The sequence below is a fragment of the Anaerotruncus massiliensis (ex Togo et al. 2026) genome, assembly GCF_030825285.1.
Taxonomy (GTDB): domain Bacteria; phylum Bacillota; class Clostridia; order Oscillospirales; family Ruminococcaceae; genus Anaerotruncus; species Anaerotruncus massiliensis.
This window is the reverse complement of sequence record NZ_JAPJQF010000021.1, coordinates 1-42,062: the sequence shown is the minus strand read 5'-3', so window position 1 is coordinate 42,062 and position 42,062 is coordinate 1. Positions and strand designations below refer to the sequence as shown.

The following is a 42,062-nucleotide window of genomic DNA, read 5'->3' as shown; positions in this document are numbered from 1 at the left end:
GATAAAAGTCCTCCGCCCGATGAGCGGCAAATCTAAAACCGCCCGCCGGGGCGGGACCCGGCGACTCCGCCGCTCACTGAGCGGCAAATCTAAGAAGAAAGAGCGGGCCCAACCGGGCCCGCTCAAAAACCATTTTTAAGATTTCTTCTTCATCTGCTCGCGCATGCGCTGGGCATGGTCGAGAACCTTCTTGCGGATGCGGATGCTCTTGGGGGTGACCTCCAAAAGCTCGTCGTCACTGAGGAACTCGAGGGATTCCTCGAGGGAGAAGCGGCGCGGCGGGATGAGGCGGAGCGCGTCATCCGAACCGGAGGCGCGGGTGTTGGTGAGCTGCTTTTTCTTGCAGACGTTGACGGCGATGTCCTCGTTCTTGGGGGACATGCCGACGACCTGCCCGGCGTAGACCGGCTCGCCCGCGCCGAGGAAGAGGGTGCCGCGCTCCTGCGCGTTATAGAGGCCGTAGGTGATCGTCTCGCCCGTCTCGAACGCGATGAGGGAGCCGTTCTGGCGGCGGGGGATGTCGCCCTTATAGGGGGCGTAGCCGTGGAAGAGGGTGTTCATGACGCCCTCGCCCTTGGTGTCGGTCAAAAACTCGCTCTTGTAGCCGAAGAGGCCGCGTTCGGGGATGACGAAGGTCATCTTCATGCGGCTGCCGACCGGCTCCATCGACTGGAGCTCGCCCTTGCGGGGGCCCATCTTCTCCATGACCGATCCGGAGGACTCGGCCGGGACGTCGATCGTCAATTCCTCGAACGGCTCGCACAGCTCGCCGTCGATGGTTTTGAGCAGCACCTTGGGGGTGCTGACCTGGAACTCGTAGCCCTCGCGGCGCATGTTCTCGATGAGGATCGACAGATGCATTTCGCCGCGTCCGCAGACGACGAAGCTGTCGGCGGTGTCGCCGTCCGAGACGCGCAGGGAGACGTCGCGCAGCAGCTCGCGGTAGAGGCGGTCGCGGATCTGGCGGGTGGTGACGAATTTGCCCTCGCGGCCCGCGAAGGGGCTCGTGTTGACCGAGAAGGTCATCTCCACGGTGGGCTCGGAAATCTTGACGAAGGGCAGCGCGATGCTGCTGCCCGCCGCGCAGACGGTGTTGCCGATGTTGATGTCCTCGATGCCCGAGAACTGGACGATATCGCCGACCGTGGCCGATTCGACCTGGGTGCGGCCCACGCCGGTAAACTGGTAGATCGCGGTGATCTTGCCCTGCTTGAGGAGCTCCTTGTCGTGGTAGTCGCAGACGTTCATCTGCTCGTTGACCCGCAGGGTGCCCTGCTCGATGCGGCCGACCGCCATGCGGCCGACATAGTCGTTATAATCGATCGACGAGACGAGCACCGCGGTGGGCAGCTCGGGGTCGCCCTGGGGGGGCTGGATGTAGTCGACGATCGTATCCATGAGCGGCAGCAGGTCGGTGCCCGCCACCTCGGGGGAGATCGAGGCGGTGCCGTCGCGGCCGGAGCAGAAGACCATCGGGCTGTCGAGCTGCGCGTCGGACGCGCCGAGGTCCATCAGCAGCTCGAGCACCTCGTCGATGACCTCGTAGACGCGCGCGTCGGGGCGGTCGATCTTGTTGATGACCACGATGACCGCGAGGTCGAGGTCGAGCGCCTTGCTCAGCACGAAGCGGGTCTGGGGCATCGGGCCCTCCGCCGCGTCGACGAGCAGCAGCACGCCGTCCACCATCTTGAGCACCCGCTCCACTTCGCCGCCGAAATCGGCGTGTCCCGGGGTGTCCACGATGTTGATCTTCACGCCCTTGTATTCCGCGGAGGCGTTCTTCGCCAGGATCGTGATGCCGCGCTCCCGCTCGATGTCGTTCGAGTCCATCACGCGGTCCTGCACCGCCTGGTTCTCCCGGAAGGTGCCCGACTGCTTGAGCATCCCGTCGACCAGCGTCGTCTTGCCGTGGTCGACGTGCGCGATAATGGCAATATTGCGTAAGTCTTCTCTCTTGATATTCATATACCCTGCTTCCCATCTGCCGTTCTCCGGCACATTCATTGATTCGACAATTTTACCTTGGTATCATACCGCCAAACAAGTATGTTGTCAAGAAAAACCCGGCAATTTTAGTAACTTTGCTAATGTGGGCCGGAAATCGCGGCTGCTGTCGGGCAGTTTCCCCCACATGCGGCGGCAGCCGGACGCGGGCGGGAACCCTTCCGCACGGGCGGCGCCGCCGGGGAGGGGACGCGGCCGGCCTGAATCAAACGTTTTGGCGCCGCTTTTTCAAAAGCGGCAAAAAGGAAGGGCCGCCCGCCGGGCGGCCCCTCGTTTTTTCGTCTCTTTTGTCACTCGTCGCGGCCGCAGCACTTTTTGTACTTTTTTCCGCTGCCGCAGGGGCAGGGATCGTTGCGTCCGACCTTTTTGACCGAGCGGGGCTTGTTCTGGATGGTGCCGTCGCTGCCGAAGCCCTCCTGCGCGGGCTTGGCGACCTGCTCGCGCTTGGGCTCCTGGTTGGTGCGCAGCTGGATGGTAAACATCAGCTTGACGGTGTCCTCGCGGATCGACTCGATCATCGCGTCGAACATGTCGAAGCCCTCGATGCGGTACTCGACGACCGGGTCCTTCTGGGCGTAGGAGCGCAGATACATGCCGCGCTTGAGCTCCTCCATGTCGTCGATGTGCTGCATCCACTTGGTGTCGACGTTGCGCAGCAGCACGACGCGCTCGACCTCGCGCATGATCGGGGAGGTGAACTGCTCCTCGCGCGCGGCGTAGAGCTTTTCCGCGCGCTCCCTGAGCTGCCGCTTGATCTCGCCGTCGGTGATCTCGCCGAGCTGTTCGGTGGTGTAGCGCAGGTCGTCGTGGGTGGTGAGCCAGCCCATGAAGTAGTCGCGCAGGCCCTCGAGGTTCCAGTTGTCGTGGACCTCCTTGTCGACGAGGTAGCGGTCGACGACCGAATCGATCGTCTCGGTGATCATATTCCTGATGATGCCGCTGATGTCCTCGCCGTCGAGCACCTTGTCGCGCTGGGAGTAGATCACCTCGCGCTGGCGGTTCATGACGTCGTCGAACTGGAGGACGTTTTTGCGGATGCCGAAGTTGCGGGTCTCGACCTTCGACTGGGCGGACTCGATCGAGTTGGAGAGGATTTTCGCCTCGATGGGCATGTCGTCCTCCGCGCCGATCATGTTCATCATGTTCTGAATGCGCTCGCCGCCGAAGAGGCGCATGAGGTCGTCCTCGAGCGAGATGAAGAAGCGCGTTTCACCCGGGTCGCCCTGGCGGCCGGAACGGCCGCGCAGCTGGTTGTCGATACGGCGGGACTCGTGGCGCTCGGTGCCGATGATGAAGAGGCCGCCCGCCTCCCGGACCTTCTCCGCCTCGACGGAGATCTCCGCCCGGTACTGGTCCATCTTCTCGCGGAAGAGCCTGCGGGCCGCGAGGATTTCCTCGTTGTGGGTGTCGGCGAAGCCGGTGGCCTCGTTGATCGTCTCCTCGTCGTAGCCCTCGCGGCGCAGATCCGCCTTGGCGAGGTACTCGGCGTTGCCGCCGAGCATGATGTCGGTGCCGCGCCCGGCCATGTTGGTGGCGATCGTCACCGCGCCGTACTTACCGGCCTGCGCGACGATCTCCGCCTCCTTGTCGTGGTACTTCGCGTTGAGCACCTCGTGCCTGATGCCGCGGCGCTTCAGCATCTGCGAAAGCAGCTCGGACTTCTCGATCGAAATGGTGCCAACCAGCACCGGCTGGCCCTTTTCGTGGCACTCGACGATGTTCTCGATGACCGCGTGGAACTTCGCGGTCTCGGTCTTGTAGACGACGTCGGGGTGGTCGTGGCGCTGGATGGGCTTGTTGGTCGGGATCTCGACGACGTCGAGCTTGTAGATCTCCATAAACTCGTCCGCCTCGGTGAGGGCGGTACCGGTCATACCGGCGAGCTTATCGTACATGCGGAAGAAGTTCTGGAAGGTGATCGTGGCGAGCGTCTTGCTCTCCCGCTCGACCTTCACGCCCTCCTTGGCCTCGATGGCCTGGTGCAGGCCCTCGTTGTAGCGGCGGCCGAGCATGAGGCGGCCGGTGAACTCGTCGACGATGATGACCTCGCCGTCCTTGACGACGTAGTCGACGTCCCGCTGCATGATGCCGTGGGCCTTGATCGCCTGGTTGATGTGGTGCTGGATCTGCATGTTGTCGCCGTCGGTGAGATTGTCCAGCCCGAAGTATTCCTCCGCCTTCTTGACGCCCGAGGCGGTCAGCGTGGCGGTCTTGGCCTTCTCGTCGACGATGTAGTCGCCGTCGACGTCGTCGTGCTCCTCCTTGGAGTCCGCCTCGGCCACGCGGTAGCATTTGAGGGTGTTCGCGAAGCGGTCGGCCTTCTCATAGAGGTCGGTGGACTTGTCGCCCTGGCCCGAGATGATGAGCGGGGTGCGCGCCTCGTCGATGAGGATCGAGTCGACCTCGTCGACGATCGCGTAATTGTGCCCTCGCTGGACCTTGTCCGTCTTGTAGATGACCATGTTGTCGCGCAGGTAGTCGAAGCCGAACTCGTTGTTGGTGCCGTAGGTGATGTCGCAGCCGTAGGCCTCCCGCCGCTCGGCGGTGGTGAGCCCGTGGACGATCAGCCCGACCGTGAGGCCGAGGAAGCGGTAGACCTTACCCATCCATTCGGAGTCGCGCTTGGCCAGGTAGTCGTTGACCGTGACGATGTGCACGCCCTTGCCGGTCAGCGCGTTCAGATAGGCGGGCAGGGTGGCGACGAGGGTCTTGCCCTCGCCGGTCTTCATCTCCGCGATGCGGCCCTGGTGGAGGATGATGCCGCCGATGACCTGCACGGGGAAGTGCCGCATGCCGAGCACGCGGTCGGACGCCTCGCGGCAGGTTGCGAAGGCGTCGGGCAGCACGCTGTCGAGCGGCTCGCCCTGCGCGAGGCGCTCCCGCAGCTTGGGCGTCATCGCCTTGAGCTCGTCGTCGCTCATGGCGCGGTAGGTTTCCTCCAGTTCAAGCACCTTCTGCTGAAGGGGCAGGACACGTTTGATCTCCCTGCTGGAATAGGTCCCGAAGACCTTGTTTAAAATACCCATTTTGTCACCTCATAGTCTGATACGCGCGGACCCTCCCATGCCGTTTCAAAAAGCCGCGGCTGGCTGGAAATGCGTATACTTTAACTTGTACATTTTACTCCCGCCCGCCGTCAAAGTCAACCTCGTTTTCCCGCTTGCGGCGGCGGTTTGGGGCCTCTCCACAGAGGGAGGAGGACGGGCGGGCGCATCTCTGCTTATTATAACCAAAAAAAATCCAAAAATTAGGCCTATTTTGTTTTGCAACCGTGAACAAAAGCTGAACAATCCCCTTGATAAAGCCTTGACAAACTAATATAATAAAGATTGGACAACCCCAGTAAACAAACCGAAAGGAGTACCGATATGAACTATTCTCATGAAGTGGAGAGAATGTGCGTTCTCGCCAAAGGACCCAAGCACGGTCCCGCGCCCATTCCCGAAGAGGGCAAATGGGTAAAGGCCTACGAGATCAAGGATATTTCCGGACTCACACACGGCGTGGGCTGGTGCGCGCCGCAGCAGGGCGCCTGCAAGCTCACCCTCAACATCAAAAACGGGATTATCGAGGAGGCGCTCGTCGAGACGCTGGGCTGCTCCGGCATGACCCATTCGGCCGCGATGGCGGGCGAGATCCTCCCCGGCAAGACCATCCTGGAAGCCCTCAACACCGACCTCGTCTGCGACGCGATCAACGTGGCGATGCGGGAGCTCTTCCTCCAGATCGTCTACGGCCGCAGCCAGACCGCCTTCTCCGAGGGCGGGCTCCCGATCGGCGCGGGCCTCGAGGACCTCGGCAAGGGCCTCCGTTCCCAGGTCGGCACCATCTTCTCCACCAACGCCAAGGGCGTGCGCTACCTTGAGCTGGCGGAGGGCTATATCCTCTCGGTCGCAGTCGACAACAACAATGAGGCCATCGGCTACAAGTTCGTCAAGGTCGGCAAGATGCTCGAGGACATCCGCCACGGCGTGGACCCCAAGGAGGCGTTCGAGAAGAATATCGGCACCTACGGCCGCTACGCCGACGCCCCCAAATACATCGACCCGCGTGAAGAATAAGAGGAGAGGGAGGTAACACACATGGCAAAGTTTGAAGGACAGGAGAGAAGGATGCCCAAAATCAGCGCTTGTCTCGCTGAGTACGGCATGTCTTCCCTTGAAGATGCAAGAGAGATCTGCCTTGCCAAAGGCATTGACGTGGAAAAGATCGTCAAGGGCGTGCAGCCCATCGCGTTCGAGAACGCCGTCTGGGCCTACACCCTCGGCACCGCCGTCGCCATCAAGAAGGACTGCAAAAAGGCCGCGGACGCCTCCGAGGCGATCGGCATCGGCCTGCAGGCGTTCTGCGTGCCCGGCTCGGTCGCGGAGACCCGCGCCGTCGGCCTCGGCCACGGAAACCTCGGCGCCATGCTGCTGCGCGACGAAACCAAATGCTTCTGCTTTTTGGCCGGCCACGAGTCGTTCGCCGCGGCGGAGGGCGCGATCGGCATCGCCCGCAACGCCAACAAGGCCCGTAAGGAGCCGCTGCGCGTCATCCTCAACGGACTGGGCAAGGACGCCGCCTATATCATTTCCAGAATCAACGGTTTTACCTATGTGGAAACCGATTATGATTTCGCCACCAGCGAGCTCAAGGTGATCGGCGAGACCGCCTATTCCGACGGCGAGCGCTCCAAGGTCAAGGTCTACGGCGCCAACGACGTGCTTGAGGGCGTGGCCATCATGAAGCACGAGAAGGTCGACGTCTCGATCACCGGCAACTCCACCAACCCGACCCGCTTCCAGCACCTGGTCGCGGGCACCTATAAGAAATGGTCCTATGAGAATAACGTCAAATACTTCTCGGTGGCCTCGGGCGGCGGCACCGGCCGCACCCTGCACCCCGACAACATGGCGGCCGGCCCGGCTTCCTACGGCCTCACCGACTCGATGGGCCGGATGCACGGCGACGCGCAGTTCGCCGGAAGCTCCTCCGTCCCCGCGCACGTCGAGATGATGGGCCTCATCGGCATGGGCAACAACCCCATGGTCGGCGCGACCGTCGCGTGCGCCGTCGCCGTCGAGGAATCCTTCAAGTAAGGTTTTACTATTATAAAAAGGCCATGCGGGCAAAGCCCGCATGGCCTTTTTCCTGTTTTTCAGATGCGCGCCGCGCCGCACGCCCGCGCGGCTTCGGCGACCGCTGCGGCGACCGTCTTCCCGACCCGCGGGTCGAACGCCCGGGGCAGCAGGTAGTCCCCGCAAAGCTCCCCGCCGGACACGAGCCCCGCGATCGCGTAGGAGGCGGCGGTGAGCATTTCATCGGTGATCTCCCGCGCGCGCACGTCGAGCGCGCCCCGGAAGATGCCGGGGAAGGCGAGGACGTTGTTGATCTGGTTGGGGTAGTCCGACCGTCCGGTCCCGACCACCCGCGCGCCGCCCGCGAGGGCCTCCTCGGGCAAAATCTCGGGGACGGGGTTCGCCATCGCGAAGACGGCCGCGTCTTTCGCCATCGCGGAGACCATCTCCGCCGTGACGAGCTTTGGGCCCGACACGCCGATGAAGACGTCCGCGCCCCGCAGCGCGTCGGCGAGCGTCCCTGTCCTGCGGCCGCGGTTGGTGAGCGCCGCCATCCGCGCGTGGGCGGGGCTCAACCCCTCCATTCCCTCGCAGAGAATGCCCGCCCGGTCGCAGAGGATGACCTCCCCGACGCCGAGCGCCCTCAGGCGCAGGGCGATCGCGGTGCCCGCCGCGCCCGCTCCGTTGATGACGGCGGTGACCGCCTCCATCCGCTTGCCGACCAGCTTGAGGGCGTTGATCATGGCGGCGGAGACGACGACCGCCGTGCCGTGCTGGTCGTCGTGGAAGACGGGGACGTCGCACAGCTCCCGGAGCCTGCGCTCCACCTCGAAGCAGCGGGGCGCGGCGATGTCCTCAAGGTTGATGCCGCCGAAGCTCCCCGAGATGAGGTGGATGGTGCGCACCAGCTCGTCGACATCCTTTGTGCCGACGCAGAGCGGGAAGGCGTCCACCCCCGCGAACTCCTTGAAGAGGACGCATTTCCCCTCCATAACCGGCATGCCCGCCTCGGGCCCGATGTCCCCGAGCCCGAGCACCGCCGACCCGTCGGTGACGACCGCCACAAGGTTCCAGCGGCGGGTGAGCTCGAACGATTTCGCCGGGTCCTCCCGGATGGCGAGGCAGGGCTCCGCCACGCCGGGCGTGTACGCCAGCGAGAGGTCCTCGCTTGTCTGCACCCGCACGCGGGAAGTGACCTCCAGCTTGCCCCGCCATTCGGCGTGTTTTTCCAGGGCTTCTTGTCTGTAATCCATCGTATCCCCCATTTTGATCCTCCGGTCAACCGGGCGTCCGCGGCGGGCGGGGACCCTCCGTCCCCAGCTCGTCGCACACCGCCTCGATGTCCCGCATGATTTCATAGATATGCTCCCGCATCGTCTTGACCCCGCCCACGACGTCCCGGTCACGGAAGGCCTGTACGATTCTTTCGTGGGGCTCGATCGCGTTTTTATAGGTCCGGGTCTGTTTGGTGCGGTATTTGTTGATGATCCCCTGCATCTCCCGGTTGATGTTAATCAGCAGCTTGTTGCGGCTGCAATCCATGATATAGGAGTGGAACCGGGAGTCGGCCTCGATCATCCCGGCCACGTCGCCGGACTTTACCGCCGCCGTGAACCGCTCGTGGAGGCGTTCGAGCGCCTGGGTCTCCTGCCCGGTCGCATGGGAGATCGCCAGCCGCACCGCAAGCGGCTCCATCGCGAGGCGCACCTCAATATAGTCCATGAAGCTGATGTCCGGTTCGTCCACCCATTTCTGCACCTCGGGGGAGAGCTCGTTCTTCTTGAGGATGAAGGAGCCCTTGCCCGAGCGGATGTCCAAAAACCGGCGCGCCTGCAAGATCCGCAGCGCCTCGCGCACGCAGGTCCTGCTCACCTGCAGCATCCCGCAGAGCTGCTGCTCCGACGGCAGCTTGTCCCCAATCTGGTACTCGTCCGACTGAATCAGTTCCTTGATGCTCTCCACCGTCAGGTCGGTGATCGAGGTATACCGTACCGGTTCCATAATCCGTCCTCCCGTCGCGCTCACTGGTTGTCTGGAACCAGTATAGCACATATTTCCGACGGCCGTAAACGCCCGGCTGCCGATCTATTGATTTTACGGCCCCGCGCCGATATAATAGGTGCAGAGGGCGTGTCCGCCCGGCCGAAAGGAGCCCGCCTATGCAGCCGATCGCCAGAATCTCTTCCACCGACCACGCGGTCAACCACATCCGGGACAGCATCCTGTCCGGGGCATACCGCAAGGGGGACAAGCTCCCCGCCGAAATGGAGCTGTGCGAACTGCTCCACGTCGGGCGTTCGACCGTGCGGGAGGCGCTGCGCGTCCTGCAGGCGATGGGGCTCGTCGAAATCCGACACGGCAAGGGCGCGTTCGTCACCGACCGGGAAAACACCGTGACCCCTGAGATGTGGTTCCAAAAGTACAACTACAAGGTCGCCGACATCATGCAGGTGCGCCTGCCCATCGAGCAGATGGCGGTGCGGCTCGCGGCGATCAACATGCAGGAGAAGGAGCTCTCCCACCTGCAGGAGATCCAGGATTCCTTCCGCCGCGCGGTCGAGGAAAACAACGTCAACCAGATGACGCTGGCCGACGAGTATTTCCACGGCGCGATTATCGAGGGGACCCACAACCCGCTGCTGATCTCCTTCAACGCGAACCTGACCGAGGCGATGCGGGAATACCGCCTGCACTCCTTCTCGGTGCCGGGCAACCCCGGGCACGCCGTCGGGCCGCACGAGGACATCCTCTCCGCTCTGCGGCTCCACAACCCCGAGCTCGCGGCCGCCTACATGGTCACCCACATCCAGAGCTCCCTCTCCGATATGCAGCGCATCCTTTGAACCGCCGGGGAAACCCCGGCGGTTTTTCCGTCAGCCCATCAGCAGGTTGGGCAGGAAGGTGATGATCTGCGGGAAGAAGGAGAGCAGCAGGATGACGATAAGCAGCGGCGGCAAAAAGGGCAGCACCGCCTTGACCATCCGTTCGAGCGGGATGTCCCCCACCTTGCAGAGGACAAAGAGCACCATGCCGAAGGGGGGCGTCAGCAGGCCGACCATCAGCGTGATGATCATGATGATCCCGAAGGCCAGCGGGTCGATCCCCGAATTCACAAGCACCCGCAGGAAGACGGGCGCCAAAATCGTGATCGACGCGAGGTTTTCCATGAAGCAGCCCACCACCAGCAAAAACGCCACAAGCAGCAGGGTGATGACGTAGGGGTTGGTTGACACCTGTGCGATGGCGGAGGCGAGGTGCTCGGCGATCTTCGAGCGGGTGATCATGTAGCCGTAGAGGGAGGCGCAGAAGCAGATCATCATGATCGTGCCGGAATCCCGCAGCGTCTCCCACAGAACCGACTTGAGGGTTTTAAAATCGACCTCCTTGTAGACGAACACGGTCAGCACCGTCGCGTAGACCGCCGCGATCGCCGCCGCCTCGGTCGGCGTGAAGACGCCCGAGAGGATGCCGCCGATGATGATGACCGGCGTCAGCAGGGAGAGGAAGGCGCGGCGGAAGGTCCGCCACACGACCGAGATGCGGAATCGCTCCCCCTTGGGGAAGTGGTGCCGGACCGCGTAGATTTCCACGTAGATCATCATCGCGATCGCCATCAGGATGCCCGGCACGATGCCCGCGATCAGCAGCGCGCCGATCGAGCAGCCGGTCATCAGGCCGTAGATGACCAGCGGAATGCTCGGCGGGATGATCGGGCCGATCGTCGACGAGACGCCGGTGACCGCGAAGGTGAAGTCGTCCTCGTAGCCCGCCTCGCGCATCGCCTTGATCTCGATCGCGCCGAGGCCCGCCGCGTCGGAGGTGGCCGTGCCCGTCATGCCCGCAAAGATCACGCTGGCGATGATGTTCACATGCCCGAGCCCGCCCCGCAGCCAGCCCACCGTCGATTTGGCGAAGTCGAAGATGCGGGAGGTGATGTTCCCCGTGTTCATGATCTTCCCCGCGTAGAGGAAGAGGGGGATGGAAAGCAGCAGGAAGTTATTGAGCCCGTAGACCGATTTCTGCGCGATGACCTCGGGGCGGAAGGCGCCGAGCCCGCGCTCCAGAATCATCAGAATGGCGGCCGAGCCGCCCATCGAGATCGCCACGGGGATGCCGATCAGAAACGCCGCGATGAGGATGACCAGGTACCAGATTCCCATCTTATTCCCCCTCCTTTTCCGGTCCGCCGCCCCGCAGCTCCCGGAGGAGCGCCAGGACAATGCTCACGAGCGCGCCGCCGCTGCCGACGATGGCCGCGACGTAGAGCCAGCCGTTGCTCAGCCACTCCATCGTGGAAAACCTGGTCGGCCAGACCGACACGGCCATCTTGACCGCTCCCGCTAAAATAACCGCGAAAAAGGCCGCCATAAAGAGCGATATGAGGCAGTCCAGGACCTTGCGCGCCCTGCCCCGGAGCTTGGCGCGGAAGGTGTCGATGACGATGAGCTCGTTTTCGCGCACGGCCACGACCACCCCCCAGAAGCAGAGGAAGATGAAGAGCAGCCGGCTCATCTCCTCCGTCCACGGGACGCTCACCCTGAGGATAAAGCGGCAGACGACCTGCAGAATCACCACCGCCACCATCGCGGTAAAGATGAGGATTCCGGCCGCGTCGAACAGCTTTTTGACCTGTTTCAATCCGTTCCCTCCTTCAAACCGGTTTTGTCCGGGCCGGCGGGCCCGGAGAGAACCCAATCAGCCCGGTGCCTCGCGCACCGGGCTGCTGCGTTCCCGGATTTTCCGTTTCCTCAGTAGGCGGCGATCTCCTCCGCCGTCGTGACCGGCCACTTCTCCGCGTAGAACTTGTCCATCGCGGGCTTCACCTTGTCCAGGTAGGGCTGCAGGTCGGTCATCTCACAGAAGGTGACGCCCGCGTCCTCGCACTGGGCCCGCAGCTCGGCTTCCATCTCCTCGCCAAGCGCCGTGGCGTACTCGGTGGCTTCGGCAGCCGCCTCGTCGATCATCGTCCGGTAGGCCTCGGGCAGGCCGTTATAGAATTCGGCGTTCATCTGCCACATCGAGATGGAATAGTAGTATTTCGACAGGGTGATGTAGTCCTGCACCTCATAGAGCTTGTTGGTGACCAGCTGGTCGAAGGGGCCCTCCGAAGCGTTCACAACGCCCATCTGGAGCGAGGTGAAGAGCTCGGGCAGCGCGATCGGAACGCAGGTCGCGCCCAGCGCGCCGAAGGTGTCCATGAAGAGCGCCGACTCGGGGGTGCGGATGGTGAGCTTGGCGATGTCGTCGACGCTTTCGATCGGCGTGTTGGAGGTGATGTGCCGGTAGCCGCGGCCCATCACGCCGAGGGTGTAGAGGTTGTGGCTGTCGAGCATCTCCTTGCGCATCGCGTCGCCCAGCTCGCCGTTCCACACCGCCATGAAGTGGTCCTTGTCGCGGAAGACGAAGGGGGAGTCGAAGAAGGAGTATTCGGGCGTGAAGATCGAGATCGGCAGGGTGCCGAACGCCGCCATGTCGATCTCCCCGAGCTTGAGCGCCTCGGCCTGCTCCTTTTCGCCGCCCGTCGAGCCGCTGGCGTAGACGTTGAGCGTGATTTTTCCGCCGCTCTTTTCGCCGAGGAGCTCGCCGAATTTGTCGATCCCCTTGAGGATCGCGGTGCCCGGCTCGAAGATGCTCGCCACATGGATTGTCACCTCCGGCAGGTCCGCCGTGTCCGCGGCGGCTCCCGACGGGGCGGCCGTCTCCGGCGCCGCGCTCTGGGCGGGCGCCGCGCTCTCCCCGCATCCCGCCGCCAGGGCCAGGATCATCGCGGAAGCCAGCAGTACGCTCATCAACTTTTTCATAGTTACCTCCTGTTCCTTGTTGGTCCCCAACTTGTGTCGGTGTCTGTTTTATCCTTCCGGCGCCTCCTGCGGCACCGGGATCAGATAGGTTTCCGGCGGGAGGCCCAGCTCCCGGCAGAGGGCGGTGATCTCCTCGAGCGTCTTGTCGTTGAGATAGATGCCGCGGCGGAGGTTTTCCTCACAGGCGAGCATCTCCTTCTGCCCGTGGGTGTAGACACAGGGCGCGCCCTGCGCCGTTTGGGACTCCCGCAGCTTATTCAGGTAGGCGGAAAGGCGGCGTTCGGTCTCCTCCCGGTCGCCGAACATCCCGTAGTCGACCGCCAGGAAAAAGTGGCTGCACCGGTCACAGTCGAACCGCTTGCGGATTTCGTCGCTCGTCACGCCGCCCGCCAAAATACCCGTCATGATCTCGACGATCATGCCGAAGCCGTAGCCCTTGTGGCTGCCGAACTGCTCCCGCGCCCCGCCGAGCGGCAGGATGCCGCCCCCCTGCTTTTTGCCGATATCGTCCAGCACCCGCCGGGGGAGGGTGCTCGTTTTCCCCTCCGAATCCATCGCCCAGTCGGCCGGGATCTCCAGGCCCTTTTTCGCGTAGACCTCCACCTTGCCGCGCGGGACGACGGTCGTCGCCGCGTCGAAGAGGAAGGGGTAGGGCTCGGCGGGCATCCCGACCGCGATGGGGTTGGTGCCGAGCAGCGCCTGCCGGCCGTTCGTGGGGATCATGATCGCCTCGGTGTTGGTCATCGAGACGCCCAGCAGGTGTTCCCGCGCGATCATCCGCGCGTAATAGCCCGCGATGCCGTAGTGGTTGGAGTTTTTGACGCACACGATCCCGACGCCTGTTTTTTTGGCCTTTTCAATTGCAAGCCGGGTCGCCATCATGGCGGCCACCTGCCCGATGTATTCGTGCGCGTCAATGAGCGCGGAAACGGGCGTCTCCCGGACGACCTCCGGCTTTCTGTCCCGCTTGATCCGCCCGATCCTGGTGATGCCGTTTGTGTAGAGGGTCATCCGCTGGCACCCGTGCGACTCGATGCCGAAGAGGTCGGCCGTCAAAAGCACGTCGGTGATCTCCCGCGCCTCCTCCTCCGAGTAGCCGTACCGCCGGAACACCGTCTCGGAGAGCGCCTTCATCCCCTCGTAGGAAAAACGGTTGTCCGCCATCTTCTTCACTCCCCTTTGTCCGTGCTTACGGTCTCCAGAAATCCGCCCTCTTCCAGCGCGCCTCGGATGCGCCGCTTTTCCTCCTCGCCCATGTGGCAGATCGGCCCGCGCGGCCAGCCCGCGTCGCGGCCCATGAGACGCAGCGCGTATTTGATGCGGATGGGGAACTGGCTGCCCGCGATCGCCTGCCAGGTGAAGTACATGCGGTTTTGCAGCTCGAGCGCGTGTTCCCGCCGGCCCTCCTTGAAATCCTTCCACATCTCCACGCAGAGCTCGGGAAAAACGGTCAAAATTGCCGAGATCGCGCCGTCCGCCCCCAGCTCATAGGTCGAGCAGAGCATGTCGTCGGTCGCGCTGAACACCTTGCCGCGCTTCCCGTTGACCATCTTCATCTCGTAGAAGGCCATGATGCCGCCGACGCTCTGCTTGATTCCGACGACGTTTTCGATCTCCAGCAGCTTCCCAAAGAGGGGGGCGGTGATCGTGTTCTGAGGCACGACGTTGTAGATCACGATCGGGAGCCCCACCCGGTCGGAGATTTCCCGGTAAAAGTTGTAATTTCCCTCGTCGTCCGGGACGAGCACGTTATAGGAGACGGGGGTGACCATCAGCGCGTCGGCGCCCGCCTCCTTCGCCGCGAGTCCGGCGCTGACGGCGGCGGGGGTGCTGTTGCGGATGACGCCCGCAACCACCGGGATCTCCGGATCCTCCGCGCGGATGAGGCGGACAAGCTCCGCCAGCTCGCCGTCGGTGAGGGCCGCGCCCTCTCCGGTGCTGCCGCCCGGGCTGATCCCGTCCACGCCCGCGTCCAAGAGGCGGCGGATCTCCCCCTTGGCGCGCGCGGCGTCGAGCCGCCCCGCCTCGTCAAAGGGGGTGACCAGCGGCGCGATAATCCCTTCGATTGCCTTGACCATGCAACGACCTCCTTTGCAATTCGGTAATATTGTCTGATCTCAAATACAGAATAACGGCTTTGCAGAAAATTGTCAATCTTTTTTCTCCTTATTTTATATTTTTATGGAATACCAACAATAATAAGCATAAGATTTTGTCCGGATACGCGCATTTAAAAGCGGTCTCACCTGTTGACATTCCGCGGGTTCCGGTTTATAATTTCTTTGTCATCAGACAATCATATCAAAAGAGGGAGGCCCATCCATGAACCTGCGCGAAACATACGGCAAGATCCTGCTGCCCCTCGTGACCCCCTACGGCGAAAACGAGGAGATCGACTACGGGCGCTACGCCGAATTGATCGAATACCTCATCCAAAACGACCTCTGCGACAGCTTCATCGTCACCGGCACCACCGGCGAGGCGAGCCTCTGCACCTTTGACGAGCGCGTCAGGCTCATGGAGACCGCCGTCAAAACGGTCGCGGGCCGCAAGCCGGTCATCGCCGGCACCGGCTGCGCCTCCACCAAGGAGACGGTCGCGCTGACCCGGAGGGCCGAGGCGCTCGGCATCGATACGATGCTCGTCGTCTGCCCCTTCTACAACAAGCCCACCCAGGAGGGGATCTACCGCCACTACCGGGCGGTGGCCGAGTCCACCAGGGCAAAAATTATCCTCTACAACATCCCGATTTTTGTCGGCGTCAACCTGGAGGCCGAGACGGTCGGGCGGCTCGCCGCCATCCCCAACATCATCGGCGTCAAGGACGAGGCGGGCGTGAATCCGACCCAGGTCACCGACTACTTCCTCGCGACGCAATCGGCCGATTCCGACTTTCTCATCTATAACGGCGACGACGTGATGCTGCTGCCCACCATCGTGCAGGGCGCGATGGGCATCGTCTCGGGCGGCGCGCACATCTTCGGGCATGAGATCCGCGCGATCTTTGAGGCCTTCGCGAAGGGGGAAAACGAAAAGGCGCGCGAATGCTTCCTTCCGCTCTACCGCTTCTGCAAGGCCTGCGGCCAGAACGGCCGCATCCTGCCCAACTCGATCATGCGTCCGGCCATCGAGCTCGTGACCGGCGTCAGGGTCGGCCCGGCGCGGGGCCCGCTCGCGCCCATTACCGACGCCGAGCTGGCCGTCCTGAAGGACGCCCTGCACAAGGCCGGCGTCTGCTTTTTCGCGCCCGACAAAATCTCTTTTGTTTTGGCGCGAAAAGAGATATAATAGGAGAGACATCACAAGGAGGAAGCCTATGGATTTTGAACACGCGCTTCCCGCGCGGCCGACGGTGCACCCGTCCTCCGCGGTCAAAAACTGCGTCCTCGGCGCCTACACCGAGATCGGGCCCGGATGCGCGCTGGAAGAGACCCGGCTGGGCGACTACTCCTACTGCTTCGCCCAAAACGACATCATCTATTCGGACATCGGGAAGTTCTGCTCGATCGCGACGGGGGTGCGCCTGAACCCTGCGCCCCATCCCTCCTCGCTGCGCCCGGCGCAGCACCACTTCACCTACCGCTGCACGAAATACGGCTTCGGTCCCGACGACGACAGCGTCGTCGCATGGCGGCGGGAGCAACGGGTGGTCATCGGAAACGACGTCTGGCTCGGGCACAACGCGGTCATCATGGGGGGCGTGACGATCGGCGACGGGGCGGTCGTCGGCGCTGGCGCGGTCGTAACCCACGACGTGGCGCCCTACGACGTTGTCGCGGGGGTCCCCGCGCGGCGCCTGCGGCGGCGGTTCGACGGGGAGACGGCCGCCGCGCTCGGACGCATCCGCTGGTGGGACTGGCCCCACGAGCTACTGCGCGAGCGGATCGCGGATTTCCGCACAATCGAGGGATTCTGCGAAAAATACGATCCGCTCAGAGCAGGATCGAAATGAGCATCATCTCCAAAAGGCGCGCATAGATCGGTTCGAGCTCCTCGACGGGCAGGGGGTTTTTCCCGCGGCCGATCTCGATCGTGAAGGCGGGCCGGTGCAGGCAGTCGATGAACCAGTCCTTGAAACCACCGTGGGAAGCGGTCCCCTCGGGGGAAGCGAGCTTGTAGCCGGACGCGGATGCCAGCACCTGTGCCATCAGCTGGGAGCGCACCGGCGTGTGCGGCCCGTAGCGGTAGTAGATCTCCTCCCCCTGGGAGTGAAAGGCGTACGCCTGCCGCAGGTCGAACGCGCAGCAGAAATTCACGAGGGAGCGGGTCTCCGGCTCGCTGTGGGGGGCGGTCCCGCCGTAACGGGTCGGCCCGGGGGAAGTGAACCCCGCCTGCTCCTCGAGCTCCTTGAGCTGGGGGAAGCCCGCGTCGAAATTGTGGTTGAGGTCGATGCCCCGCGCATTGGCCTGCCAGCGGGAGGCGTCCCCGCCGCTCGCCTTTTCGACGAAGGCGCAGAGCTGCCCCGCCGATTCGGCCCCGTGCAGACTGATTTCCACCCCGTCGGGGTTGAGGCAGGGGATGATCGCGATCGAGCGGTTTTCCAGCGTGCGGGCCATATCGATGTCGGCGAGCGGCTCGCCGGTGGTCATCGCGCTGAGGATATCCTCGCAGAAGCGGAAGAGCAGCAGGGTGGTCAGCCATTCCATCCCGTGCACGCCGCCGACAAACAGGGTGCCCCGGTAGACGTCCCCGATGCCCAGCGCGTAGATGCTGCGCCCGAGGACCGATTTCCCGATCGGAAAGGTCTTTAAAAAGGGGAACCGTTCCTTGAGCTCGCACACCGCGCGGCGGATGTTGTCGTAGCTGGGAGGCTCCCTGTAAAATCCGTCAAACATGCCGTCTCACCTCTAAGCCCAGTCTATGTGGCGCAGGGCTCGTATTAGTACGGCGGGCAAGCCGGAAAAAACGCCGCGCGGGCGGCGTGTCTGGAGAATCAAATTGGAACTGAGATACAGGAGGAACATGGGATATGGCCCACTATGAGAAAACGATCGATTCACGGGTGATTTATGAAGGCAGGATCCTGAGCCTGCGGCGGGATATGGTGGAACTGGAAAACGGCTCGACCGCGGCGCGCGAGGTGGTCGACCACTCGGGCGGCGTGGCGGTGCTCGCGCTCGACGAGAACGGCAACATCCTCTTTGTGTCGCAGTTCCGCTACCCGTTTGGGGCCGTGCTGCTCGAGCTGCCCGCCGGCAAGCTGGAGAAGGGGGAGAACCCCGCCGAATGCGGCATGCGGGAGCTCGGGGAGGAATGCGGCTGCGCCGCCGACCTCTTCCAGCCGCTGGCGAAGATGTACCCCACCTGCGCCTACGACACCGAAATCATCCATATCTTTTACGCGACCGGGCTGCGCCCCACCCGGCAGCACCTCGACGAGGACGAGTTTTTGACCGTCCGCCGCATCCCGGTGGAAAAAGCGGTGCAGATGGTGCTCGACGGGGAAATCCCCGACGCGAAAACCCAGCTCGGCATTTTGAAATTTTATGCGCTGCGGCAGGCCGGAAAGCTCTGAACGCGCTCAAAAACTTTTGTTTTGGGAAATCATTCCTTGTTTCCGGGCTGTTATTTTTGGCGCGGATGCATACAATAACTGCGAAATAACCACGTTATTTCACCGGTTTATGCTGGTTTCCCAGTTCAAATGTGAAAGGAAGAATCCAATGAAATCAACCAAAGCGTTCATCGCGACGGCATTGGCGCTCGTTATGCTCGTTTCGTTGACTGCGTGCACCTCGCGGAACGACAATACGTCCTCCTCGAGCGTCGCGCCCTCTTCGGCCCCGGCCGCTTCTTCCATGGCTCCGTCTTCCTCCGAGCCGGATGATCTGCTATCCGACATTGAGGACGGCGTCTCGGATGTCGCGTCCAATATCGAAAGCGCCGTGACCACTACCATGAGCACCGATTTTGACAAAATCGGTGCTCTTGGCAGCGATCAGGTCAAATGGGGCCCCGGCGTGCTCGTCGACGAAGCAAACCGCACCACCGAGCCGCAGGTGCACCAGGAGGAGTACGGCCAGTACGGCGCCTATTTTATCGCCCCGGCGGACTGCGGAAAGTTCTACTTAACCTTTGACGAGGGCTATGAAAACGGCTACACCCCGCAAATCCTCGATGTACTTAAAGAGAAAAACGTCAGCGCGGTCTTCTTCGTCACCCTGCCGTTTGTGAAGTCCTCCCCCGACCTCGTCCGGCGGATGATTGACGAGGGGCATGTCGTGGGCAACCACACCAGCCACCACTGGAACCCGACCCAGAAGTCGCTCGACGACGCCTATGCGGACATCAAGGAGCTCCACGACTACATGCTGGAGAACTTCGACTATGAGATGACCCTCTACCGCCCGCCCGAGGGCGCGTTCAGCGAGCAGACGCTCGCCATGGTCCAGCAGACGGGCTACACGACGGTGCTCTGGAGCTTCGCCTACAAGGACTGGGACCCGAACAACCAGCCGGGCGTGGACGCGGCGCGGGAGCGCACGGAAAAGTTCATCCACGAGGGCGCGATCTACCTGCTGCACGCGGTGAGCCACGACAACGCGGAGATCCTCGGCGATTTGATCGACGAGGTGCGCGCGCGCGGCCTGGAAATCGCCAAGTGGGATTTGCCCTACGTGCCGCCGGCGGACGTCTCTTCCTCGCAGAGCTCCTCTGACGACGATTGACCAAAGGTTTTTGCCGGCTTTTTCCAAAAGCCGCGGGGCCGTGGGGCAGAGCCCCGCGCCGCTCGCCGCAGCGGGCGGAATGCCCGCTCCTTCAGGTTTTTCGGCCCCTTTTTACAAGAGAAAAAGGGGCGTCGGCAGGGGGCGCTTCCCATCCGGGAAGTGTCCCCTGCCTCCTCTTTTCCGCCATGTCTTGGGCGGCGAGACGCGGCCGGCGGAGAGAAGGCGCGACCTTGGGGGCCTTTTCTCTTGCAAAAGGCCCCCAAACCCTCAAAATGCGCCTGCAGCAGGGCCTGCGGGCCCGGGCTGGGGGCTCCGCCCTCGAAAAAGGCCGGCGCTTCGATCGAAGCGCCGGCCTTTTTCTCACCCGCCACCTTTGAAAAAGTGGACGAAACTTTTGCTTATTCCGAAACCGCCTTCTTTTTCAGGCGGCCGTAGTACTTCGCCGTAAAGGCCGCGTACTGCGCCTGGTAGCCGCTGTCGTGCTGGTCGCCGTGCAGTCGTTTGTACTCGTGGCGGTCGATCTCCTCCATCCGGCTGTCGTAGGTGAGCACCGACTCGCCCACGTTGGAACAGAGGTCCGCGATCCGCTCGATGTTCGAGAGCGCCTCCACATAGGGGAACGCCGCGTCCACCGTGCACTTGCCGCGCCGCAGGCGGTCGATGTGCTTATCCTTGAGGAGCTGCTCCATCTCGTCCACGACCTCTTCGAGCGGCGCGATGCTCGCCGCCGCCCTGCGGTCCACATTCTGGAAGGCGTCGACCGCCAGGTCGAGGATCTCCTTGACCGCCTCACAGATCGTCTGCATCTCCTCGGTGGCCTTCTTGGAAAATTTGGTCTTGGTTTCAAACATCCGGTCCGCGCATTCGCAGATGTTCTCCGCGTGGTCCGCCACCCGCTCAAATTCGCCGCAGGTGTGCAGCAGCTCGGAGATGCTGCGGTTTTCGCTGTCCGAAAGCTCCCGCTCGCCCAGCCGCAGCAGGTAGGTCTCCACGCGGTCCTCAAGCTTGTCCACCACGTCCTCGTTCTCGTTGATCCGTTCAACCACCTTGGGGTCGTACTGGAAGAGCAGCCCGATCGCGCTCAGATAGTTCTGCCGCGCGATGTTCGCCATCTGTACGACCGCCTCGCGGGCGTGCTCCACGGCGAGGCCGGGGGAGACGAGCAGGCGCTCGTCCAGCGTGATCGCCGTGATCTCCTGGTCGCGGTCGCCCGGCTTGTCGCGGACAAGCGTGCGCGCGATCTTCTCCAGCAGGCCGACCAGCGGGATGAAGAGCAGCGTCACCGTCACGTTGAAGATCGTATGGAAGTTCGCGATGCCGCCCTTGTCGATCGGCGCGTCCCAGAAGGAGAAGCCCACAAAGTGCTGGAAGGTGTAGCAGCCGATGACAAAGATGATGGTGCCCAGGACGTTGAAGCTCACATGCACGGCGGCGGTGCGCTTCGCATTTTTGGAGGCGCCGATCGACGCCAGGATCGGCGTGATGCAGGTGCCGATGTTCTGGCCCATGATGATCGGGAACGCCATCGAATAGGTGATCAGCCCGGTGGAGGTCAGCGCCTGTAAAATACCGATCGACGCGGCCGACGACTGGATCGCCGCCGTGACGAAGGTACCCACCAGAATGCCGATGACCGGGTTGCGGAAGGTCGCGAATAGGCTGGTGAACCAGGGCTCGTTGCTCAACGGGGCGACCGCCCCCTCCATCGCGAACATCCCCGTGAAGAGGACGCCGAAGCCGAGCAGGATGATACCGATGTTCTTCTGCCGGTCGCGCTTGGCGGACATGAAGAAGAGGATGCCCACGATCATCGCCAGCGGCGCGAGGGATTTGGGCTTCAGGAGCATGAGGAAGAAGTTGTCCGTTTGCAGGTCGCTCAGGCGCAGGATGTGCGCGGTGATCGTGGTACCGATGTTCGCGCCCATGATGACGCCGATGGCGTTGCGCAGCTTGAGGACCTGCGCGTTGACGAGGCCGACGACGATGACCGTCGTCGCGGAGGAGGACTGGATGGCCGCCGTGACCAGCGCGCCGAGCGCAACCCCCTTGATCACCGTGTCGGTCATCTTCTCAAGCGTCCGCTCAAGACGGCCGCCCGACGCGCGCTCCAGGCCGGACGCCAGCATCGACATGCCGTAGAGGAACATTGCCAATCCGCCCAGCAGGCTGATAAACCCGAAAATATCCAAGTTGTTTCACCACTTCATTTTACGTAATTTTTTCTTATTTTTTACCATACGAAACAATTATATCGAAAATACCCGGGCTTGTACAGAGCTTTCGGGCGTTTCGGCCGAATTTTGCGGGAAACCTCCCGATTGCGCGCAAAAAGTCCCCGGAACGCGGGCGGTTGCCCGCGTTCCGGGGACAGTTTTACCCTCAGGAACCGCTCTCCTCCGGCGCCGCCTCTTCGGCGGGACCGTCCTGCTCCCCGTCCGGGCCCTCCTCGTCGGTGGCCTCCTCCTTGGGAGCGCGCGCCAGCGTCACCACGCGGCTGTCCTCCGCCACGCGCATCGCGCGCACGCCGCCGCCGTAACGGGACTGCACGGTGATCTCCTGCACGGGGATGCGGATGATGACGCCGTCGTCGGTGATGAGGATCACGTCGTCGTCGCCGTCCACCATCTTGACCCCCGCGACGGGGCCGTTGCGGTCGACATAGTAGTTGCGGATGCCCTTGCCGCCGCGGCTCTGCAGGCGGTACTGGCTGACCTCGGTGCGGCGGCCGAGCCCGCTCTCCGACACGGTGAGCACGGTGGCGTCGCCGTTTTTGCGCACCCGCGCCATGCCGACGACCTCGTCGCCCTCCTCGAGCGTGATCGCGCGCACGCCGCGCGCCGAACGGGAGAGGGGCCGCGCGTCCTGCTCGTCGAAGCGGATGGCCATGCCGCCCCGCGTCGCAACGATCAGCTCGCTGGTGCCGTCGGTCTGGCGGACCCAGGCGAGTTCGTCCCCGTCGTCCAGCCCGATCGCGATGAGTCCCATGCGGCGGACGTTGCGGTAGGCCGACAGCGGGGTGCGCTTGATCACGCCCCTGCGCGTGACCATCACGAGGTAGCGGTCGTCCATGTCGTACTCGTCCGCCCCCACCTTGATGAGCGCCGTCACCTTCTCGTCGGAATCCATCTGCAGGAGGTTGACGATGTTGGTGCCGCGCGAGGTGCGGGAGCCCTCGCCGATCTCATAGCCCTTGAGCCGGAAGCACCGGCCCTTGGAGGTGAAGAACATGATATAGTCGTGGGTGGAGCAGATGAAGAGCTCCTCCACAAAGTCCTCCTCCCGCCTCGTCATGCCCGAAACGCCGCGGCCGCCGCGCCGCTGGGTGCGGTAGGCGTCGACCGGCTGCCGCTTGAGGTAGCCGAAGTGGGTGAGGGTGATGACGCAGTCCTCGACCGGGATGAGGTCCTCGATGTCCACCTCGCCGCTCACCGCCACGATTTCGGTGCGGCGTTCGTCGGCGTATTTCTGGCGGATCTCACCGAGCTCCTCCTTGACGATCGACATGACGCGGCCGTAGTCGCCGAGGATCGCCTCGTATTCCGCCACCCGTTCAAGGATCGCGGCCAGCTCCTCCTCGATCCTGATCCGCTCCATGCCGGAGAGCTGGCCCATGCGCATCGCCACGATGGCGGACGCCTGGATATCGGTGATGGCGAACCGTTCGATCAGGTTCTGCTTCGCGTCGGGCACGTCCTTCGAGTGCCGGATGATCGAGATGACCTCGTCGGTGTTGTCGCAGACGAGCTTGAGGCCCTCGAGGATATGTTCGCGCTCCTTCGCCTTGCGCAGGTCGTACTTCGTGCGGCGGATGACGACCTCGCCCTGAAAGTCGATGTAGTGGGTGAGGATCTCCTTGACCGGCATGACCTTGGGCACGCCGCCCGACAGCGCCAGCATGATGACGCCGACGGTGTCCTGGAGCTGGGTGTAGGAGTAGAGGCGGTTGAGCACCACCTGGGCGTTGGCGTCCCGTTTCAGCTCGATGACGATGCGCATGCCGTCCCGGTCGCTCTCGTCGCGCAGGTCGGAGATCTGCTCGACCCGCTTTTCCTTGACGAGGTCGGCGATCGACTCGATCAGCCGCGCCTTGTTGACCATGTAGGGGATCTCGGTGACGACGATCCGCTCGCGGCCGTTGGGCATCTCCTCGACCTCGCAGCGGGAGCGCAGGGTGATCTTGCCGCGCCCGGTGGCGTAGGCCGCGCGGATGCCCGCCCGCCCCATGATGATGCCGCCGGTCGGGAAGTCCGGCCCCTTGATGTGCTGCATGATCTCCTCGAGGGAGGCGTCGGGGTTGTCGATCAGCATGCAGGCGGCGTCGATCACCTCGCCGAGGTTGTGGGGCGGGATGTTCGTCGCCATGCCCACCGCGATGCCCGTCGACCCGTTGCAGAGCAGGTTGGGGAAGCGGGAGGGCAGCACGACCGGCTCCTTGAGGCGGTCGTCGTAGTTGGGCATGAAATCGACGGTGTCCTTCTCGATGTCGGTGAGCAGGGAGAGGGACATCCTGCTCATGCGGCTCTCGGTGTACCGGTAGGCGGCCGGCGGGTCGCCGTCGACCGAGCCGAAGTTGCCGTGGCCGTCGACGAGCGGGTAGCGCATCGAAAAGTCCTGCGCCAGGCGCACCATCGCGTCGTAGACCGACGCGTCGCCGTGCGGATGGTACCGGCCGAGCACGCTGCCGACCGTGTCGGCGCATTTGCGGTAGGCCTTGTCGGGGGTGAGGCCGTTTTCGTGCAGGGTGTAGAGGATGCGCCGGTGCACCGGCTTTAAGCCGTCGCGCACGTCGGGCAGCGCGCGGCTGACGATGACCGACATCGAATAGTCGAGAAAGGATTTCTTCATCTCGCTTTCGATGTCGATGTTATGCATACGCTGTTCGATCAGTTCGGAATCGAACACGTCGTCCTTGGAATCATGGGTTTCCTTCTTCATCTGTATCATCTCCTATTCGGGCCGCCTGGATTTCCGCCGGAAACTCATTTCCTCTTTCCGAAGAGGGGCCGCCGCGTGTCCTCGGCCACCTTCTCGAACCGGTCGCCGAGCCCCTGGCGCAGCACGCCGCAAAAGCGCTCGGCGGTGGCCTCGTCGAGCTGGTTTTTGGGGACGGCGACGACCTTGTTCTTGTCGTAGCAGATCGCGTAGACGCCCTTGTAGTCGTAAACGCTGCACGATCCGGAGAAGGCGATGTAGTATTTGCCGCCCCCCTCGCGCACGTCGATGCCGTCGCGGGTGGCCGCGAGCTCGAAGCGGGGGGAGTGTTCCTTCAGCCGCGCCGCGTATTTGCGGTTGTTGTTCGCGGGGAACTTGAGGATCAAAAAGAGCAGCGCGAGCGCGGCGATCACCATCACCCAGCTGACGAGGGTCTGCGTGCCGTTGTTTTTGAAGAGGTCCCCCCAGAACATCCAGATCACGACGAACACGCCGAGCAGCTGGAAGTTGCGGTGCGCGTCGACCCGGTTCTTCCGGTCGGAGATCTCGACCCCGTCGAGCACGTCCGCCTCGCGCGTCTCATAGGAGAACTCCACCCGGCCGTAGTCGACCTCGGCGTGGCGGCTCTCGTATTCGTCGTCGTCGAATTCGTCGTCAAGCTCGTCCGCCCCGGGCCCGCCGGCGTCCTCCGCCGTGGCGGCGGGCTCCTCCGGGTCCGCCTGGAGGACGGCCTGCTCCTCCGTCTCCTGCTCCCCGGTCACGACCGGGTTCTTTTCATCGCTCATACCTGATACCTCGGCTTTTCATAGTTTTCGCACATCTCCGCGAGGAACTTCTCCACCGCGTCGATCTGCGGCTCGATCTGGGATTTCGGGACGAGCAGGCAACGGCGGGGCTCCAGCATGATCAAAAACAGCCCCTCCGACTCCTTGACCGAATCGATCGTGTGCCAGTAGGTCTCGACCGTCTTGTTCTGGATGTGCTCGACGCATTTGTTGGGGTAGAAGTCGATCAGCATTTTTTCCCGCAGGTAGGCGTTCTTCTGGTACTCCCTGTTGACCGCCTTGAAGAGCGCCCGCTCGTAGAAGAACCTGTAGTAAAAGAGGCTGCGGAAGCCGAGCAGGAAGATGATGGCCAGTAGCACCCACGAAAGGGGCGTGGCCTTGGAATATCCCAGCACGACCGAGAGGACCAGCAGCAGGCCGACGACGATCTCGACGGCGCCCATAATGGTCATCTTCTTTTTGCTCTTCTTCACGTTCGCGGTGTTCATGATACGGTAGAAATCCAGGTAGTCCTCCAGCGGGAGGGCGAAGTTGAGCGTAAACAGCTTCTTGACCTTCGGCACGCTTTCCGCGGCGTCCACATCCCCCTCGTCCGCCTCCGCCCGGAATTCCCGCGCGAGCTCTTCCCCGGTGTCGCTGACGACCGCCTCTTCCTCTATGGCCTCCGCGGCTTCCTCCACCGTCCCGGCGGCCTCCAGCGTCTCAAAATTGTCCTGTTCCTGCATGGTGCGTCTCCTCTCTGCCAGACGTTAAATATCCAGGTTCTGCACGTATTTCGCGTTCTGTTCGATAAAGTCTCTGCGCGGGCCGACCTTGTCGCCCATCAGGATGGTGAAAATCTCGTCCGCCTTGACCGCGTCCTCCATCTGGACCCGGATCATCGTGCGGTTTTCGGGATTCATCGTCGTCTCCCACAGCTGCTCGGGGTCCATCTCGCCGAGGCCCTTGTAGCGCTGGACGTCGCATTTGCCGTTGCCGTCGGGGCAGAGCTCCCGGATATAGTCGTCCCGCTCCTTGTCCGAAAAGGCGTAGCGCACCTGCTTGCCGCGGCTGATCTTGAAGAGCGGGGGCTGCGCGATGCAGACGTGCCCCTCCTCGATCAGCGGGCGCATGTAGCGGAAGAAGAAGGTGAGCAGCAGCGTCCGGATATGGGAGCCGTCGACGTCCGCATCGGCCATGATGATGATCTTGCCGTAGCGGAGCTTTTCGAGGTCGAACTCCTCGCCGATGCCGGTGCCCAACGCGGTGACGATCGGCATGAGCTTGTCGTTGCCGTAGACCTTGTCGAGCCGGGCCTTCTCCACGTTGAGCATCTTGCCCCATAGGGGCAGGATCGCCTGGAATTTGCGGTCGCGGCCCATCTTGGCCGAGCCGCCCGCCGAGTCTCCCTCGACGATGTAGATCTCGGTGCCGTCGCGCCCCCGCTGGGAGCAGTCGGCCAGCTTTCCGGGCAGCGACGCGGTCTCGAGCACCGATTTGCGGCGGGCGACCTCGCGCGCCCTGCGCGCGGCCTCGCGCGCCCGGGAGGCGCCCAGCGATTTATCGATGATCGTGCGGGCGACCGTCGGATTTTCCTCGAAATAGGTGGTCAGCTTGTCGTAGACGAGGGTGTCCACCAGGGTGCGCGCCGCCGTGTTGCCGAGCTTTGCCTTGGTCTGGCCCTCGAACTGCGCGTCGGTCAGCTTGACCGAGATGATCGCGGTCAGCCCCTCGCGCACGTCCTCTCCCTTGAGGTTTTCGTCGTTGTCCTTAAGGATGTTGTAGCGGCGGGCGTAGTCGTTGATCACGCGGGTGAGCGCCGCCTTGAACCCGACCTCGTGCGCGCCGCCGTCCGTCGTGTGGATGTTGTTCGCAAAGGAGAGCAGCAGCTCGGTGTAGCTGTCGTTGTACTGCAGCGCCACCTCGGCGGTGTTGTCCCCCTCCCGCGCCGCGAGGTAGATGACCTCGTCGTGCAGGGACTCGACGCCCTTCTGCTGGTGGATGTGTTCGACGAAGCTGCGGATGCCGCCCTCGTAGTGGAGGTGCTCCTCCACCGTCTCGGTCCCCCGCTGGTCGCGCAGGACGATGTAGACCCCCGCGTTGAGGAACGCCTGCTCGCGCAGCCGGCGCAGCAGGGTGTCGTAGTCGTAAAGAACCTCCTCAAAGATCTCCGGGTCGGCCCGGAAGGCGACCTGGGTGCCCTTCTGGTCGGTGTCGCCGGTGATTGCGAGCGGCGCGCACTCCTTGCCGCGCTCGAACCGCTGGTAGTAGCGGTGCTCGCCGTCGCACACCTCGACCTCGAGCCACTCGGACAGGGCGTTGACGACCGAGGCGCCCACGCCGTGCAGGCCGCCCGACACCTTGTAGCCGCTGCCGCCGAACTTGCCGCCCGCGTGCAGGATGGTGAAGACGACGGTGACGGCGGGAAGGCCGGTCTGGCTCTGGGTGCCGACGGGGATGCCGCGGCCGTTGTCCGAGACCTTGATGATCTCGCCGGGAAGCAGGTCCACCTCGATCATCGAGCAATAGCCCGCGAGCGCCTCGTCGATCGAGTTGTCGACAATCTCATAGACCAGGTGGTGCAGGCCGCGCGGCCCCGTCGACCCGATATACATGCCGGGCCGCTTGCGTACCGCCTCCAGCCCCTCGAGCACCTGGATCTGCGAGGAGTCGTAATTTGCTTCCTCGGTCGGGATTCCCGCCGGGTTGTTGTCCACTGTATCCAACTGTAACCGCTCCTTTCGGCCCCGTGCGGGCCTTTGTGTCCGCCCGTCCGGGCGATAATATCCGGTAAAGCCGTTTCCGGCCTGTTATCCGTGTTCGATGTTCGCCAGCCCGTCCACGAAGCCCGCCCGCTTTTTGAGGGTCGCGGAGGAGATCTGCGTGATGTAGACCTTCGGGTCGCGGCGGCCCCTGCCGCAGATGACAAAAGATTTCGGAAGCTCGTAGGAGACGTTCACGACGAGCCCGCCCTTTTCCGACCTGGCGAGAAATTCCTTGGTGATCTTTGAGATCGAGGTGTTCTCCAGATCGAAGATGCCGATGATCTCGTCGGTGCGCACCACCGTGTCCTGTCCGAGATGCAGGTACATATTCCCCGCCCCTTTACTCGTATTTCCTGGTCGTGAGGACGCGCCCGCCCTCCAGTTTGACGCTGACGCCGCTCGTCAGGTGCTTGAAGTCCGCCCGGTCGCAGCAGGTCATGATGAGCTGCCGCCCGCTGAGATGGTTGAGCAGGTAGTCGCGGCGCGCCGCGTCCAGCTCGCTCATCACGTCGTCGAGCAGGACGACGGGATATTCGCCGATCGTCTCCCGGATGATTTCGCACTCGGCCATCTTGAGGGCGAGCACGCAGGAGCGCTGCTGCCCCTGCGACCCGAACACCCGCGCGCTGTTGCCGTCGAGGGTGACCGCGATGTCGTCCCGGTGGGGGCCGAGCCCGGTCACCCGGCTGCGGATGTCCTCCCCCCGGTGGGCGCGCAGGTCCTCAAGCACCTGCTCCTCGATCTCGGGGATGGAGCGCGCCGTGTCGCACCGGAGCGACGACTGGTATTCCAGCCCGAGCGCCTCCTTTTCCCCGGAAATACCCGCGTAGGTCTCCCGCGCGAAGGGGGAGAGGCGGTCGAGGAAGGAGGCGCGCGTCTTGATCAGCACCGCCGCGAAGGAGGCCAGCCGCGCGTCCCAGACGTCCAGCGTGTCGAAGAGACTCGTCTCATAGGAAATGTCCTTGAGCAGGCGGTTGCGCTGGTCTAGCACGCGGGTGTACTGGTTCAGGATGTGGATATACTTGGGCTTGATCTGGCAGATCGACGTGTCGATGAACTTGCGCTTTTCGAGCGGTCCGTTTTTGATGAGGGAGAGGTGGGTGGGCGAAAAGACCACCGCGCAGAAATGCCCCGCCAGCTCGGCGGCGGATTTGAGCGGGATCTCGTTGAGCGCCGCGCCGCGCCGCCCCTCGATGGTCACACGGGCATGCTGGTCGCGGCCGGCGGCGAAAAATTCCATCTCCAGCCCGGCCTGCGGCGCGCCGAAGCGGACGAGCTGCCCGTCCTTCGCGCCCCGGAAGCTCTTGGCCCCCGTGAAAAGCCACACGGCCTCGACAAAATTGGTCTTGCCCTGCCCGTTGTCCCCGTAGACGACGTTGGCGCCGTCCGAAAGCTCCAGCTCGAGCGAGGCGATATTACGGAAATCGCTGATCCGGATGCGGTTGATCTTCACCTGCTACACAACCTCGATTTCGGAATCTCCGGCGGTTACGACGTCGCCGGGGAAGATCTTTTTGCCCCGCATGGTGCATGTTTCCCCGTTGACCGCCACCTTCCCGGCGGCGACGAGCTCCTTGGCCCGCCCGCCGGTTTCGGCCGCGCCGGCAAATTTAAGCAGCGCGTCCAGCTTGATAAAGGGGGGCCTGATCGTGATCTTCATACGCGTTTCACCCTTCCCCCGGTCATTCCGACTTGAGCCGCACCGGCAGCACGAGGAAGGTAAAGCTGTCCCCCTCGAGCGGAACCAGCTTGATCGGGGAGAGCGCCCCGTTGATGAGCAGCTGGATCTCGTCACATTCGCTCGCCTTGAGCGCGTCGAGCATGTAGCGGCTGTTGAAGCCGATCTCCACGTCGTCGCCCGTCTGCTGACAGGTGATCTCGTCGTACGCCTTGCCGATCGCGGTCGAACAGGAGATCTTGATCACGCCGCCCTCGAATTTGAGCCGCAGGGGGCTTTTAATATTGTCCGAAATGAGCAGGGAGGCGCGGTCGATGGCGGCGATCAGCTCGCGCGTGCTGATCTTGACGGTCGTCTGCCCGCCCGCGGGGATGGCCGCCCGGTAATCGAGGAATTCTCCCTCCAACAGCCTGGATATTACATTATAACTCCCGGCCTTGAAGATAATATGTCGTTTTGAGACGGCGATCTCAATGTCGCCCTCCTCGTCCCTGAGGAGCTTTGCCACCTCGGAAAGGGATTTGCCGGGGACGATGAAGGAGAAATCGCTGTCAAACGCGACCTTCTCCCGCCGCAGGGCGAGGCGGTAGCCGTCGACCGAGACGACGTTCAGCTCCCCGCCCTTGATGTCGAAGAGGGAGCCGGTGTGAACCGGCTTGCTGTCGCTCACCGCCACCGCGAAGAGGGTCTGGTTGATCATGTTCTTGAGCGCCGCCTGCGGCAGGCTGATCTCGGTGGTCTGGTTGACCGCCGGCAGCTCGGGGTATTCCGACGCCGGGATGCCGAGGATGGTATACTCGGTGAGGGAGCCCTTGATCAGCGTCAGCATCTTTTCGTCCGAGGTGATGCTGATCGTCTCGCTGGGCATCCGGCGGATCATGTCGAGGAAGATCCGCGCGGAGAGGACGATCTCGCCCGGCGCGAGAACCTTCGCCTCGATCGCCGTGGAGATCGCGAGCTCGAGGTCGTAGCCGGTCAGGTAGAGCCGCCCGTCCTGCGCGCGCAGCAGCACGCCTTCGAGCGCCGCGAGGGTGTTTTTCGCGGAGACCGCGCGGGAGACGTTGCCCACTGCTTCCACGAGAAGCTGTTTGTCACAGATGACGTTCATCAAAGCACCTCCTAGATGATAGAAGAATCCGCGGTGGGTTTTTCCACAGCGGAAAAAGGATTCTGATTTGGATAGAGAGAGTAAAAGAAAAATAGCCGTAGTAGTAGGGGGCGCGCAAAAGTGGAGACGCCCCGGAAAGGCGGAGCACCGGCTGGTTCGCGGGCGGCCGGCCGCGAGAAGAACCGGGGAAGCGATTGGTGGAAAAGGGCATTCCCGTCCGCCGTTTCCACGCCGCTGTGGAAAAGTGGGGCGGAAAGTAGAGAAAATGTGGAAAACTTTGTGGAAATCGTGGAAGGTCTCAAAAATCTTCCACGGGATTTGGCAGATGTGGAGAGTGGAAAGTGGAAAAAATCAGCTGTCGCGGATATTCTTGACGATATCCTCGATCGTTTCCTTGTAGCGCAGGTCGTTGGCCATGTTCTTTTCGACCTGCTGGATCGCGTAGACGATCGTGCTGTGGTCGCGCCCGCCGAACTCCTCGCCGATGGTGGACATCGACATCTGGGTGATCTCGCGCACGATGTAGATGGAGATCTGCCGCGCGGAGGAGATCTGGGCGCTGCGCTTGTTGGAGCGGATGTCCTGCGGCGAGATGCCGTAGGTGCGGCCGACCTCCGAGATGATCCGCTCGACCGTGACGGGCACCGGCTGGTTGTCGTTGAGGATGTCGCGGATCGCGTTCTGCGCGATGACGATCGACGGGTTGGTGCCCTGCAGGAGCTTATAGGCCTTGAGCTTCTTGACGGCGCCTTCGAGCTGGCGGATGTTCGTCTTGAGGCGGTTGGCGATGTACTCGGCCACGTCGTCGGGGATCTGGATGTCCAGCAGCTGCGCCTTGCGGCGGATGATCGCGATGCGCGTCTCATAGTCGGGCGCCTGGATGTCCGCGAGCAGCCCCCACTCAAAGCGGGTGCGGAGCCTGTCCTCCAGCGTCTTGATCTCCTTGGGGGGCCGGTCGGACGCGAGGACGATCTGCTTGCCCGCCTCGTAGAGGGTATTGAAGGTGTGGAAGAACTCCTCCTGCGTGCTCTCCTTGCCGCCGATGAACTGGATGTCGTCGACGAGCAGCACGTCCGCCTTGCGGTACCGCTCGCGGAAGGCGGCGGTGTTCTGGTCGCGGATGGCGGTGATGATGTCGTTGGCGAACTCGTCGCCCTTGACGTAGATGATGTTGCAGTCGGGCTTGTTTTTGCGGATCTCGGTGCAGATCGCGTGGAGCAGGTGGGTCTTGCCCAGCCCGGAGCCGCCGTAGATGAAGAGGGGGTTGTAGGCGTTGGCGGGGTTGGCCGCGACGGCAAGCGAGGCCGCGTGCGCGAACTTGTTGGAGGAGCCGACGATGAAGGTGTCGAAGGTGTAGTCGTACTCCCCGCCGCTCACCGAGCTGTCCGCGTCGGCGGGCAGCGGCTCGACGGAAGAGGCCTGTCCCGCCGAGGGGCCGTCGCAGGAGACGTCGATGCCGACCTCGAAGCCGAGAACTTCCTCGAAGGCGGTCTGGAGGATGGCGGTGTACTTCTCCTTGACGATGTTCATCTTGAACTCGGAGTTTACCTTTAAATAAGCGGTCGACTCCACGAGCCGGACCGGGACGATGTCCTTGAGCCAGAGGTTGAAGGCCACGTCGGAGATTTTCCCTTTGCAGTGGTCGAGCACGAGCGGGAATAGGTCGGCGAATGATTCCATGGGAACAGCTCCTTTGGTGAGTGTGGAGAACCGGTGCAAACCGGTCCGGGACTGTGTGAAAAAGGAGAAATTCCACCGTTTTTCAACAGAACCTGTAACTTTTTAATCATACCACAAAACGGGCGTTCTTTCAAGTATTCCACATACGGCAGAATCTACATATTTATATAGTAGTGGGGGCGCGTTTTCCGTCGCCGCGAAACTGCCGCAGCCGAGGGAATTCGGCAAATACGGGGCCATGCCTTGACAAACCGCCGCAAAGTGCGGTATAATGCTTATCTGCAAGGTAAAAAAGAATTCCCCGCGCTCGCGGCCTGCCGCCGCGGGCGCAGGATATGGAATCGACCGCAGGAGAGGAGGGTTGACAATGATTCGGACCTATCAGCCGAAAAAGCTCCAGAGGAAAAAAGAACACGGTTTCCGCAAACGTATGGCGACCAAGAACGGCCGCAAGGTGCTTGCCCGCAGAAGGGCGAAGGGCAGGGCTCGCCTGACCCACTGATCCCGGTCTGTTCCCCGCGCCTCGCGCGGGGCGGCGGGACGCCTTTCCCGGTAAAGCCCCTTTCGCGGCGCTGCGATGTTTGCATCGGAAAATAGACGGCCACAGCTCGCGTTGTGGTCTTTATTTTTATCAGGCGGCAGCGCGGCTGAGGGGTCCCGCCGCATGTTTGGAGGAACACCCATGCTCCACACCGAAACCCTGACGCTCAACAAGGAATTCCGCAGAGCCTACTATCGGGGCCGTGCCTTTACCACTCCCGTAGTTGTGGTCTACGTCCTCAAAAACCACAAAGGCATCAACCGCATCGGGCTGACCGCTACCAAGAAGATCGGCAAGGCGGTCAGGCGCAACCGCGCGCGGCGGGTCCTCAAGGAGGCCTACCGCCTGCTGGAACCGCAGTTCCCCGTCGGGAACGACTACGTCTTTGTCGCCCGCACCAAAACGGTTTTCGCCTCCACGCAGGAGGTCATGCGGGCAATGCGGTCGGTCATCGAAAAGCTGGGCAAAAAATCATGAAACGCCTGCTGCTCTTCCTGATCAGGCTCTACCGGCGGCTGCTTTCCCCGCTCAAGGGAAGGCCCACCTGCCGCTTCTATCCGACCTGTTCGGCCTATGCCTACACCGCCGTCGAGCGCTTCGGCGCGCTGCGCGGCGGCTATCTCGCGCTGAGGCGGATTCTAAAGTGCCATCCGTTTCACCCGGGCGGGATCGATCCTGTCCCCGAGACCTTTTCATTTCGAAATCAAAAAGAGAGGAACTAGAATAGATGGCTTGGCTATATTCCATATTCGGTTACCCGCTCGGCTGGGTAATGTGGGCCTGCTTCAAGGTGATCCCCATCTACGGCGTCGCCCTTCTGCTCTTTACCATCATCGTGCGCGCCTGCCTGGTCCCGCTTTCGATCAAGCAGCAAAAGTCGATGGTGAAGATGCAGATCTTCAAGCCCCGCATGGATGAGATCCAGAAGAAGTACGCGAACAACAAGGAAAAAATGAATGAAGAGATGATGAAGCTCTACCAGGAGGAGAACTACAACCCGATGTCGGGCTGTCTCCCCATGGCGATCCAGATGCCCATCCTCTTCGGTCTTTACGACGTCATCCAGCGCCCGCTGACCCACCTGCTCCGGGTGGCCGGCCCGACCATCGAGAGCGCGACCGAGATCGCGGCGGGGCTCTTAAACAACGCGAACCTCGCCAAGGACTACTCCCGTCAGATCCGCATCATCGACGCGGTCAACCAGAACCCCGACGCCTTTTCCGGCCTGGGGGATTTTGTGCAGAAGGTGCAGTCGCTCGATCTGTCCATCGGCCCCATCGACCTGACCCAGCAGCCGACCTTCGCGCTCAACATCCTGCTGCTCATCCCGATCCTCTCCTTCCTGACCTCCGTGCTCGTCTCGTGGGTCTCGATGCGCCAGTCCGCGGCCGCCGCGGGCGACAACGCCGCCGCGGCCGGCATGTCCAAGGGCATGATGCTCATGATGCCGCTGATGTCCGCGTGGATCTCCTTTGTGGTGCCCGCCGGACTGGGCGTCTACTGGGTCATCTCCAACCTGCTCATGGCGCTCCAGACCTTCCTGCTCAACCGGTATATGAACCCGGCCAAGCTGGCCGCGAAGGCTCAGGCGGAGTATGAGGCCAAAAAGGAGGCCGACCGCCAGGCCAAGATCGAGGCCAAAAAGCGCGCGCGTGAACGCGGCGAAAAGGACATCGACACCGCCCTCTCCCAAAAGGAGATCAACCGCATCAAGCTGGCTGAGGCCAGGAAGCGCGACGCCGAAAAATACGGCGAAGTCTACAAGGAAGTTACCGACGACGACCTGAAGGCGTAAACAGGACTTGCCGCCCGCAACCGCGCGGCAACCATCACGGAGGTGTAAACAAGCCATGCGTGAAGTCATTAAGGAAGCGCGCAGCGTCGAGGAGGCCCTCGACCTCGCCTGCCAGGAATTGGGCGTCGAGCGCGACGCGATCGATTTTGAGATCGTTACCCTGCCCAAGCGCGGCTTTTTGGGCCTGCGCAACACCCCTGCCAAGGTGCGTGTATTCATTGAGGAGCCCGAGGCCCCCGCGCCCAGGAGGCGGGAAGAGCGCCCTGAGAAAAAGGAAAATACTGGAAAACAGCAGCGGCAGGAGCCCCGCCGGGAGCCGAAAAAACAGGAGCCCCGCGTGGAAAAGCCCGCCCCCAAAGCGGAGGCGAAGCCGGAGCAGGCCGCCGAGCCGAAACCGGAAAGCAAGCCCGAGCCCGCCGAGCCGCAGCCGCCGCTGGAGTTTGTGGCCGCGGACACGGTCGAGGGCAAGGCGCGCACCGCCGCCGACTATGTCAAGTCGGTGCTGGCTGAGATGGGCGTCGCGGCGGAGATCTCCGTGGCGTTTACCGATAACGGCATCGTCATGCGGCTGTCGGGCGAGGGGCTGGGCGTCATCATCGGACGCCGCGGCGAGACGCTCGACGCGCTGCAATACCTCTCCGGGCTGGTCGCCAACCGCCAGGAGGGCGACTACATGCGCGTGACGATCGATTCGGGCAACTACCGCGAAAAGCGGGAGCGCACGCTGCAGCAGCTTGCGCGCAAGCTCTCCGCCTCCGCGGTCCGCTATGGGAGGCCGTCGACCCTCGAGCCGATGAACCCCTATGAGCGCCGCATCATCCATTCGACCGTTTCGGGGATCGAAGGCGTGACCTCCTCCTCCATCGGGGAGGAGCCCAACCGCCGCGTGGTCATTTCCCCGACCAACCCGCGCCCGCAGCAGCGGGGCGGAAAAGGCCGCGGCCCGCGTCCGGGCGGCGCCGGCGGAAGCCGACCGCCCCGCAGGGACGGACGGCCCGGCGAGGGACGTCCGCGTGACGACAGGCCCCGCGACGACAGGCCGAGGGACGACCGCCCGCGCGACGACCGCCGCGGAGGGGACAGGCCCCCCCGCAGGGACGGGTTCCGCAGCGACCGCGGCCCGCGCCGGGACGGCGCGCCCCGTGAGAGCGTCAAGCCGACCCCGACCGATGTGGACCGCGAGTACATGAAGGAGCTTGAGCGGGAGCCCGAGCACTATGTGAAGCCGGATTCCTCCGAGCAGGCCGCGCAGCCGCGCAGCGAACCCGCGCGCCCCGCCGCCCGCGTTGAAGAGGATCTGCCGCTCTACGGCAAGATCGACCTGTAACACCGATTCTGACTGCGAGGAGGTTTCACATGAAACCTCCTCGCTTGCACGTTCCGACCATTTTCAGGACGGCCGCGGGCCGGGAGGAGACAGGATGCAGAGCATGGATACGATCGCGGCGGTCGCGACGCCGCTGGGGACCGGCGGGATCGGCGTGGTGCGCCTGTCCGGCCCCGAGGCCGCGGCGGTCGCGGACCGGGTGGTCCGGCTGGCCGGGGAAAAGACCGTGGCCGGGATGAAAGGGTATACCTGCGCCTATGGGCGGGCGGGCGACGCGGACGGGGAGATCGACGAAGCGGTCGTCACCCTCTTTCGCGCGCCGAGGAGCTTCACGGGGGAGGAGGTCGTCGAGATCGCCGTCCACGGCGGCGTCTACCTCGTCAACCGTCTTTTGCGCGCCTGCGTCGCGGCGGGCGCGCGTCCCGCGCTCGCGGGGGAGTTTACCCGGCGCGCCTTTTTGAACGGCAAGCTCGACCTGACGCAGGCGGAGGCGGTCGCCGACCTCATTTCCGCCGAGGGGCGGCAGGCGGCGCGCGCCGCGCTGAGCGCGCGGGACGGGGCGCTCTACCGCCGGGCCGAAGCCGTGGCGGACGCCCTCACCGGCTACGCCGCCCACCTGGCCGCGTGGATCGACTATCCAGAGGAGGAGATCGCCGAGGTGGACCCGGCCGAGCTGGGCGGGGGACTGCGCCGCTGTGAGGGCGACCTGGCGGGGCTGCTCGGCACCTACGACACAGGGAGGATCATCCGGGAGGGGATCTCCGCCGCGATCGTCGGGCGGCCGAACGTGGGCAAGTCAACCCTGATGAACCTGCTCGCGGGGCACGCCCGGAGCATCGTCACCGAGATTGCGGGGACAACGCGGGACATCGTGAGCGACACGATCCGTTTGGGGGAGATCGTGCTGCGCCTGTCGGATACGGCGGGCATCCGCGGCACCGACGACCCGGTGGAACGCGCGGGGGTGGACCTCGCGGTCGGGGAGCTTGCGCGGGCGCAGCTCGTGCTGGCGGTCTTCGACGGCTCGGACGCGCTCGATGAAAACGACCTGCGCGTGATCCGCTGCTGCAAGGACGCGGTCTGCATCGCCCTCGTGAACAAAAACGACCTGCCCCAGCGGCTGGATATGGAGGTCATCCGGGAGAATTTCGCGCATGTTGTGACGCTCTCGGCCAAGTCGGCGGAGGGCGCGGACGCGCTGAAAAAAAAGATTGAGGAGCTCTTTCTGCTTGAGCGTTTCGACCCTTCGGCGGCGGTGGTCGCCAACGAGCGCCAGCGCGCCGCCGTGGCGGACGCGCTGGCGGAGGTGCGCGAGGCGGCGGACGCGCTGGAAGCGGGCGTCTCCTACGACGCGGTGTGCGTCTGCATCGAGCGCGCGGTGGACGCGCTGCTCACGTTGACGGGCAGGCGCGCAACGCAGGAGGTCGTCGACCAGGTTTTTTCCCGCTTCTGCGTCGGAAAATGAATCATTTTTCGTATCCGCGTCCTCAAACCAAACTTTTCGTCCACCTTTTTGAAAAGGTGGCGGGTGAGCCGCCGGACGAGGTCCGGCGGCGAGGGCGGAGCCCTCACTTGGGCCCGCAGGCCCTGCTTCAGGCGCATTTTGGGGGTTTGGGGGCCTTTTGCAAGAGAAAAGGCCCCCCATGGCGCGCCCGCGGGCGCGCCTTCCCCGCGCTGGGCAAAGACGAGGAGGCCGTGGGGCGGTTCCCCGGCGGGAAACCGCCCCACGGCAAACGCCCCTTTTTCTCTTGTAAAAAGGGGCCGAAAAATACGCCTGAAGGATGGGGCGTTCCGCGCCTGCGGGCGCGGCAAGGGCGGGCTTTTGAAAAAGCCCCCCTTGACCCCGAAAACTTTCGCGATAGAAGAGTCCGAATTTTAAGGGAAGGGAGGGGTTTCAATGGAATACCGGGCAGGCGGCTATGATGTCGCCGTGATCGGCGCGGGACACGCGGGCATCGAGGCCGCGCTCGCAGCCGCGCGGCTTGGCGCGCGCACTGTGCTCTTTACCATGTCCCTCGACGCGATCGGCAACATGCCCTGCAACCCCTCGATCGGCGGCACTGCGAAGGGGCACCTCGTCCGGGAGATCGACGCGCTCGGCGGCGAAATGGCTAAGGCCGCCGATGCCACTTTTATCCAGTCCCGGATGCTAAACCGCGGCAAGGGCCCGGCGGTCCACAGCCTGCGCGCGCAGGCCGACCGCAAGCAGTATCACCTCTATATGAAGCGCGTGCTCGAATACCAGGAAAACCTCGACCTCAAGCAGGCCGAGATCGTCGAGATCCGCGCGGAGAACGGCCGCGTGTCCGCCGTCGTCACCGCGCTGGGCGCGGTCTACGGGGTGAAGGCCGCCGTGCTCTGCACCGGCACCTACCTGCGCGGCAAAATCTTTGTGGGGGAGTACGCCGCTGAGAGCGGACCGGACGGGATGCATGCGGCGGGCCCGCTCTCCGATTCCCTGCGGGCGCTCGGCCTCCCGCTCCGCCGCTTCAAGACCGGCACCCCCGCGCGGGTTGACCGCCGTTCGATCGACTTTTCCAAGACTCAGCCGCAGGAGGGGGACGACCCGATCACCCCCTTCTCCTTTGAGACCGACCCGGCGGGCCTCCAAAACCGCGCGGTCTGCTACATGGCCTACACGAACGGGCGCACCCATGCCGTCATCCGCCAAAATCTCCACCGTTCCCCCCTCTATGGTGGAATGATCGAGGGGATCGGGCCGCGCTACTGCCCGAGCATCGAGGACAAGGTCGTCCGCTTTGCCGACAAGACCCGCCATCAGCTTTTCATCGAGCCGATGGGGCTGGATACCAACGAGATGTATTTGCAGGGGATGTCTTCGTCGCTGCCCGAGGAGGTGCAGGTCGCGCTCTACCGCACGATCGACGGCTTTGAAAAGATACAGATCATGCGCAACGCCTATGCGATCGAGTACGACTGCATCGATCCGACCTGCCTTTGCGCGTCGCTCGAATGCAAAGCGGTCGGCGGGCTCTTCGGCGCGGGGCAGTTCAACGGCACCTCCGGATATGAGGAGGCCGCCGCGCAGGGCCTGGTGGCCGGCGTGAACGCCGCCCGCCAGACCCAGGGGAAGGAGCCGCTGATCCTCGACCGCGCGAGCTCCTATATCGGCACGCTGATTGACGACCTCGTGATCAAGGGCTGCAACGACCCCTACCGCATGATGACCTCCCGCTCGGAATACCGGCTGCTGCTGCGGCAGGACAACGCCGACGCGCGCCTGACCCCCACCGGGCATGAGCTCGGCCTCATCGGGGAGGAGCGCTGGCGGCGGTTCCGGGAGAAGCAGACGCTGATCGAAGGGGAGATCGCGCGGCTGCGGAAAACGTCCGCCGCGCCCTCGGAGGAACTGAACGGCCTGCTTGTTTCACGTGAAACGGCGCCGATCACCCTTTCGGTACGGCTCGCGGAGCTGCTGCGCCGCCCGCAGGTCGGCTACGCCGACCTCGCGCCCTTCGACCCGGAGCGTCCGGAGCTTCCGCGCGACGTGTGGGAGGAAGCGGAGATCACGATCAAATATGAGGGATACATCAAAAAGCAGCTCGCCCAGGTGGAGCAGATGCGTCGGCTGGAAAACCGCGCGCTGCCCGCCGACATCGATTACCGCGGGATCGGCGGGCTGCGGCTGGAGGCGGCGGAGAAGCTCGGGAAGATCCGCCCCGTCAACATTGGGCAGGCGTCGCGCATCAGCGGGGTGAGCCCCGCTGATATCTCGGTGCTGCTGATCTGGCTGGAACAGCGCAGGGGAGGGAAGACATGATTGACAAAAGGATGCTCGCGGAGTATGCGGCCGCGCTCGGGCTTCCGCTCGGGGAGGCCGAGCTGGAGCGGTTCGACCGGTACGCGGAGCTGCTCGTCGAGTGGAACGAAAGGATGAACCTCACGGCGATCACCGAGCCGGGGGAGATCGTCGTCAAGCATTTTGTGGACAGCCTGACCCTGCTCAGGGCGTTCACACCCCCCGTGGGAGCGACCCTGGTCGACGTGGGGACCGGCGCGGGCTTTCCGTCGGTGCCGGTGAAGATCGTGCGGCCCGACCTGCGGGTCACGCTGCTTGACAGCCTGAATAAACGGCTGGTTTTTCTGCGGGAACTGTCCGGTGCGCTCGGGCAGGAGGAAAACGTTTGTGTCCATGCGCGCGCCGAGGAGGCGGGCAGGCAGCCCGGCCACCGGGAGCAATATGCGTTCGCGACCGCGCGGGCGGTGGCGCACCTGCGGGAGCTGAGCGAATACTGCCTGCCGCTGGTGCGGGTAGGCGGCATGTTCGCGGCGCTCAAGGGGGGCGACGTGGACATGGAGCTGGAGGAATCCCGCAGGGCGGTGGAGCTTCTGGGCGGGAAAATCGACCGGATCGAACGGCTGGTTCTGCCGGATGGAAGCCGCAGGACGATTGTCTGCGTCAAGAAAATATCGCAGACCTCGACAAAATATCCACGTCCGCACGCGAAAATGGCAAAAAATCCGCTGGCCTGATGTCCCAGGCTGGCGGATTTTGCTTTTTTCTGCGACCGAAATTTCTGGAAATCAGGAATATTTCATGGTACCATCTAGTCAAGGACAAACGGAAGGACGTGAAATGCCATGAAGTTTTCAAAACAGCGCACGGTCAACCGGGTCGTCCTGCTGGATGTCAACGAGATCACCTCGAGCCCCTACCAGCCGCGCAGGCAGTTTGATCCCAAGGGCATGAAGGAACTGGCCGACAGCATCTCCCAAAGCGGATTGCTCCAGCCGATCACGGTGCGCCGCACCGAAACGGGGTACGAGCTCATCGCGGGGGAGCGCCGGCTGATGGCCTGCCGGATGCTCCATCTGGACAAGATTCCCGCCATCGTCGAACAGTTCGACGACGAAAAATCCGCCGTATTTTCCCTGGTGGAAAACCTCCAGCGCAAGGACCTCAACTATTTTGAAGAGGCGGTGGGCATCCAACAGCTGATGCAGCGGTGCGAAATGACCCAGCAGCAGGTAGCGGAACGGCTGGGCAAGGCGCAGTCGACCGTCGCCAACAAGCTGCGCCTGCTGACCTTCAGCGAACCGCTCCGCCGCCGGATGCTCGACGCGGGCCTGACCGAACGCCACGCACGCGCTCTGCTCAAGCTCCCGGATGAGATCACCGTCGCGGCGGCTTTGGAGCATATCGTGCGGGAGCGCCTAAACGTGGGGGAGACCGAGCGGTATGTGGACGCGCTTCTCGAGCCTGTCGAAGAGCAGGAAGAGCCGCGCAGGGCCACCCGTCTCTTTATCGTGAAGGACCTGCGCGTCTTTATGAACACGATCTCCAAAGCGGTCTCCACCATGAAACTGGCGGGCATCGACATCAACACCACCAAGGTCGAGGATGAGGAATACATCTGCTATACCATGCGGATTCCAAAAAAGAGCGCTTACCGGACGCACAGCGCCTAATTTTCTCCGACGCCAACCACCGCTTGGACGGGCCGCGTTAACAGCGCGCGGAAGCCGTCCCGGGGCTTGGTCAAATAAATACACGTTTCCCTGCAAAGAAACCGCCGCAAGGCGGTTTCTTTGCGTCGCGCAGACCGCGCGCTCCGATTGCGGCGATAAGGCGGCGCGACACGCGGAAAGCCGCCGCAAAGCGGTTCCTTTGCGTCGCGGAAGTTTTGGGTTTGCCGCACCCTGAGCGGCGGAGGTTGTCGGTGGCCGGCCGACGACGGGCTTGGATTTTCCGCTCAGTGAGCGGTGGAGCTTGTCGGTAGTCGACCGACGGCGGGCTTAGATGTGCCGCTCATGAAGCGGCAGAGCTGCCGGGTCCCGCCCCGGCAGGCGGCCCTATTTCTTGGCCGCCCAAGAAATAGGGGAAAGAAACCGCAGGGGGCTGCGCCCCCTTGACCCCCGCGCCGCCTCCGGTTGGCCTTCGGCCAAAGTCGGCGGCGCCCTGCCACGGATCAATGGGC

General features: G+C 63.4%; 37 protein-coding genes. 16 read left to right on the top strand and 21 right to left on the bottom strand.

Annotated elements, in window-relative coordinates; all coding sequences use genetic code 11:
- Positions 1–135: 135 nt before the first annotated feature.
- Complete coding sequence (gene typA, locus RCI06_RS08270; RefSeq protein ID WP_101553112.1) at positions 136–1,965, bottom strand: translational GTPase TypA; 1,830 nt, start codon at positions 1,963–1,965, stop codon at positions 136–138.
- Between the two features lie 329 nt (positions 1,966–2,294).
- Complete coding sequence (gene secA, locus RCI06_RS08265) at positions 2,295–5,030, bottom strand: preprotein translocase subunit SecA (protein ID WP_276872424.1); 2,736 nt, start codon at positions 5,028–5,030, stop codon at positions 2,295–2,297.
- A 342-nt stretch (positions 5,031–5,372) separates the two neighbouring features.
- Between secA and RCI06_RS08260 the strand changes: the two genes are divergently transcribed.
- Both RCI06_RS08260 and RCI06_RS08255 read left to right on the top strand, forming a co-directional pair.
- Positions 5,373–6,065, top strand: coding sequence for an iron-sulfur cluster assembly scaffold protein (locus tag RCI06_RS08260; RefSeq protein ID WP_101553114.1), 693 nt, complete (start codon positions 5,373–5,375; stop codon positions 6,063–6,065).
- Positions 6,066–6,086: 21 nt separating this feature from the next.
- Complete coding sequence (locus tag RCI06_RS08255) at positions 6,087–7,085, top strand: GGGtGRT protein (protein WP_101553115.1); 999 nt, start codon at positions 6,087–6,089, stop codon at positions 7,083–7,085.
- Positions 7,086–7,144: 59 nt separating this feature from the next.
- Here RCI06_RS08255 and RCI06_RS08250 read toward each other — a convergent pair whose 3' ends face one another.
- Both RCI06_RS08250 and RCI06_RS08245 read right to left on the bottom strand, forming a co-directional pair.
- On the bottom strand, positions 7,145–8,317 hold the full coding sequence (locus RCI06_RS08250) for an NADP-dependent malic enzyme (protein WP_302822722.1): 1,173 nt from the start codon (positions 8,315–8,317) through the stop codon (positions 7,145–7,147).
- Between the two features lie 25 nt (positions 8,318–8,342).
- Positions 8,343–9,065, bottom strand: coding sequence for a FadR/GntR family transcriptional regulator (locus RCI06_RS08245; protein WP_306575515.1), 723 nt, complete (start codon positions 9,063–9,065; stop codon positions 8,343–8,345).
- A gap of 158 nt (positions 9,066–9,223) precedes the next feature.
- On the opposite strand from RCI06_RS08245, the gene RCI06_RS08240 reads away from it, so the two are divergent.
- A complete protein-coding gene (locus RCI06_RS08240; protein ID WP_306575513.1) occupies positions 9,224–9,907 on the top strand; it encodes a FadR/GntR family transcriptional regulator in 684 nt (227 codons plus the stop codon).
- A gap of 30 nt (positions 9,908–9,937) precedes the next feature.
- On the opposite strand, the gene RCI06_RS08235 is transcribed toward RCI06_RS08240, so the two are convergent.
- The 5 genes from RCI06_RS08235 to RCI06_RS08215 all read right to left on the bottom strand — a co-directional run bounded on the left by RCI06_RS08235 (position 9,938) and on the right by RCI06_RS08215 (position 14,943).
- Positions 9,938–11,224, bottom strand: coding sequence for a TRAP transporter large permease (locus RCI06_RS08235; RefSeq protein ID WP_306575511.1), 1,287 nt, complete (start codon positions 11,222–11,224; stop codon positions 9,938–9,940).
- Position 11,225: 1 nt separating this feature from the next.
- On the bottom strand, positions 11,226–11,702 hold the full coding sequence (locus RCI06_RS08230; RefSeq protein WP_101553119.1) for a TRAP transporter small permease: 477 nt from the start codon (positions 11,700–11,702) through the stop codon (positions 11,226–11,228).
- A gap of 110 nt (positions 11,703–11,812) precedes the next feature.
- Positions 11,813–12,865 carry a TRAP transporter substrate-binding protein gene (locus RCI06_RS08225; protein WP_306575508.1) on the bottom strand — a complete coding sequence of 351 codons (1,053 nt, stop codon included), beginning with the start codon at positions 12,863–12,865 and terminating at the stop codon, positions 11,813–11,815.
- Positions 12,866–12,913: 48 nt separating this feature from the next.
- A complete protein-coding gene (locus RCI06_RS08220; protein WP_101553121.1) occupies positions 12,914–14,029 on the bottom strand; it encodes an Ldh family oxidoreductase in 1,116 nt (371 codons plus the stop codon).
- A gap of 5 nt (positions 14,030–14,034) precedes the next feature.
- On the bottom strand, positions 14,035–14,943 hold the full coding sequence (locus RCI06_RS08215; protein WP_306575504.1) for a dihydrodipicolinate synthase family protein: 909 nt from the start codon (positions 14,941–14,943) through the stop codon (positions 14,035–14,037).
- 244 nt (positions 14,944–15,187) lie between these two features.
- Between RCI06_RS08215 and dapA the strand changes: the two genes are divergently transcribed.
- Both dapA and RCI06_RS08205 read left to right on the top strand, forming a co-directional pair.
- Positions 15,188–16,153, top strand: coding sequence for a 4-hydroxy-tetrahydrodipicolinate synthase (gene dapA, locus RCI06_RS08210; RefSeq protein WP_306575501.1), 966 nt, complete (start codon positions 15,188–15,190; stop codon positions 16,151–16,153).
- A gap of 28 nt (positions 16,154–16,181) precedes the next feature.
- Complete coding sequence (locus tag RCI06_RS08205; protein WP_101553124.1) at positions 16,182–16,817, top strand: DapH/DapD/GlmU-related protein; 636 nt, start codon at positions 16,182–16,184, stop codon at positions 16,815–16,817.
- Here the strand turns inward: RCI06_RS08205 and RCI06_RS08200 are convergent.
- A complete protein-coding gene (locus RCI06_RS08200; protein WP_101553125.1) occupies positions 16,798–17,700 on the bottom strand; it encodes a M14 family metallocarboxypeptidase in 903 nt (300 codons plus the stop codon). The two genes, RCI06_RS08205 and RCI06_RS08200, sit on opposite strands and share 20 nt — an antisense overlap.
- A 134-nt stretch (positions 17,701–17,834) precedes the next feature.
- Here RCI06_RS08200 and RCI06_RS08195 point away from each other — a divergent pair, with 134 nt between their 5' ends.
- Positions 17,835–18,380, top strand: coding sequence for an NUDIX domain-containing protein (locus RCI06_RS08195; protein ID WP_101553126.1), 546 nt, complete (start codon positions 17,835–17,837; stop codon positions 18,378–18,380).
- Positions 18,381–18,479: 99 nt separating this feature from the next.
- Here RCI06_RS08195 and RCI06_RS08190 read toward each other — a convergent pair whose 3' ends face one another.
- Entirely contained in the window at positions 18,480–18,665 is a 186-nt protein-coding gene (locus RCI06_RS08190; RefSeq protein WP_276872181.1) for a hypothetical protein, read from the bottom strand.
- Here RCI06_RS08190 and RCI06_RS08185 point away from each other — a divergent pair.
- A complete protein-coding gene (locus tag RCI06_RS08185; RefSeq protein ID WP_288234454.1) occupies positions 18,664–19,533 on the top strand; it encodes a polysaccharide deacetylase family protein in 870 nt (289 codons plus the stop codon). The two genes, RCI06_RS08190 and RCI06_RS08185, sit on opposite strands and share 2 nt — an antisense overlap.
- Before the next feature lie 398 nt (positions 19,534–19,931).
- Here the strand turns inward: RCI06_RS08185 and RCI06_RS08180 are convergent, their stop codons facing one another.
- The 10 genes from RCI06_RS08180 to dnaA form a co-directional block, all read right to left on the bottom strand.
- On the bottom strand, positions 19,932–21,722 hold the full coding sequence (locus tag RCI06_RS08180) for a Na/Pi cotransporter family protein (protein WP_242970885.1): 1,791 nt from the start codon (positions 21,720–21,722) through the stop codon (positions 19,932–19,934).
- Positions 21,723–21,912: 190 nt separating this feature from the next.
- On the bottom strand, positions 21,913–24,468 hold the full coding sequence (gene gyrA, locus RCI06_RS08175; protein ID WP_306575496.1) for a DNA gyrase subunit A: 2,556 nt from the start codon (positions 24,466–24,468) through the stop codon (positions 21,913–21,915).
- A gap of 44 nt (positions 24,469–24,512) precedes the next feature.
- Positions 24,513–25,250, bottom strand: a complete 738-nt coding sequence (locus RCI06_RS08170; RefSeq protein WP_276872187.1) for a hypothetical protein — start codon at positions 25,248–25,250, stop codon at positions 24,513–24,515.
- Positions 25,247–25,975, bottom strand: coding sequence for a YcxB family protein (locus RCI06_RS08165; protein WP_306575494.1), 729 nt, complete (start codon positions 25,973–25,975; stop codon positions 25,247–25,249). The genes RCI06_RS08170 and RCI06_RS08165 overlap by 4 nt, the downstream gene beginning before the upstream one ends.
- A 24-nt stretch (positions 25,976–25,999) precedes the next feature.
- Positions 26,000–27,946: a DNA topoisomerase (ATP-hydrolyzing) subunit B gene (gyrB, locus tag RCI06_RS08160; protein ID WP_373690850.1), complete on the bottom strand. Its 1,947-nt coding sequence runs from the start codon at positions 27,944–27,946 to the stop codon at positions 26,000–26,002.
- A 93-nt stretch (positions 27,947–28,039) separates the two neighbouring features.
- Entirely contained in the window at positions 28,040–28,321 is a 282-nt protein-coding gene (gene remB, locus RCI06_RS08155) for an extracellular matrix regulator RemB (protein WP_101553132.1), read from the bottom strand.
- Between the two features lie 13 nt (positions 28,322–28,334).
- Entirely contained in the window at positions 28,335–29,447 is a 1,113-nt protein-coding gene (gene recF / locus RCI06_RS08150) for a DNA replication/repair protein RecF (protein ID WP_101553133.1), read from the bottom strand.
- A 3-nt stretch (positions 29,448–29,450) separates the two neighbouring features.
- Entirely contained in the window at positions 29,451–29,654 is a 204-nt protein-coding gene (locus RCI06_RS08145) for an RNA-binding S4 domain-containing protein (RefSeq protein ID WP_306575487.1), read from the bottom strand.
- Between the two features lie 22 nt (positions 29,655–29,676).
- The gene (dnaN, locus tag RCI06_RS08140; RefSeq protein WP_121586257.1) at positions 29,677–30,780 is read right to left on the bottom strand and encodes a DNA polymerase III subunit beta; all 1,104 of its coding nucleotides are present in this window, start codon (positions 30,778–30,780) and stop codon (positions 29,677–29,679) included.
- Between the two features lie 351 nt (positions 30,781–31,131).
- Complete coding sequence (dnaA, locus tag RCI06_RS08135) at positions 31,132–32,460, bottom strand: chromosomal replication initiator protein DnaA (RefSeq protein WP_101553136.1); 1,329 nt, start codon at positions 32,458–32,460, stop codon at positions 31,132–31,134.
- Between the two features lie 367 nt (positions 32,461–32,827).
- Between dnaA and rpmH the strand changes: the two genes are divergently transcribed.
- From rpmH to RCI06_RS08090, 9 genes are all read left to right on the top strand, one after another.
- Positions 32,828–32,962 carry a 50S ribosomal protein L34 gene (rpmH, locus tag RCI06_RS08130; protein ID WP_101553137.1) on the top strand — a complete coding sequence of 45 codons (135 nt, stop codon included), beginning with the start codon at positions 32,828–32,830 and terminating at the stop codon, positions 32,960–32,962.
- A gap of 180 nt (positions 32,963–33,142) precedes the next feature.
- Positions 33,143–33,478: a ribonuclease P protein component gene (gene rnpA / locus RCI06_RS08125; RefSeq protein WP_101553138.1), complete on the top strand. Its 336-nt coding sequence runs from the start codon at positions 33,143–33,145 to the stop codon at positions 33,476–33,478.
- The gene (gene yidD / locus RCI06_RS08120; protein WP_101553139.1) at positions 33,472–33,723 is read left to right on the top strand and encodes a membrane protein insertion efficiency factor YidD; all 252 of its coding nucleotides are present in this window, start codon (positions 33,472–33,474) and stop codon (positions 33,721–33,723) included. Before rnpA ends, yidD begins: the two co-directional genes overlap by 7 nt.
- A gap of 5 nt (positions 33,724–33,728) precedes the next feature.
- Positions 33,729–34,796: a membrane protein insertase YidC gene (gene yidC, locus RCI06_RS08115; RefSeq protein WP_101553140.1), complete on the top strand. Its 1,068-nt coding sequence runs from the start codon at positions 33,729–33,731 to the stop codon at positions 34,794–34,796.
- Positions 34,797–34,851: 55 nt separating this feature from the next.
- Positions 34,852–36,123 carry an RNA-binding cell elongation regulator Jag/EloR gene (gene jag / locus RCI06_RS08110; protein ID WP_306575483.1) on the top strand — a complete coding sequence of 424 codons (1,272 nt, stop codon included), beginning with the start codon at positions 34,852–34,854 and terminating at the stop codon, positions 36,121–36,123.
- A gap of 94 nt (positions 36,124–36,217) precedes the next feature.
- Complete coding sequence (gene mnmE / locus RCI06_RS08105) at positions 36,218–37,588, top strand: tRNA uridine-5-carboxymethylaminomethyl(34) synthesis GTPase MnmE (RefSeq protein WP_306575480.1); 1,371 nt, start codon at positions 36,218–36,220, stop codon at positions 37,586–37,588.
- 432 nt (positions 37,589–38,020) lie between these two features.
- Positions 38,021–39,904: a tRNA uridine-5-carboxymethylaminomethyl(34) synthesis enzyme MnmG gene (gene mnmG / locus RCI06_RS08100; RefSeq protein ID WP_306575477.1), complete on the top strand. Its 1,884-nt coding sequence runs from the start codon at positions 38,021–38,023 to the stop codon at positions 39,902–39,904.
- Positions 39,901–40,617, top strand: a complete 717-nt coding sequence (gene rsmG, locus RCI06_RS08095; protein ID WP_306575474.1) for a 16S rRNA (guanine(527)-N(7))-methyltransferase RsmG — start codon at positions 39,901–39,903, stop codon at positions 40,615–40,617. The genes mnmG and rsmG overlap by 4 nt, the downstream gene beginning before the upstream one ends.
- 108 nt (positions 40,618–40,725) lie before the next feature.
- Entirely contained in the window at positions 40,726–41,553 is an 828-nt protein-coding gene (locus tag RCI06_RS08090) for a ParB/RepB/Spo0J family partition protein (protein ID WP_101553145.1), read from the top strand.
- Positions 41,554–42,062: the final 509 nt, after the last annotated feature.

Coding starts and splice junctions, on each gene's coding strand:
- dnaA (WP_101553136.1), bottom strand. CDS start 32,460: ATGGAATCATTCGCCGACCTATTCCCGCTCGTGCTCGACCACTGCAAA.
- yidC (WP_101553140.1), top strand. CDS start 33,729: ATGGCTTGGCTATATTCCATATTCGGTTACCCGCTCGGCTGGGTAATG.
- RCI06_RS08235 (WP_306575511.1), bottom strand. CDS start 11,224: ATGGGAATCTGGTACCTGGTCATCCTCATCGCGGCGTTTCTGATCGGC.
- typA (WP_101553112.1), bottom strand. CDS start 1,965: ATGAATATCAAGAGAGAAGACTTACGCAATATTGCCATTATCGCGCAC.
- RCI06_RS08250 (WP_302822722.1), bottom strand. CDS start 8,317: ATGGATTACAGACAAGAAGCCCTGGAAAAACACGCCGAATGGCGGGGC.
- RCI06_RS08090 (WP_101553145.1), top strand. CDS start 40,726: ATGAAGTTTTCAAAACAGCGCACGGTCAACCGGGTCGTCCTGCTGGAT.
- mnmE (WP_306575480.1), top strand. CDS start 36,218: ATGCAGAGCATGGATACGATCGCGGCGGTCGCGACGCCGCTGGGGACC.
- secA (WP_276872424.1), bottom strand. CDS start 5,030: ATGGGTATTTTAAACAAGGTCTTCGGGACCTATTCCAGCAGGGAGATC.
- RCI06_RS08145 (WP_306575487.1), bottom strand. CDS start 29,654: ATGAAGATCACGATCAGGCCCCCCTTTATCAAGCTGGACGCGCTGCTT.
- rsmG (WP_306575474.1), top strand. CDS start 39,901: ATGATTGACAAAAGGATGCTCGCGGAGTATGCGGCCGCGCTCGGGCTT.
- RCI06_RS08200 (WP_101553125.1), bottom strand. CDS start 17,700: ATGTTTGACGGATTTTACAGGGAGCCTCCCAGCTACGACAACATCCGC.
- remB (WP_101553132.1), bottom strand. CDS start 28,321: ATGTACCTGCATCTCGGACAGGACACGGTGGTGCGCACCGACGAGATC.
- dnaN (WP_121586257.1), bottom strand. CDS start 30,780: ATGAACGTCATCTGTGACAAACAGCTTCTCGTGGAAGCAGTGGGCAAC.
- RCI06_RS08165 (WP_306575494.1), bottom strand. CDS start 25,975: ATGCAGGAACAGGACAATTTTGAGACGCTGGAGGCCGCCGGGACGGTG.
- RCI06_RS08205 (WP_101553124.1), top strand. CDS start 16,182: ATGGATTTTGAACACGCGCTTCCCGCGCGGCCGACGGTGCACCCGTCC.
- RCI06_RS08260 (WP_101553114.1), top strand. CDS start 5,373: ATGAACTATTCTCATGAAGTGGAGAGAATGTGCGTTCTCGCCAAAGGA.
- gyrA (WP_306575496.1), bottom strand. CDS start 24,468: ATGAAGAAGGAAACCCATGATTCCAAGGACGACGTGTTCGATTCCGAA.
- jag (WP_306575483.1), top strand. CDS start 34,852: ATGCGTGAAGTCATTAAGGAAGCGCGCAGCGTCGAGGAGGCCCTCGAC.
- RCI06_RS08245 (WP_306575515.1), bottom strand. CDS start 9,065: ATGGAACCGGTACGGTATACCTCGATCACCGACCTGACGGTGGAGAGC.
- RCI06_RS08190 (WP_276872181.1), bottom strand. CDS start 18,665: ATGGAAGAAGCGGCCGGGGCCGAAGAGGGCGCGACGCTCGAGGAGGAC.
- RCI06_RS08215 (WP_306575504.1), bottom strand. CDS start 14,943: ATGGTCAAGGCAATCGAAGGGATTATCGCGCCGCTGGTCACCCCCTTT.
- RCI06_RS08240 (WP_306575513.1), top strand. CDS start 9,224: ATGCAGCCGATCGCCAGAATCTCTTCCACCGACCACGCGGTCAACCAC.
- rpmH (WP_101553137.1), top strand. CDS start 32,828: ATGATTCGGACCTATCAGCCGAAAAAGCTCCAGAGGAAAAAAGAACAC.
- RCI06_RS08220 (WP_101553121.1), bottom strand. CDS start 14,029: ATGGCGGACAACCGTTTTTCCTACGAGGGGATGAAGGCGCTCTCCGAG.
- rnpA (WP_101553138.1), top strand. CDS start 33,143: ATGCTCCACACCGAAACCCTGACGCTCAACAAGGAATTCCGCAGAGCC.
- dapA (WP_306575501.1), top strand. CDS start 15,188: ATGAACCTGCGCGAAACATACGGCAAGATCCTGCTGCCCCTCGTGACC.
- RCI06_RS08255 (WP_101553115.1), top strand. CDS start 6,087: ATGGCAAAGTTTGAAGGACAGGAGAGAAGGATGCCCAAAATCAGCGCT.
- RCI06_RS08170 (WP_276872187.1), bottom strand. CDS start 25,250: ATGAGCGATGAAAAGAACCCGGTCGTGACCGGGGAGCAGGAGACGGAG.
- RCI06_RS08225 (WP_306575508.1), bottom strand. CDS start 12,865: ATGAAAAAGTTGATGAGCGTACTGCTGGCTTCCGCGATGATCCTGGCC.
- mnmG (WP_306575477.1), top strand. CDS start 38,021: ATGGAATACCGGGCAGGCGGCTATGATGTCGCCGTGATCGGCGCGGGA.
- RCI06_RS08185 (WP_288234454.1), top strand. CDS start 18,664: ATGGCTCCGTCTTCCTCCGAGCCGGATGATCTGCTATCCGACATTGAG.
- RCI06_RS08195 (WP_101553126.1), top strand. CDS start 17,835: ATGGCCCACTATGAGAAAACGATCGATTCACGGGTGATTTATGAAGGC.